Below are 57,437 nucleotides of genomic sequence, written 5' to 3' on the forward strand. Positions count from 1 at the left end.
ACCGCCGACGTCGTCGGAGCCGCCACCGCCGTCGTCCGAGCCGCCACCGACGAGCTCGGTGCCGCCGCCGAGCAGCTCGCAACCACCGCCCAGCGGCGAATCGACCGCGCCGCCGAGCGCATAACGAGGCATGCTGGGCGCATGGGAATCCCGCTGCGCCCCTGGGCCGCCTCGCCCGCCGGAACCGGCACGCGGTGGTCGCACTACCGCGAATTCGGCCCTGCGAAAGAGGTTTCGAGCACGGTCTCGCTCTGCTGGCAGGGATTCGCCGGCTGGGACCGGGAGTTGCGGATCCTCCCGGACGGCTGCGCCGACCTGGTGTGGGACGGGCGCAGCCTCGACGTGGTAATCACCGCCGGAGCCCCGGAACGCCGCTGGCTGCCTGGAACCGCCCGGACGCTGGGCCTGCGGCTGCGCCGCGGCGGCGCTGGCTCGCTGCTGGGCCACGGGCTTTCCGAGCTACCGGCCGGGACGACGAGGCTTGCCGACCTGTGGGGACGGCGAGCGGGGCGGGCCGAAGAGCTGCTGGCAGCGTCGAAGTCCTTCGAGGCGCGGCGAAACGTGCTGGAAGCGCTGGTCGCCGAGCGGCTGCGAGATGTCCAGCCGGACCCACGGGCCATCGCTGCGGCGCACGGTCTTGCTACGCCAGGGGCGAAACCCGCGGACGTCGCCGACGAGCTCGGCATCAGCGAACGAGGACTCCGACGGCTCCTGCGACGCGAAACCGGGTGCGGGCCCAAGCAACTGCAACGCATCCTCCGCTTCCAGCGGTTCCACCGCCGCCTGCCCGCGCTGGCGCGCGGACGCACGTCGCTGGCGGTCGTCGCCGCCGAGCTCGGCTACGCCGACCAGTCACACCTGGGACGCGAATGCCGCCTGCTGTCCGGCTCATCGCCCGCTGCGCTGGTGCGCAGCTGGACCCGGCAGGACGCGTTGGCCGAAAAGTTCCAGACGGCACGGCCCGGGACGGCCAGGATCGGGCCCCGTGACAACCCGTTCCGAAACCGCTGAAGCCTTCCGCATCACCATCGCGGTCCGCAGCGACGACCTCGACGTCAACGGCCACGTGCGCGGGCCCGCGTACCTCGCCTACGGCGACCACGCCCGGTGGGCGTGCCTCGCCGCCGCCGGTGTCGACCCCGAGCGACTGCGCGCCCAGCACGACGTGGGCCCGGTCAACCTGGAGACCACCGTCCGCTTCCACCGCGAACTGCGACCGCTGGACCAGGTCGAGGTGACGTGCGCCTTCCAGTGGGGCGACGGCAAGACGTCCCGCGTCGTGCAGGAACTCCGCGCCCCGGACGGCACCCTGGTCGCGGAGGTCGAAAGCGTCTCAGGCCTCCTGGACCTGACCCGGCGCCGCCTGGTCGCCGACCCGGCCCGCTACTGGCGCGAGCTGGCCACCCGCCCGCAACTGCTGGGCCTGTAAACCACTTCCACAGCGGGTTTCCGCTGATCACTGCAGAAACATCGCGCTGGAAGCCCGTCGCGCGCAAAACCGCCGGAACTCCCTTCAGCAGCACCCGAAACCGCGTGCCGGCCGAACTTCGCGGGAACGCCGGGCAAGCTCGGGGTTTACCGGCGGGGAACTGTGTGGGAAGCTGCTGCAAACGCTTGCAGTGGCTGGCTGCCGCCCGTCGTCGCTGGTTATCGCCCGTCCAGGGCCGCTCGGCGCTCCGGTCGTGCCGGCGCGGGAGGAATGCCCATGAGCACCGTCCACTCTGGTCACCGGCTGCCGCCGTGGGGTTATGTCGCCGCAGGCACCGCCGTCATCCTGGCGACCTACCTCTACCTCCTGATCGAGCGACCGTCGAGCCTGCACGAGAGCGGGCACGGCAGCTCCGCCGCGCTGATCGCGCTCGGCGGCTACCTGATCGGCTCGCTGCTGGTCATCGCCGGCGCCAGCGCCCGGTTGCCGACCTCCACGGTGGCGATGCTGCCGGTGGCGATCGCGATCAACGTGGTGATCGGGCAACTGGTCAACATGCTGGGCCTGCCGGTGTACCTGGACTCGATCGGCACCGTGATCGTCGGCGCGCTCGCCGGGCCCGCCGCGGGCGCAGCGACCGGGGCGCTGTCCAACATCATCTGGGGCCTGACGATCTCGCCGCCGCTGTTACCGTTCTCGGTCGCCGCCGCGGCGATCGGCGTCCTGGCGGGGCTGGTCGCCCGCATCGGCGCGTTCCGCAGCCTGTGGACCGCGCTGCCCGCGGGCCTGCTCGCCGGTGTCGTCGCCGGGATGCTCTCCGCGCCGATCGCGGCGTTCGTCTTCGGCGGCGGCGGCTCGCCGGGCCGCACCGCGTTGCAGGCCGCCTTCCAGGCCTTCGGCAACAGCCTGCTGGACGCCGCGACGCTGACCGGGCTCGCCACCGATCCGCTGGACAAGGTGGTCACCTTCGCGATCGCTTTCCTGATCCTCGCCGCGCTACCGGCGAGGTTCCGGGAACGCTCGCCGTTCGTCCGCAGGCACGCGGTGTTCGGACGGCGCACCGCGGTGCTGGAAGGGCTGACGCGATGACCTTCTACCAGTTCGGCGACTCCAGGGTGCACGCGCTCAACCCGATCACCAAGCTGGTTTTCGCGATCGTCGTGATCATCGCCGCCTTCGCCATCAACGCGGTCTGGTTCCCCGCGCTGCTGTGGCTGCTGCTGGCCGCGACGGCCGCGACGGCGGGAGTGCTGGGCCGGTTCGGCTCGGTGACGCTGAAGTTCTTCGCCCCGTTCCTGCTGCTGATCTTCCTCGCGCAGGGCCTGTTCTACCCCGGCGAAGGACCGGTGCTCGCCGAGTTCGGCCCGCTGCAGGTGCAGCAGGACGGGCTGCTGTTCGCCACCCAGACGGGGCTCAGACTGCTGGTGCTGGTCGACGCATTCCTGTTCCTGCTGCTGACCACGCACCCCAGCAGCCTGATGACCGCGCTGGTGCAACGCGGATTGCCGCCCAACATCAGCTACGTGGTGTCCGCGACGCTGCAGATCATCCCCACCTTCCGGGCCCGCGCGCAGCTGATCCGACAGGCCCAGCAGGCTCGCGGCCTCGCGCTCGACGGCGGCCCGGTGCGCCGCGCCCGGACGCTGCTGCCGCTGGTCGGGCCGCTGGTGCTGGGCGCCTTCACCGACGTCGAAGAGCGGGCGATCGCCATGGAAGCGCGTGCCTTCGGCGCCCCGACGAGGCGCACCAACTTCGAGGTAATCCCGGATTCGGTCGGGCAGCGGGTGGCGCGCTGGGCGTTGTGGATCTGCGCGGCCGCCGCCCTGGCCGCCAACGCGCTTGGAGTGTTCTCGTGATCGAGTTCAGCCGGTTCAGCTACGCCTATCCGACGAGCACCGCTCCGGTGCTGCGCGACATCGAGGTGGCGATCCCGGAGGGCCAAGTGTGCGGGCTGGTCGGCGCCGGCGGCGCGGGCAAGTCGACGCTGGGCTATGCCGCGGCGGGGCTGATCCCGCACGCGCTGGGCGGCGACTTCACCGGCCGCGTCACCACCGCGGGCCGGGTCGTGGCGGACACACCGCTGGCCGAGGTGGTCACCGAGGTCGGGCTGGTGCTGCAGAACCCGTTCAACCAGATCTCGGGCGCGAAGTACTCGGTGCGCGCGGAACTGGCCTTCGGGCTGGAGAACCTCGGCGTGGCGCGCACGGAGATGGTCGACCGCATCGACGGGATGCTGGAGCGGCTGCAGATCGCCCACCTCGCGGAGCGCTCGCCGTACGAGCTCTCCGGCGGCCAGCAGCAGCTCGTCGCGTTGGCGGCGGTGCTGGTGATGAAGCCGCGGGTGCTGGTGCTCGACGAGCCGACGTCGCAGCTCGATCCGGCGGGCAGCCGCCTGGTGTTCGCGGCCCTGGAGGAGTTGCGCGGCACGGGCATCACGGTGCTGCTGATCGAGCAAAAGCTCGAACAGCTGGCGGAGTACGCCGACCGCGTTCTGGTCCTCGCCGAAGGTTCGGTCCGGCTCGACGGCGAACCGGAGCGCGTCCTGGCCGATCCTCGCCTGCCCGAGTGGGGCGTCGGCACGACGCGGTTCACCGACGCGGCCCGCAGGGCGGCCGAACTCGGGCGCTGGCCCGCGGGCCGGGACCTGCCGGTCACCCTGCCGACCGCCGTCGCCGGCTTCACCGAGGCGCTGGGAGAAACCCGATGAGCATCGAGATCGAATCGCTGGTCTACCGCTTCCCGAGCGGCGTGACGGCGCTGGACGGCGTTTCGCTGAGTATCCGCGCGGGCGAGAAAGTGGCCGTGGTGGGCCAGAACGGCGCGGGCAAGACGACCTTGGTGCGTCACCTCAACGGCGTGATCAAGCCCACGGCGGGCCGGGTGGTGGTCGACGGCTGGGACACCGCGGACCACACCATCGCCCAGCTGGCGACCAAGGTCGGCTACCTGTTCCAGAACCCGGATCAGCAGCTGTTCGCCCGAACGGTCCGCCAGGACGTCGAGTTCGGGCCCCGGAACCTGGGCCACCCGCAGTCTCGCCGGGCGGAACTGGTGACCTGGGCCCTCGAAGCCACCGGCCTCATCGACCGCGCCGATACGCACCCGTACGAACTGTCCCTGTCGGACCGCAAACGCGCCGCCCTGGCCGCGGTCCTCGCGATGGACACCCCGATCGTCGTCCTCGACGAGCCGACCACGGGCCAGGACCACAATGCGGTCCAGAACATCGCGAAGCTCATCGAAACCTTTCACGGCCAAGGCAAAACGGTCGTGGCGATCACCCACGACATGGACTTCTGCGCGGAGAACTTCGACCGGGTGATCTCGATGTCGGCCGGCCGAGTCCTGTCGGACGCCCCACCGGACCAAGCCTTCGCCGACGAAGAAGCGGTGCGGAACGCGGCCCTGGAATCTCCCCAGATCCTCCGCCTGTCCCAAGCCCTGGCGCTGCCCCCGACCACCTCGGTCACCACCTTCACCGAATACTTGACCAGGTGAGGAGCAACGTTGCCGCAGGCACTCCGGCCGTGAGTCTTTTGGGTCGCCATAGCAGCCCAAAGACTCACGGCCCCGTGACCAGCCGCAACGCGAACCTCGCAGCTGCGGGGCCAGCATCGCGACCCAGGCACTCACGCACGTGCTGCCTCGGGGCGGCCCTGCGAGCTGGGGATCGGGCGGGTTCTCTCGCGGCGGAGGACGAATTCCACGATGGTCAGGTTGATGATCCAGCCCAGCCACTGGCCGATCGGGATCGTCATGTCCACCGCCGCCGGGACCGAGCCGCCGTACATCGCGCCGATGAACGGGAACTGGGCGAGCAGCAGCAGCGGCACCACGATGCGCGACGTCACGGCCAGGAACGTCAGCGCGTAGTTGCGCATCATCCACGCCCGGTGGGCCGCGAAGTCGCGCCGCCGCGCGGCCCGGACCGCCAGCGCGCCCGTCACCAGCCAGCCGACCGCCGGGATGAGCAGGCCGACCCTGGTGAGGGCGTGCTCGGCCAGCAGCGCCACCGGGATGCCGGTCAGGCCCGCCGGCAGCACCCCGGCCAGCAGATAGGCCCGGCCGACCACCCGGTGCAGCCGGCGGCGAGCCCGCAGCGCGGGGATGAACTGCAGCGGCCCGAGCACGAGCGCGACCGCCGCTGTGAAGATGTGCACGAGCAGCAGGATCCAGTGCGCCTCGCCGCGCACCTGGATCCGGCTCGCGTCCACGTCGAGGAGCACGTACGGCACGACCAGCGCGGTGCCGCCGACGACCGCGGTGGTCAGCAGCAGCCAGCCGCGCCGCACCGATCTCCGCACTCCCGATTTCGCCGTCATCGTTCCGCCTTCCGTCGGGGTGGCCGCCGGAACCCCGGTCCCGGCGGCCACCGGAGATCAGCCCAGCTCGGTCAGCCGCTCGCGGTACTCGTCGGTGCCGATCTCCCCCTTGGCGAACCGCTCGGCCAGGATCTCCTTCGCCCGCTCGACGGCGGAGCGCCGCCGCGGCCGGCGAACCGCCAGCCAGACCACCGTCGCGATCAGCGCGGCGACCAGCACCAGGAAGAACAGGCCGATCAGCCATCCCGGGCCGCCCTGCGGCCCGTGCCAGCCGGGATTCGGGCCCCACTGCACCAAGAACTCGGTCAACATCACTGCCACCTCCGAAACCGCTCCCGTTGGTCGGATCGAGTCTCGGCCCGGCGGGCGGCGCTGTCGTCGGCCACCGAGCGACACCCGGACTACCGCGCACGACGTAGCCGGCGTACGCAGCACCGCGGATCGGGTGTTGACGCCGCTTCTCCCCGGCGGTCACCATTGCGCCATGCGCAGCTCGATGCGCATTGAGGAACAATCCCGACGCCGCTTCCGGTCCAGGTGGGAGTTGCCGATGAGGATCCTGCTCGCCGACGCGTTCCCGGCCGCGCACCTCGCGGAGCTGGCCGACCACGGCCATGACTGCGCCTACCGGCCGGACACCACCGCCGATCAGCTCCCCGACCGGCTCGACGGGTTCGACGCACTGGTGGTCCGCAGCACCCGGGTTGCAGCCGCCGCGCTCGAACGCGCCGACGGCCTGCGGCTGGTCATCCGGGCGGGAGCCGGCACCAACACGATCGACTGCGAAGCGGCGTCCCGGCTCGGGATCCGCGTCTGCAACGTGCCCGGGCGCAACGCCGCCGCGGTGGCCGAGCTCGCGTTCGCGCTGCTGCTGGCGCTGGATCGCAACATCTGCGACAACGTCGCCGACCTGCGGGCCGGGCATTGGGACAAGAAGCGCTACTCGCGCGCACGCGGCATCTTCGGCCGCCGGGTCGGCGTCATCGGCCTCGGCCAGATCGGCCTGGCCTTCGCCGAACGCGCTGCGGCGTTCGGGATGGCGGTGCACGCCGTGGCCAAGCCCGGACGCGCGCCGGAGACGCTGGAGCACGCGAACGCGATCGGCGTTCGCTTTGTCGACGACCTGACCACCCTCGCCCGCACCTGCGACGTGCTCTCCCTGCACGCGCCCGCGACCGACGCCACGCGGCACCTGATCGACGCCGACCTGCTGGCGCACGTGCAGCCTGGCACGATCATCCTCAACACCTCGCGCGGGGAACTCGTCGACGAGGAGGCGCTCATCGAGGCCATGGCGGACAAGGACATCCGCGTCGGCGTCGACGTCTACGCGGACGAGCCGGCGACGAGCACCGGGCGCATCGAGTCCCGGCTGGCCCGGCATCCGAACGTCTACGGCACCCACCACATCGGGGCGTCCACCGAGCAGGCGCAGCAGGCGGTCGCCGCCGAGGTGGTGCGGATGGTGGATGCGTTCGAGTCGGGCACGGTGCTGCACTGCGTGAACCCGCAACCCGCAACGCATTCCGGCGAACGCTCGTGAACGCCACCCGGCAGGACGGCGCCGGGATCACCGCCCGGCCGCCGCGCGCGCTGTTGCGCGGGAGCGGAGACCTCGGACCGGCAGTGGTGGTCTACCGGTTGGAATCCGGCGGGCACCGGCAGACCGGTGTCGTGGTCGAAGTGTCGGTCGACGACTACCGCGGCGGCCGGATCCGCCGCCACGAAGCCACCCAACCGGCCCGGGTGCGCGAGCTCGAAGAGCAAGCCGAGGCAACCGGGGTCGAGCGGATGCCGGTCATGCTCGTCCACAGAGGACACCTGTCGATCGCCGACATCACTTCGGCCGCTCCAACGGCGCGGCTGCACGACGGGAGCGCCACGCACACGGTGTGGGTCCGGCGCGACGAAGCGGGCGCGCGGGCGTTGTGCGACGAGATCGGCCGCATCGGCAACCTCTACATCGCCGACGGCCACCACCGGATGCTGGCCGCCGATCGCTACGCCGCCCGGCGCGGCCTCGGCTCCGACCACCCGAGCGCCTTCACGCTCGCGGCGCTGTTCCCCAGCGACGAGATGCGCATCCTCGGCTACCACCGCTGCTTCGCCCTGGCGCCGGACAACACCGCGCGGGACGTGCTGGACCGCCTCGCCGAGCATCCGCTGACCGAGCGGATCGAGGAATCCCCTGCGGCGGACACGGAACCCGGCGTGGTGGCGGTCGGCCTCGGCGACCGGTGGTACCGCCTGCGGCTGCGCGCCTCGGGCGTTCTCGACGCCTTCGCCATCGAGCAGGAGATCCTGCCGAAGCTGCACGACCTCACCGCGGGCGAGGCCGCGGCCGACAGGCAGCACGCGGTGGAGGCCTGCTGGTGCGGCGGCCGGAACGCGTTCCGCCTGATCCCGCACCCGCCGACGATCGACCAGGTGCTGACCACCTCGGACGAGGGCCTGCCGATGCCGCCGAAGTCGACCTGGTTCGACCCGAAACCGACTGCGGAGCTGTTCCTCCGCCCGCTCATCTGAACGAGTTTCCGGCACAGCTAGGGCACCTTTCACTTCCCGACGGGACACCGGACCGCAAAACCCCTGCCCGCACGGCAGATTCCGCATTACGATCACGCGCCGACGCGTCGATCAGGAGGTTTCGCCGTGCTGGAGAACGCCGCGGGGGAAAGACCGCGAACGAAGCAAGCCGCACGCCCGAACGGCGCACCGGCCGGGCGCCGAAGCCGATCGCGGCCGGGCAGGCGGTCGTTGACCGCCATCGCCGGAGCCGCGCTGCTGGTCGTCGGGCTACCGGGGACCGCCTACGCAGAACCGCCCGCGGCGCTGCCCGCGAGCTTCGACGAGGTCGACGGCAAGTGGCAGCCGGCCTTCGACTACGACGGCGACGGCTGCTACCCCACCCCGGCGATCGGCCCCGACGGTTTGATCGCCGAGGGCCTGAAGCCCTCCGGCGCGCTCGACGGGAACTGCCACGACCAGTCCGACCTCGACAACACCAACTCGTACTCCCGCGCCAAGTGCGTCGACAACGGCTGGTGCGCGTACCTCTACGACCTGTACTTCGAGAAGGACCAGGCCCTCGGCGGCGTGGACGACATCTTCGGCCACCGGCACGACATAGAGCACGTCGTGGTGTGGGTGCGCGACGACGAGGCGAAGTACGTGTCGACGTCGGCGCACGGCAACTATTCCACGCGGCCCGCTTCCGAGGTCTCCTGGGAGGGGAACCACCCCAAGATCGTCTACCACAAGGACGGCGCCAGCACGCACTGCTTCCGCCTGGCGGGCCGCGACGAGCAGCCGGAGAACCACTACGGGACCTGGCAGTACCCGGACCTGGTCAGCTGGAACAACTTCCCGCCCGGCATCCGGGACAAGCTGACCGGAGCCGACTTCGGCTCGGCCAGCCTGGCGATCAAGGACGGCGCCTTCGAGCAGAACCTGGAGAAGGCCAAGCCGGGCGAAGTCGAGTTCAACGCCTACGAGTGATCACTGCGGCGGCTGGAGGACGGCCTCGGCGAGCGCGTCCGGGGCCTCCTCCGGAATCCAGTGGCTGATGCCTTCGAGCTGCACGAATCGGTACGGCGCCGCCACGTGGTCGCCGCACCGCAGCGCCCCCGCCCGGCCCAGGGCGCCGTCCTCGGTGCTCCACACGTAGGTCGTCGGGACGGTCACGGACGCGAGTTCGTCCATGCGACCCATCGCCCGGTACCAGTTCAAGGCGGCCGTCAGCGCGCCCGGCTCGCTGAGCACCCGGATGTGCTCCTCCACCAGCTCCGCGGGGACGTCGTCGCTGAACACGGCGCGCAGCCGCTTCGCCCCGTCGGCCAGCAGCACATGCTCGGCCTTGCCCTCCTGCCGGAAGAGCTTGATGTACTCGGAGCGGCGCTGCTGGTCGGCGTCGTTGCGCAACGCCCAGCCGAAGGCGGCCGGGTGCGGCACGGACACCGCGGTCAGCGTGCGGACCCGGTCCGGGTGCCAGCCCGCGAGGTGCCAGGCCACCACCGAGCCCCAGTCGTGGCCGACGACGTCCACTTCGGACAGACCCAGCGCGTCGATGATGCCCACCGCGTCGGCGACCAGGTGGGCGATCCCGTACTGGTCGGCGCCGTCGGGCCGGGCACCGGGCGAGTAGCCGCGCTGGTTCGGCGCGATCGTGCGCAACCCGGCCGCGACCAGCCGCGCCGAGACGAGGTCCCAGCTCCGCGCCGTCTCCGGGAAGCCGTGCAGCAACAGCACCGGGCGTCCCTGCGCGCCGCCCGCGATGGCGACGTCGAAGGTCAGCGGTCCGACGTCGATCCGTTCGTGGTGGCCCGAAACATCCTGCGTCATCAGCCGTCGCTCCGAGTCAGGTTCCGCATCCGAGGGCGCGCCCAACATACCATCCGGTCGGTACGTCCCGCCAGGGACGCCGTCGCGACTGTCCACTAGGGACTCGCCGCGCCCCGTTCGGCTCGTGAGCGTTTTGGATCGCTATAGCCATCCAAAACGCTCACGAGCAGCATCACCCCGGGAGCACTCCCCCGCGCAGTTCCCAGCGGCGGGTGATCGGGTTCCGGACCCACCGGAGTTCGGTCTCCTGCTCCCACGGCTGGAGCGCGTCGAGGTGGCGGGCCCACAGCCGGTTCTGGGTCGCGAGGTACTGCCTGATCCCGGCGAGCCGGTTCTGCTGCTTGTTACGAAGTGGCGTGCGCATCGTGTTCATCCCCGAGAAGAGGTCCGATCGATGGCACTCAGTTTCCGATGGACCAATTCCTGCCAACAGTGGCAGCGATGCCGTTGTGCCGCAAAATCCTGCCAGCTATCGTTCAGGCATGCTGCGTTCCGTGGCAGCGGTCGTCCTGGACGGCGCCGCTCCGTTCGAACTCGGCGTGCTGTGCGAGGTTTTCGGCCTCGACCGCACCGCCGACGGGGTTCCACCGATCGAGTTCCGGGTGTGCGGGCAGCGCCCGGGAGAGCCGCTGAGCACGTCGGTGGGGATGAACATCGTCCCCGAGCACGGGCTGGAGGGACTGGACGGGGCCGATGTCGTCGCGGTCCCGGCCGGCCAGATCCGGGACATCTACCCGGCGAAAGCGCTTGCGGGCCTGCGAGACGCCGTCGCCCGTGGCGCCACTGTGCTCTCGGTGTGCTCCGGCGCGTTCATGCTCGGCGCGGCCGGGCTCCTCGACGGCCGACCCTGCACGACGCACTGGTACTACGCGACCGAGTTCCGCCGCAGGTTCCCGACCGCCCGGCTAGACCCGGACGTGCTCTACGTCGACGACGGGAACGTCGTGACCAGCGCGGGCACCGCCGCCGGGATCGACGCGTGCCTGCACCTGGTGCGCCGCGAGCTCGGTTCGGCTGCGGCGATGAAGATCGCCCGCCGGATGGTCGTCCCGCCGCAGCGCGACGGCGGGCAGCGCCAGTTCATCGACCTGCCGGTGCCCGAATGCTCCGGCGACAGCCTGCAACCGCTGCTGAGCTGGCTGCAGGAAAGCCTGGACGACGAGCACACCATCGCCAGCCTCGCGGGACGGGCGCAGATGTCGCAGCGCACGTTCGCGCGTCGCTTCGTCGCCGAAACCGGGACGACCCCGAACCAGTGGCTGGCCACCCAGCGGGTGCTGCACGCCCGGCGGCTGCTGGAGGACACGCAGCTCGGCATCGACCAGATCGCGCGCGAGTGCGGGTTCAGCACGGCCGCGCTGCTGCGCCACCACTTCCGCCGCATCGTCGGCGTCACGCCGCGCGACTACCGCCGGACCTTCTCCCGGCCCGCCGAGGTGGGGTGAGCGCTCAACGGCGGGTGGCGCAGGCGATGCAGGTCGTCACGGCCGGCAGCGCCTCCAGGCGCTCCGGTGCGATGGGCTTCCCGCATCGCGCGCACACCCCGTAGGTGCCCTTGTCCAGGCGCGCTGCGGCCCGGTCCAGCTCATCGAGCTCGTGGCGGGCATCCGCGAGCAGCCCCTGCACCTGGGCGCGCTCGTACGCGAGCGTCGCGCCCTCCGGATCGTGCTCGTCGTCGGTGCCGGTCCACGTCGAGACCTCGCCGATGGACTCCAGGTGGCGTTCCAGGGACTCGACGCGCGCCAGCGCGCCGGCACGCTCCTCGGCCAGCCTTTCCGACGCCGTCCGCGGCCCAGGCGGGGACGGCGCGTCCTGCGACGCCCGCTTGTTCATAACGAGGTGAACGCCGCCGCCCGGCCGCCTATTCCGCCGGTTCAGGCGTTGCGGTCGCCGCTATGCGCCGGTTCCAGGGCATCGGCGCTCTCCGCCGGGGCTTTCGCCGCGGAGCGGGAGCGGAGCAGGCTCGCCGCGGTCGTCACCGCCAGGGTGAGCACGATGAAGCCCAGCGAGGCGGCGATGCCGATGTCCGGGACGGCGAAGCGGATCTCGTCGATGTGCGAGCCGTGCAACGCCTCGATGATCAGCTTCAGCCCGATGAAGCCGAGGACCACCGCGAGGCCGTAGCTGAGGTAGACCAGGCGGTCCAGCAGCCCGCCGATGACGAAGTAGAGCTGCCGCAGCCCCATCAGCGCGAAGGCGTTCGCGGTGAAGATGATGAACCCGTCCTTGGTGAGACCGAAGATCGCGGGCATCGAGTCGAGCGCGAAGATGACGTTGGCCAGCCCGAGCGCGGTGACGACCACGATCATCGGGGTGAACATCCGCCGCCCGTCGACACGGGTGGTCAGCTTGCCGCCGTCGTAGGAGTCGGACGTCGGCAGCACCCGTTGCAGCGCGCGGGTGATCGCGTTGTCCGGCTCCTCTGGCTCATCGCCGGCGCCGTCCCTGGCGACCTTGATCGCAGTGTAGATGAGGAACGCGCCGAAGATGTAGAAGACCCAGTTGAAGGCGCTGAGGGCGGCGACGCCGGCGGCGATGCACACGCCGCGCAGCACCAGCGAGAGCACGATGCCGATGAACAGCACGCGATGCTGGTGCTCCTTCGGCACGGCGAACCGCGACATGATGATGACGAACACGAAGAGGTTGTCGACCGAGAGGCTGTACTCGGTCACGTAACCGGCGAAGAACTCCGCGCCGCTGGTGGGCCCGGCGAAGACCAGCAGGATCGCGCCGAAGACGGCCGCGAGGGCGACGTAGCCGGCGACCCACAGGCTCGCCTCCCGGACCCCGACCGCGTGCGGGCGACGGCCGACGAACACCAGGTCGCCCACGATGAGAACGGCCAGCGCCGCCAGGGTCGCGATCCACACCCACATCGGGAAGTTCATCGGCACGTCACCTCCGTGCGCCAACGCGCGCCGGGACCGGACGTGATTCCAGTCCCGACAATTTGCATTCAGTATACTGTATGACCTCGATCGCTGAATCGGATCATCGGGAGAATTCGACGCAGGCATAGGAAAAACTGCCCGATCGGAGCAGAACTTTTCACCGAACAAGGAATATTCGCACCAATGGAATCATTCGGCCAACTTGGCGCGATTCCGACATTCAACTGCATAACCGTCTAATTCCCTTATACACAAAGGACAACTGTCCGATCCCGTACCGGGAGATCATCGACATCCGGCCGGGCGACGTCAACGTTGGTCCGGACACATCACCCCACCCGCACGCCCAGCGACGCCCCTCCGGATTGGTCCACATCAGACAGTGGAACCGAGGAGGCGTCCCGACGGAGCTCGGCAGCGGGCAGGGGCGATTTCGCGCGAACCCCCTCCCCTCATGCGAAGTGCCGGTTTCGCACGAAACCGTCGGCACCCCGGTCGCAGATCTCGGCAGCGTTCCGCAAGGCCGAACTGCCGGTGGCAAAAGCGGCTCGAGCGGCGTCGAATGGAGGCATGACCTCGTTACCGATCCCACGGCCGCGCGCCGCCGTGATCGGCCTGCTCGCCACCGCCGCCGCGCTTGGCGCGGGACATCTCGTCGCAGGCCTGGCCGCCGTCCCGTCGCCGTTCGTCGCGGTGGGCGGCGCGCTGGTCGACCTGACGCCGGAGCCGGTGAAGGAACTGGCCATCGCGCTGTTCGGCACCGCCGACAAGCTGGCGCTGCAGACCGGGATGGCGCTCGTGATCGCGGCGCTCGCGGTCGTGGCAGGGCTGCTGTCCCGGCTGCGCTGGTGGCCGGGCGCGGTCGTGATCGGCCTGTTCGGGATGGCCGGGGTGGCCGCGGCGATGTCCCGGCCGGAGGGCGGCGTGCTCGCTTCCCTGACGTCCGTGGTGGTCGGCGTCGCCGGGTTCTGGTGGCTGCACGGAGTCACCCGGCCCGGTGCCGAGGCCCCGGCCGAGGTGGACGCGAGCCGGCGGAAGTTCCTGATCACGTCGTCGCTGGTGGTCCTCGGCGCGAGCGCCGCAGGCATCGTCGGCGGCATCCTGCAGCGCGGTGCGGGCGTGGTCTCCTCGCGGCTCGCGGCCGCCGCGCGCATCCCGAAGGTCCCGGAGCCGCCCGTCCCGCCCGGCGCGGACTTCGTCGCCTCCGGCACCCCGGCGTTCCTGACGCCGAACCGGGACTTCTACCGGATCGACACGGCGCTGGCGGTGCCGCAGCTCCGCGCCGAGGACTGGCGGCTGCGGCTGCACGGCATGGTGCGGAGCGAGCTGGAGCTGACCTACGACGACCTGCTGCAGCGTCGGGTGGAGGCCCGCCAGATCACGCTCACCTGCGTGTCCAACGAGGTCGGCGGCCCGCTGATCTCCACGGCGACGTTCGTCGGCGTGCCGGTGCGCGACCTCCTGCTGGAGGCAGGGGTGCGGCCCGGCGCCCAGCAGTTGTTCACCACCAGCGTCGACGGCTACACCGCGGGCACGCCGCTGGACGTGCTGCTCGAACCGGACCGGGGCGCGCTGCTGGCCGTCGGCATGAACGGCGAGCCGCTGCCCACCGAGCACGGCTTCCCGGTCCGCATGGTCGTTCCCGGGCTGTACGGCTACGTGTCGGCGACCAAGTGGCTGGTGGACGCCGAGGTCACCACCTTCGACCGGCAGCACTACTGGGAGCGGCGGGGCTGGGCCCGGCAGGCGCCGATCAAGACCGAGTCCCGCATCGACCGCCCTCGGCCGGGGAGAACGGTGCCCGCCGGTCCGGTGGTGCTGGCCGGAATCGCCTGGGCGCAGCACACCGGCATAGACCGGGTGGAGGTCCGCGCCGACGGCGGCGAGTGGCAGCCCGCCGAGCTCGCCGCCGACGTCAGCCGCGACACCTGGCGGATGTGGCGCGCCACCCTGGACCTCCCGCCCGGCGATCACGTCGTGGAATGCCGGGCGACCGACCGGAGCGGCAAGCCGCAGACACCGGAACGCCGCTCCGTCATCCCGGACGGCGCAACCGGTTGGCACGCCGTGCGATTCACCTGCACCGCATGACGGCTACGACTGGCGCGCCGCGACCTCGGCGGCAGGCGCGGGTTCGCGCTCGGGCTCGGCGAGCATGGCGTAGATCGCCACGGACAGCGCCGCGCAGATGGCCGCGCTGGACCACAGCACGACCTGCCAGGCCCCGGTGAAGCTCTGCGTGACGAAATCGAAGAACTGGGGCCGGATCCCGGCCGGGAGCATCGACATCGGCCCGCCGAGGTCGCCGGAGTTCACGCTGTTGGCCAAGGCCTCCGGCGTGCCCGGGTAGAAGGGCGACCACCCGTCGCCGAGCCGGTTCCCCAGCAGGTCGACCAGGGCCGAACCGGCCGCCGCGATGACCACGGCCTCGCTGCCGAGCCGGAGGGTGTTGAGGAAACCCGCCGCGGCACCGGTGGATTCGGCCGGCACCACGGTCAGCACCGCCCCGTCGACCAGCCCGAAGTTCAACCCGAGGCCGACGCCGAGCAGGATCAGCGGCCCGGCCGGCACGGCGACGCCGACGCCGGGCTGGAGGACGGCGGCCAGCCAGCCGACACCGATCGTCAGGCACGCGAGGCTCAGGGCGAACACGGTCCTGGCGGAGAGCCCGATCCTGATCAGCCGGTTCGCCAGGACCGGCGTCACCAGGATGGGCAGCGTCATCAGCAGCATCGTCGCGCCCGCCGCCTGGCTGCTCGCCCGGTTGGCGACCAGCAGGTAGTTCGGCAGCAGGGGCAACAAGATCACGAACGCGAACGTGACCACCACGGGGATCAGGCACAGCGCCACGAACCTCGTGCTGCGCAGCAGCGCCAGGTCGAACATCGGATGCCGCTGCCGCCGCTCGACGAGCACGAACAGCACCATCAGCAGCACCGATCCGGCGAGCAGCCCCAGCACGCCGGGACTTCCCCAGCCCCACTGCGGGCCTTCGACCACGCCGAGCATCAGCAGGAACAGGCCGGCGACGAACGTCGAGGTGCCCGCCCAATCCACTTTGGACTCGGACGCGCCGCGGGACTCCCGCAGGAACGGGACGGCGAGCAGCACCAGCAGCATCAGCAGCGCGTGCGAACCGAAGAACGACCGCCAGCCGAGGTTGTCGGACAGCAGCCCGGCCGCCATCGCTCCCAGGGCGAGCCCGGCGCCGGTGGTGATGCCGACGGCGGCGAACACCCTGGTGCGGGCCGCTCCCCCGAAAGTCGTCGCCAGGATCGAGCTACCGCTGGTCAGCAACGCGGCAGCGCCGACACCGGCGATCCCGCGGGCGACGTCGAGCAGGTAGATGTCGGTCGCCACCGCGCTCACCATCGATGCGGCGGCGAACAGCGCCGCGCCCCAGCTGAAGACGCGACGGCGTCCGAGCAGGTCGACCAGCGAGCCACAGGCGAGCATGAAGCTGGCGAAGGTCAGGTTGTAGGCGTGCACCGCCCACTGCAACGCGTCCAGCGACGCACGCGTCTCGGCGCCGATGTGCGGCAGCGCCACGCCCGACCCGGTCACCGAGGTCGGCAGGATCAACAGGGTCAGCAGGATCGCGACCAGCGCGATCCCGGACCTCGCCCGGACACCCACGAGGGCACTCATCTTCCTTGCAGTTCCTTCAGATTCGCGAAGTCTTGGGCTGATCAGAAGCTCACGACGCCGGCGCGACGGGGAACGAGCCCACGAGGCCGCCGTCGACGAGGAGGTCCTGGCCGGTGATGTAGGCGGCGTCGTCGGAGGCCAGGAAAGCCACCGCCGCAGCCACGTCGTCCGGGTGACCGAGAGAACCCAGCGGTACCTCGGCGGCGTTGCGCGCCTCGGCTTCGGGATCCTGGTTCGCGGCCCGGTACATCTCCGTGTCGATGTAGCCGGGGCTGACCGAGTTGACCCGGATGCCGCGCGGTGCGAGGTCGGCGCCCAGCGTGCGAGCGAGGTTGTGCACCGCGGCCTTGGTCGCGGAGTAGATCGAGGCGATGGGCAGGCCGCGCTGCAACGTCCAGGAGGCGTTGATGACGATCGCACCGCCGTCGCGCATCAGCGGCAGCGCCTTGGTGATGGTGAAGAAGACACCCTTGAAGTTGACGTCGACGGTGCGGTCGAAGTCCGCCTCGGTGAGCTCGGTGGTCGGCTTGAAGATCCCGACGCCGGCGTTGGCGAACACCGCGTCCAGCCCGCCGCGCCGGGTCTCGATCCGCCGCATGAGGCGGTCCAGGTCGTCCTGCGAGGTCACGTCGGCGCGGACGGAGAGGAGCCGATCCGCGTCGAGCCCTGCGGCGGCGGCGTCCAGGCGCGCCTGGTCGCGGCCGCTGATGACGACGTACGCGCCTTCGTCGAGGAGCCGGCGCGCGGTGGCGAGCCCCATACCGCTGGCACCGCCGGTGATCAGGACGGTCTTGTTCGTGAATCGCTGCATGCCAACGATCCTCAGGCGGCGCGAGCGCCTCCGGGAGTGTCGGCCGAGCCTGGGTCTGGCACCACCAGTCTCAGCTCGCCGCCGGTTCGGCCAGCAGCTCCGCCAGCCGCGGCTCGGTGCCGGTGCCCGGCTTCGGCACGTGCAGCAGCAGCCGGTGTCCCGGCTGATCGGCCAGCGGCAGCGAGCTGTACTCGAAGACCAGCTCCCCGACCGCCGGGTGGTCGACGACCTTGATCCCTTGGGTCGCGCTGCCGATCCCGTGCTCCGCCCAGATGTCGGCGAACGCGGCGCTCACCGCGCACATGTCCTCGGCCAACCGGCCGAACTCCGGGTCATCCGGGTAGCGCGCGGCATCCGCCCGGAACTGGCCGACGATCTGCCGCGCCGCGTCCTCCCAGTGGCAGATCGCGGCCCGGTAGCGGGCGTTGGTGAAGAAGCTGACCAGGCAGTTGTGATCGATCTGGCCGTAACCGAACACCTCCTCGGCCGCGCGGTTGACGGCGACGAGGTTCCAGTGCCGGTCGATGACGTAGGCGGGCGCGGCAGCCAGCCGTCGATCACCCGCCGCAGCTCGGGCGCGACTTCCCGGTCCACCGGTGGCGCCTGCGGTGGGTTGAGTCCCGCCAGCAGGTAGAGGTGTCCGCGCTCGGCGGTGTCGAGCCGCAGCACACGCGCGATGGCGTCCAGCACCTCGGCGGACACGTTGATCTCCCGGCCCTGCTCCAGCCAGGTGTACCAGGACGCGCCGACCCCGGCGAGCACGGCGACCTCCTCGCGGCGCAACCCCGGCGTGCGCCGCCCGCGGCCGGCCGGCATTCCCACGTCCTCGGGCGTCAGCCGAGCCCGTCGCGAACGCAGGAACTCCCGCATCTCGGTGCTGCGCCGCCGGCGGGCCGCTGCGGGAAGCCGCGAAACATCCATCCGCCCATGCTAGGAGCACGCCGTCAGAGCATGCCGAGAAGGATCGGGGCGGCGTTGGTCGCGCCGTGGACGACCAGCAGCGGCCACATCAGGCGGTACTTGCTCCACAGCCAGGCGCCTGCACGTCTTCGTGGACGGCATGACGCTGCAGGCGGCGACGTATCCGCGCGCACTTCCGGTCGCCGAGGTGCGCCGCATGCTCCGCGCGGAGCTGGAGCTCGTTTCCCGCTCCGCACGGGCGAAATCCCGGAAGAGCTGAGCGTCCACAAGAGACCGTCAGCCCGCGAGGCCGTCGAGTTCGGCCGCATTGCCGCCGCCGCTCTGGGCCAGGTTGCGCAGTTCCTGGAGGGCGACCGACAGCATCGACACGTCCGGCTCCGCGGCTTCCTTCAGCAGCACGAAGGTTTCCCGGTACATCCGGACGCGGTCGGGGTTGCCGTCGAGCCAGGCGTCGACGAGCCGGTCCGGTGGCGTCGATTCGTCCGCGCCGTGCAGCGCGGCGGCGGTGAGCCTGCGGCGCTGGGTGAGCAGGTCGTCGCGCAACGATGCCTTGGCCAGCATGGTCCAGTGCGAGTCGCTCGCCTGCTCCACCGCCTGTTCCTTCAGCCAGTCGAGGTCGAGCCGCTCGCCCAGCTCGAAGTACAGCCCGGCCGTCCACTCCAGGTCGCGGCCGGATGCCCACGAGATCTCCGCGATGTCCATGCCCGAGCACAGCGGGTCGAGCACGAATACCCGCTCGCACAGCCGCTCCGGGACGCCGGCCCCGGCTAGCGCGGCGATCGCCCGCTCCACCCGCCGCCGCTCCCGTCCGGTGAGTCGGCCGCGCAGGGTGTGGGCCAACCGCAGCATCGCCGGCCGGAACCGCCGTACCTCGACCGCCGTGTCGATCTCCCGGCGGTTGCGCAGCAACCACAGTGCCACCTGCTCGACGACCTCACGGACCGCAGCCAGCAGCCGCAACTGGGCATGAGCGTGCCGGGGCAACTCCAGGGCGTCGATCTCCGCCCAAATCGCGGGCAGGTCCAGCAGGTCACGGGTCGCGACGTAGACTCGGAACGGCGCGCTGAGGTCCCCGGTGAGCTGCATCAGGCGGCGCAGCACTCCCGATCCCAGCCGGTTGATCATCTCGTTGGCCAGCACGGTCGTGGCGATCTCCCGGCGCAGCGGGTGGGCCTGGATCTCGTCGGCGAACTCAGTGCGCAGCGCCGCGGGCAGGTACTCGACGGTCCCGGCCATCACGTGCGGATCGTCCGGCACCGCCGAATCGAGCACCATCCGGTGGAACTGGTTCTTGCTGTGTGCGAGCAGCATGGCCAGCTCCGGCCGGGTCAGTCCCAGCCCCAGGGCCCGCCGTTGGGCGATGACGTCGTCGTCCGGCAGCGACTCCAGCGCCCGGTCGAGGAAGCCCTCGCCCTCCAGGAATCGCATCAGCTGCAGGTTCCGGTCCAGGGTGGTCTGGCCGAGCGCTTCGCTGACGCTGATGGACTGCGCCTGCCGGTAGTTGTCGGCCAACACCTGCTCGGCGACCTCGGCGTCGATTTCGGCGAGCAGCCGGTCGCGGCGCTGCGACGGGATCCCACCGGCCGAGTCCAGCAGGATCTTGAGGTTCACCTCGCGGTCGGAGATGTCGACGCCTGCCGAGTTGTCGATGAAGTCGGTGTTGATGCGGCCGCCGCGCAGGGCGAACACGATCCGGGCGGGTTGGGTGAACCCGAGGTTGCCACCCTCGGCGACCACCCGCGCCCGCACCTGCTCCGCATCGACCCGGGCACCCTCGTTCGCCCTGTCGCCGACCTGTGCGTTCGACTCCGCGGCGGCCTTGACGTAGGTGCCGATGCCGCCGTTGAACAGCAGGTCGACCGGCGCCCGCAGGATCGCCTGGATGAGCTCGTCGGCGGGCAGCGATGCCACGTCGACGTCGAGGACGCGGCGGACCTGCGCGGTCAGCGGGACCGACTTCGCGCTGCGAGCGAACACCCCGCCGCCGGGCGAGATCAGCGTCGGGTCGTAGTCCGCCCACGAGGAGCGCGGCAGGCCGGACAGCCGGCGGCGCTCGGTCCAGGACGCCAGCGGGTCCGGCGCGGGGTCGAGGAAGATGTGCCGGTGGTCGAAGGCGGCGACCAGTTTCACGGTGCGCGACAACAGCATCGCGTTGCCGAACACGTCGCCGGACATGTCGCCGATCCCGGCCGCGGTGAACTCGTCGCGCTCCGGGTCCACGCCCAGCTCGCCGAAGTGGCGGCGCACCGATTCCCAAGCGCCGCGCGCCGTGATGGCCATCGCCTTGTGGTCGTAGCCGCGCGAACCGCCCGACGCGAACGCGTCGCCCAGCCAGAACCCGTACTCCGCGGCGATGGAGTTCGCCAGGTCGGAGAACGCCGCGGTGCCCTTGTCCGCGGCCACCACCAGGTACGGGTCGTCGGAGTCGTGGCAGACCGTGTCCGCCGGCCGGAGCACCACATCGCCGCGGCGGTTGTCGGTGACGTCGAGCAGCCCGCGGACGAACATCGTGTAGCAGTCGCGCACTTCCGCGGCCACGGCCTCCGGGTCGGTGCTCGGCGGCGGTCGTTTGACGACGAACGCGCCCTTGGCGCCCTGCGGCACGATGACCGCGTTCTTGACCATCTGCGCCTTCAGCAGGCCCAGCACCTCCGCGCGGAAGTCCTCCGGGCGGTCCGACCAGCGGATGCCGCCGCGGGCCACCTTCGCCGCGCGCAGGTGCACGCCCACCACGCGCGGCGAGTAGACGAACGTTTCCACGGCGGGCCGGGGTTCGGGCAGGAAGGGCAGCTTGCCCGGGTCGAGCTTGAGCGTCAGGTGCGGCTTGGCACGGCCGTCGCGCCCGCGCTGGAAGAAGTTGGTCCGCACCGCCGCGAGCACCACGGTCCGCACGGCGCGCAGCACCCGGTCCTCGTTGAGGTGCACCACCGCGTTGAGTGCCGCCTCGACGCGGGAGTCCAGCGCGGCCTGCCGTCCGGGGTCGGCGACCGCCGGGTCGAAGCGGGTCCGGAACAGCGCCACCAGCAGCCTGGTCACCTCGCGGTGCGTGAGCAGCGAGCGCTCCACGTACGACTGGCTGAACGTGACGCCGCCCTGCCGCAGGTACGCGTGGATCGCGCGCAGCAGCACCACGTCCCGCCAGCCGATCCCGGCCTTCAGCACGAGCTGGTTGAAGCCGTCGTCCTCCGCGTCCCCGCACCACACCGCGATGAACGCGGCCGCCACCAGGTCCCGGGCCACCGGGTCGGCCAGCAGCGCGGAATCCCTCGGCAGCAGTTCGAACTCCTCGACCCGGACGGCACCGCGGCCCGCCGGGCGCACGTCGAACGGCCGGTGGTCGGCGATGCGCAGGCCCATGTTCTCCAGCACCGGGAACACGTCGGCGAGCAGCGCCGGACGCGGGCTCGACCACAGCAGCGCGAACCGGGCGTTCGCGCCGGAACCCAGCAGCGGCAGCATCGTCAGCCGGGGCCCGGCATCGGGCCGGAACTCCTCCAGCGCGCCGACGTCCAGGGCCGCTTGGCCCGCGGAGAACACGTCCTGGTAGCCGGCGGGAAACGCCTCCGCGTACCGGGCGAACAACCGGCGCCCTTCGGCGGAGCCGTACCGATCCGCCAGCTGGACGCGGAGCTCGTCCTGCCACGACTCGGTCGTGGGAACGACCACCGCCACCACCCCCTCGACGAAACGAGGGCCGCATCGACGGTCCTGGCCCGAGTCTAGGCCGCCGCCACCGGGCCCACACCGCGCCGGGCACCACCCGCCACGGCAGCCCCTGCCGACGCTCGCGCACCCGCGGGCCTGTCCATCCACATCGGACGGCTCCGGGCAGGCCCCGGCTTGCCGAACAGATCAACCCCACTGCGCCGACCGAGCGGCGTCACAGAAGCGCGCCCGGACACCGGCGCGACCCGCGATCAGGTCCGCTCCGGCCGACTCCTCCGATTGATTGACGACTAATGGCGGTTCACTTGGTCCGAATAGAGGGAGACCTGTAGATCAAAAGGACATGCCGTCGACATCGGGCCGATAGGGAATCCTTCAAGGATTTCCAAAACAAAGTAAAAGATTTCTGGTATATACCAGCGACAGGTCAATCGTTAGCATGAAATAGCTGCTCACATGGCTTTAAATGGAATACCAATTCGCCGACAAATTGGACAAAAGAAGTTCGGTAACCACAGTCGCGCAAATCGGTCACGGATGGTTTTCGCAATTAACCCGATGTGAAGTTTCCCATACTTAATGACGATGCGCGGCGGATAGCGCGACCCTAGGTTGTGATCGCGGACCAACGCGGCATTCGCCGCGACGTTTCTCCGCGAGACCGGGAGAAGTGACCATGTGCGCAGCACCGATCCGGGATGCCGAAGGAGCACCCGGACGATTCCCCGAAGACCGGACGGAAGGCACCGCCGGTGACGCACTGCTGAGACTGGGCCGCCTGGTGTCCAAAGCGGACACCTCCGCGGACCTGCGCGCGGTGTACCGCAGGGGCGGCCGCGAGGGCGACGCCTTCTACCGCGACCGGTGGAGCCACGACAAGGTGGTGCCCTCCACGCACGGCGTGAACTGCACCGGCTCCTGCCGGTGGAACGTGTACGTCAAGGACGGCATCATCACCTGGGAGGCGCAGGACACCGACTACCCGAGCGTCGGCCCGGACCGGCCCGAGTACGAACCGCGCGGCTGCCCGCGCGGCGCCTCGTTCTCGTGGTACTGGTGGGATGCCGCGTACCTCATGATGTAGAGCTCCAGCGTATGACCGAGGCGCGCTACCAGGGCCAGAAGGTCGTTGTCGTCTCGCCCGACTACGCCGGCAAAGCCAAGTTCGCCGACGAATGGCTCGCGCCGCACCCGGGCACTGACGTGGCGCTGGCGGTGGCCGATGGGGATGGATGGCTGGATGCCGTCCTACCGTTCAGGATACGTGTGAAAGTGTGTCCCGAGCCGTCGCCTTGCGGCGCGGCGTTGACCGCGTGGGTCTTCCCGTGGCGATACCCGCTGCCCGCATGGTGCAGGTCTTGTGCGGGTTTCCATCGGGCTCGTTTACCGTCACCCCGCAACTCGGGGAAGACGTCGTGGCCTCAACGAGTTTCGCGAGGTTGCGGGCTGCGTTGAGGTCGCGATCCATGCTCATCCCGCAGGAGGAGCAGGTGAAGACACGTTCGGACAGGCGCAGCTTGGCTTTCACCACGCCACAGTCCGAACACGTTTTAGAGCTGGGATACCACCGGTCCGCGATGTGTACGCACACGCCGGACCAGGAGGCTTTGTACTCGATCTGGCGGCGGAGCTCGGCCATGCCGACATCCGCGACATGCCGCGCCAACCTGCGATTTTTGATCATGCCAGAGACGTTGAGGTCTTCCAGCACGATCACACCACAGCTGCGCACCAGCCGGGTGGACAGCTTGTGCAGTCCGTCGCGGCGTGCGCTGGCCACGCGAGCGTGCAGCTTCGCGATGCGGGCTTGGGTTTTACGCCACCGGTTCGACGGCTCCCGCCCGGCGCGGCGGTCCGGGCTGGTACGGCGGGCGGCTTGCCGCTGCAACCGTCGCAGCTCACGCTGGGCGACTTCGGGATGTCTCGGATTAGCGATCACCTCACCAGTCGACAGCACGGCGAGAGACTTGATCCCGAGATCCACACCCACCACCGCCTCCGGCCGGACAGGGACGGGATCGGCACGCTCGATCTCCACAGAGAACGACACGAACCACCGCCCCGACCGGTAAGACACTGTCGCCGAGCTGATACGCCCAGTGCCGCGTTCCACGTGACGGGCGAGTTTACGAGTGGACTCATGGGTCCGGACCACACCGATGCGGGGCAGCTTCACATGCCGACGATCTGTCTCGATCAGCCCGAAACTGCCGGTGGTGAACCGACACGACAACCCCTCACGCCTGCCTTTAAACCTCGGAAACCCCAGCTTGCGGCCCTGGCGCATGCCTTTCTTCGAATCCGACCAGTTCTTCAACGCTGTGGCGAGGTTCGCCAGCCCGGACGAGTACGCCTCTTTGGAGTTCTCGTTCCACCACGGTGCGACCGTGTGCTTGGCTTGGTTCCAGTCCTTGCGCAGGCTGTAGGCCGACCAGCTCACAGACGGCGTCAACTCGTCGTCGTCCAGGTCGTACGATGCTTCGGCTTTCCGCTGATCAAGGTTGGCTTTGATGAGTCCTAGACCCCAGTTGTAGGCGAACCGTTGCGCACCACAGTGCGACCGCAACGCGGACTCCTGCCCAGGATTGGGGGCGAGTGCGAACCGGTACGCCTGCAACACCGTGCTCATCACCGCAAACAGTACCGACGGGCACCGACAACCCGGCGACCTGCCAGAATTCATCCCCACGCTTCGACACATCCCACCGAACAGTCCACTACCCCACCTTCGACCGCAATCCGCTGGACCTCGCCGACGAGGCCGAGGCCGCCGGGCTCGAACCCGTCGAGCACGTCGTGCGGGAGCTGCGGGAGGGCCGGCTCGGTTTCGCGGGCGAGGACCCGGACGCGCCGGCGAACTGGCCGCGGGTGCTGACGGTGTGGCGCTCCAACCTGCTGGGCTCGTCGGCCAAGGGCAACGAGTTCTTCCTCAAGCACCTGCTGGGCACCGACGCGGCGGCGCGCTCGACCGAGCCCGAACAGCCGCCCGCCGAGGTGCACCGCGCCGAGGCGGCCGAGGGCAAGCTGGACCCGCTGCTGTCGCTGGACTTCCGGATGACCAGCACCACGCTGTTCTCCGACGTCGTGCTGCCCGCCGCCACCTGGTACGAGAAGCACGACCTGTCCTCGACGGACATGCACCCGTACGTGCACTCGTTCAACGCCGCCGTCGACCCGCCGTGGCAGTGCCGCACCGACTTCGACGCGTTCCACGCCATCGCCGCGAAGTTCAGCGGGCTCGCCGAACGGCACCTCGGCGTCCGGCGGGACGTGGTGGCGACCGCGCTTGGCCACGACACCCCGGGCGAGGCGGCGCAACCCGGCGGCGTGCTGCGCGACTGGCGCAGCGGCGACGTCGACCCGATTCCCGGCCGCACCATGCCGACGCTCACCGTCGTCGAGCGCGATTATCCTGCGGTGGCCGCGAAACTCGGCGCGGTCGGCCCGCTGCTGGACAAGCTCGGCACCACGACCAAGGGCTACACCGTCGAGGTCGGCCCGGAGCTGGCGTGGCTGGCCGAGGCAAACGGGGTCGCGGCAGGCGGACCCGCCGCCGGCCGCCCGCGGCTGGACACCGACCGCCGGGCCGCCGACGCCATCCTCGCGCTGTCCGGCACCACCAACGGCCGGCTGGCCAACGAGGGCTTCCGGGTGCTGGAAGAGCGGGTCGGCCGCGACCTGACGCACATCTCGACCCACCACACCGGACACCGGGTGACCTTCGCCGACACCAGGTCCCGACCGGTTCCGGTGGTCACCAGCCCGGAGTGGTCCGGCGACGAGTCCGGCGGGCGGCGCTACTCGCCGTTCACCATCAACGTCGAACAGCTCAAGCCCTGGCACACCCTCACCGGCCGCCAGCACTTCTTCCTGGACCACGACTGGATGGCCGAGCTCGGCGAGCAGCTGCCGCTGTACCGGCCGCCGCTGGACCTGCACCGCCTGGCCGGCGAACCCCGGCTCGGCCCGGGCGGGACCGCCGAGGTGGTGGTGCGGTACCTGACGCCGCACTCGAAGTGGTCGATCCACAGCGAGTACCAGGACAACCCGATCATGCTGACGTTGTCCCGGGGTGGGCCGACGTTCTGGATGAGCCCGGCGGACGCCGCCGCCATCGGAGTCGCCGACAACGACTGGGTGGAGGCCGTCAACCGCAACGGCGTCGTGGTCGCCCGCGCGGTCGTGTCGCACCGGATGCCCACCGGCACCGTGTTCATGTACCACGCGCAGGACCGGACGGTGAACGTGCCGAAGAGCGAGACCACCGGCCGGCGCGGCGGCATCCACAACTCGCTGACCCGCGTGCAGATCAAGCCGACGCACCTCATCGGCGGCTACGCGCAGCAGTCCTTCGCGCTGAACTACCAACGGTCCCACCGGGAACCAGCGCGACGAGATCACCGTCATCCGCCGCCGCAACCAGGCGGTGGAGTACTGACGCGGAGCGTCGAAAAGGAGTACTGATGCGCGTCATGGCACAACTGGCCATGGTGATGAACCTGGACAAGTGCATCGGGTGCCACACCTGCTCGGTCACCTGCAAGCAGACCTGGACCAACCGGGGCGGCGTCGAGTACGTGTGGTTCAACAACGTGGAAACCCGCCCCGGGCAAGGATATCCGCGCCGCTACGAAGACCAGCGGCAGTGGCGCGGCGGCTGGGAGCTCGACCGCCGCGGCCGGCTGAAGCTGCGCGGCGGCGGGCGGCTGCGCAAGCTCGCGACGCTGTTCGCCAACCCGGACCTGCCGGAGCTCGACGACTACTACCAGCCCTGGACCTACGACTACCGGATGCTGCTCGAGGCGCCGCTGGGCGACGACACCCCGGTGGCGCGCCCCAACTCGGCGATCACCGGGCGTCCGACGAACGTCCAATGGGGACCGAACTGGGAGGACTCGCTGGGCGGCACGCCCGAGCACGGCGAGGCGGATCCGGTGGTGGCGAAGCTGCGCACCGAGCTGGGCACCCGCATCCGGTTCGAGTTCGAGCAGTCGTTCCTGTTCTACCTGCCGCGGATCTGCGAGCACTGCCTCAACCCGTCCTGCGTCGCATCCTGCCCGTCCGGCGCGATGTACAAGCGCGCCGAGGACGGCATCGTGCTCGTCGACCAGGACCGCTGCCGCGGCTGGCGGATGTGCGTTTCCGGCTGCCCGTACAAGAAGGTCTACTTCAACCACAAGACCGGCAAGGCCGAGAAGTGCACCTTCTGCTACCCGAGGATCGAGGTCGGCCAGCCGACGATCTGCTCGGAGACCTGCGTCGGGCGGCTGCGCTACATCGGCGTGCTGCTCTACGACGCCGACCGGGTCGGCGAGGCGGCGGCGGTGACCCACGAGCACCGGCTCTACCCGGCGCAGCGCGATCTCTTCCTCGACCCGGACGACCCGGAGGTGGCGGCGGCGGCCGAGCGGGCGGGCATCCCGCACGACTGGGTCGAGGCGGCCCGGCGCTCCCCGGTCTACGACCTGATCTGCCGCTACCGCGTCGCGCTGCCGCTGCACCCGGAATACCGCACCATGCCGATGGTCTGGTACATCCCGCCGCTGTCGCCGGTGGTGGACGCCGTCGCCGAGACCGGGTTCGACGGCGAGGACGCCGGGAACCTCTTCGGCGCCATCGACGCGCTGCGCATCCCGATCGAGTACCTGGCCGAGCTGTTCACCGCGGGCGACATCGGCCCGGTGCGCGACTCCCTGCGGAAGCTCGCGGCGATGCGCTCCTACATGCGGTCGGTGAACCTGGACGAGCCGCCGGACGAGGGTCCGGTCCGGGCGGCCGGGCTGGACACCGCGGAGCTGCGGTCGATGTACCGGCTGCTGGCCATCGCGAAGTACGACGACCGCTACGTCATCCCGACCGCGGGCATCGGCGACGCGCACGAGCTGGAGGCGCTGGCGACGACGTGCAGCCTGGACACCGACGGCGGCCCCGGCATGGGCGGCCTGCGCTCGGGCAGCACCGACCTGGTCGTGTGGGACGAGGGCGGGCGTCCGGAGGGCATGTTCCCGACGCTGCGCGGGGAGAAGTCGTGAGGCGCCGCCGACTGGACGCCCGGTCGCGCGCGCTGGTGCGCCAGATCGCCGCGTGGTGCCTGCACTACCCCGACGCCGAGCTGGCTGGGCGGATGGGCCTGCTGCGGGAATCCCTCGGCGAGATCGCCGGGACCGACCCGGCGCAGCACCTGCGCCGCATCCTGGATCACCTCGCGGGAACACCGGCGCAGGAGGCCGAGCAGCACTACGTCGAGGTGTTCGACGTCAGTCCCCGCCGCGGCCTGTACCTGACCTGGTACGTGCACGGCGACACCCGGTTGCGCGGTGGCGCGCTGGCCGAGCTGGCGGGCCTCTACCGCTCGCACGGCTACCGCGTCGGCGGCGGTGAGCTGCCGGACTACCTGCCCGCGCTGCTGGAGTTCTCGGCCGCCGAGCGGCGCGAAGGCGAGCGCCTGCTCGGCCGGTTCCGGCCGGCGATCGAGGTGCTGCACCGCAAGCTGGCCGAGCTCGGCACACCCTACGCCGCGGGCGTGCAGGCCGTGCTCGACGTCGTGCCCCAGCAGCGCGAACGCGATGTCGTTCCCGCGCAACCCCCGACCGAGCAGGTCGGCCTGCAGCCCTTTTCGCTCACCCTCCAGGAAGGCCGCCGATGACCAGCTCGATCGATGTGGTGCTGTGGGCCGTGCTGCCGTGCGTCGTGCTCGCCGTGTTCGTCGGCGGCGCGGTGTGGCGGTACCGGTACGACAAGTTCGGCTGGACCACCCGGTCCAGCCAGCTGCACGAATCCCGCCTGCTGCGGATCGGCAGCCCGTTGTTCCACTACGGACTGCTGTTCGTCGTCGGCGGGCACGTGCTCGGCCTGGTGGTGCCGAAGTGGCTCACCGAGCTGTTCGGCGTGACGGAGTCGAACTACCACCTGGTGTCGCTGGGCATGGGCACGTTCGCGGGCTGCGCGGCGCTGGCCGGGCTGCTGGTCCTGCTGTGGCGGCGGCTGCGCAACCACGCGGTGCGCGCCGCGACCAGCCGCAGCGACCTGTTCACCTACACCGCTTTGACGGCCACGATCTGCCTCGGCCTGTGGACGACGGTCATCGACAACGGCGTCCGCGGCCCGTACGACTACCGCGAGACGATCGGGCCGTGGTTCCGCGGGATCTTCCTGCTGCAGCCGCACCCTGAGCTGATGGCGCACGCACCGCTGGACTACCGGCTGCACGCGCTGCTCGGCCTCGCCCTGTTCGCGCTGTGGCCGTTCGGCCGGCTCGTGCACGCCTTCAGCGCGCCGGTGCACTACCTGTTCCGCCCCTACGTGGTCTACCGCAGCCGCAGCGGTGACCGCGTGGGCACCAGGCAGGCGCCGCGCGGCTGGCAGCGGCTGTAGCGCGGATGATCTGGCAGCGCTTGCCGCCCGAATCCGGCGCGGCGGTGATGGGCCTCGGGGTGATGTCGGTCGCCGGGCACCTGGCGGGTTTCCCCGTGCTGTCGGCGGTGCTGCTCGCGGTGGCCGCGGTGCTGTGGGCACTGCTGGGCTCGGCGTTCCTGGCTCGGCTGGTCTTCGACAACGAGCGATGGAGGTCGGAGGCCAGCCGGCCCGGCGCCCTGACGTGCGTCGCCGGGACCGGTGTCCTCGGCCTCGCCCTGGTCCTGCAAGGCTGGCCCACCGGCTGGATCTTCCTCGTGCTGACGGCCGTGCTGTGGTCGGGGCTGATGCCCCGGGTGCTGCGCGGCCTGGCCACCCCGACGGTCGGGGTGAGCTTCCTGGTCTGCGTCGGCACGCAGTCGCTGGCGGTGCTGGCCGGTCAGCTGGCCGCCGACGCGCGATCTCCGTTCCTGCTCGCGGTTTGCGCGATCTCGGCGGCGATCGGCCTGGCGCTCTACGTCCTGGTGCTCGTCCGGTTCGACTTCCGGCAGGTGGCCCGCGGAGCGGGTGACCACTGGGTCGCCGGCGGGGCGCTCGCGATCAGCACGGTGGCCGTCGCCAAGCTGCACGCCGCGGTGCGGGAGCTGGCCGCGCCGACCGAGCTCGCCACCGCGGTGCGCGCGATCGGCATCGCGCTCTGGGCGATCACCATGTGCTGGTACGTGGTGCTGGCGGTGGCCGAACTGCTGGCGCCGCGCCTGCGCTACGACTTCCGCCGCTGGGCAACGGTCTTCCCTCTCGGCATGACGTGCGCGGCGAGCTTCGGCACGGCCACGGCGACGGGCATGGTGTGGATGGCCGACGCGGCCCGGATCCTCCTGTGGCCGGCCCTGGCGGTCCTCTGCCTGACGTCCTGGGGCACCATCCACGACCTCACAAGCCGGAAGCCCCGCCCGTGACCGGCTCGGGCGCCGCGCTGTTCAGCCTTCTTGTTCGCCAGGATCCGCCTCCTCCGGAACAGATGGAGGCGCCGCGAAGACGAGATCGAGTTGACGATCGACCAGGGCCACGGCCTGCTCCGGAGTCCGCTCACCGATGAGCACGCTGCCGATGAGCCCCCGGACCACCAGCGTCAGAACGGCCGCATCGTGCGCCGCGTCGGTCTCGGGCCGGACTAGGCGAATCTGTTCTGCGACGGCGTTTTCGAAGATCGGCGGGTACCAGTTGGAGGCGGCGGCGAGCTGCTCATCGACCAGGGCCGCGTTGAAGAAGGCATGGGAGACCATGGCCATGGCACGACTTTCGGCGTCGAGCGGCAGCATCCCGAGCAAGTGGCCGCGCACCACGGCGCGCGGTTGGTCCCGCCCGCCCGCCGCCCGGATGCGCTGCACTATCTGCTCGGCGAAGCGCTCACCCGCGAGTTCCTGCGCGAACAGCAGCATCCGTTCCTTGGTTTCGAAGTAGTACTGCACCAGACGCATGGAGATGCCGGCTTCGGCCGCGATTTCGCGCAGGCTCGCCGCCGCGAGCCCCCGCCCTGCCGCTATGCGCCACACCGCCTCTGCGATCTGCCGCCGCCGTTCGTCGTGGTCGACCCGCTTCGGCATCTCCGTCCCGCCGTCCTCACGCCGTGTTATGGTGCGATCGCATCATAAACCACTGGGGAGGTTCCGATGCCATCGACCGAACTCGTCAGTGCCTTCCGCAACGACGAGGCAAGACAGCGGTTCCTGCGGCACTACGAATCGGCATTCCGCAAATGGCCGGTGCCTCGCGAGGAACTCACTGTTCGCACCAGCTTCGGCCGCGTGCACGTCCACCGATCAGGCGACGGGCCGGGCACACCGGCGGTTCTGCTGCACGGCCTGGCCGTCACGTCTGCCATGTGGCACCCGAACGTCGGCGCTTTGGCGGAACACCGCCAGGTCTACGCCGTGGACCTCCTCGGCGAGCAGGGCTGCAGCGTGCACGAGAAGCCGATCCGCGACTGGGCGGACTCGGCGGAATGGATCGAAGAGGTCTTCGCCGAGCTGGGCCTCGACCGGGCACATCTGATCGGCCACTCCCACGGCGGGTGGAACGCCGCCAACTACGCCGTCCGGTACCCGAGCAGGTTGGCCGGCCTGACGCTGCTCGACCCGCTCGGCCTCGGAACGATCAGCATCCGCTTTCCCATATCCGTGTTGCGAGACCTGCTCGCGCTCGCTGCTCCCCGCGTGCTGGCGTCGCGCCTTTCCACCGGCACCCTTCCGACCGGCACCGACATCCTGCGCCTGACCAGGGCGGTCATCCGGGACTTCAAGATCAGACTGCCGAAGGCCGGCGTCCTCGATGACGATCAGCTGCGGAGCCTCACGATGCCCACCCTGGTGCTGCTCCCCGAGCACAGCCCAGTGCACGACTCGAGAGCGGTCGTGGCCAGGCTGCGCGCGCTACTGCCTGCAGCGGACACGGAAATCTTCCCCGGCGTGGGCCACAACTTCGTGATGACACACCCCGAACTGGTCAACGACCGGATGGTCGACTTCCTGGCGGCTGCGGACTGAGCCCGCCTCGCGGTCGTGAGTGGCAATGGTCGTTATAGCGACCACAACCACTCACGAGCTTCTCGCTCTCGCAAGGCGGAATCCACACCGGCGTCACCGGGGGCTCGTATGCTGCCGGCTCGTGACCGCCTCTCGCCGGAGCAACGTCGTCATCGCCCTCGCCGCGGCGCTGATCTCGCTGCTGCCGCACACCGCGCAGGCCGCGCCCCACCGCGGCATCGACGTCCTGGACTTCAACATCCACACCGGGATCGGCGCCGACGGGCGGCTCGACCTGGCCCGCACCGCCGAGGTCATCGCCGGCGCGGACGTCGTCGGCCTGCAGGAGGTCGACGTGCACTGGGCGGCGCGCAGCGGGTACGCCGACCAGGTCGCGCAGCTGGCCCGGATGACCGGCATGCACTCCTACTTCGCGCCCATCTACGACCTCGATCCGGAGCCCGGGCGCACCGAGCGCCGCCGGTACGGCGTCGCGCTGCTGAGCCGGTTCCCCATCATCCGGGCCGAGAACCACGAGATCACCCGGCTCTCCACGGTCGATCCCGAGCCGGCGCCGAAGCCGATGCCCGGCTTCGCCGAAGCCGTTCTCGCGACTCCCGGCGGGCCGACCCACGTCTACGTGACGCACCTCGACTACCGGCCCGATCCGGCCGTCCGGCGGACGCAGGTCGCCGAGACGATCCACATCATGGACCAGGATCCGCCGCACGCCCGGCAACTCCTGCTCGGCGACTTCAACGCCGGGCCCGATGCGCCGGAGCTGGCGCCGCTGCTGGCGCGCATGCGGGACGGCTGGGCCGCCGCGAACGGGCCGGGCGGCGGGCTGACGTTCCCCGCCCCGACTCCCGAGAAGCGCATCGACTACGTGACCTTCGCCGGGCGGCTGCGCGCGACCCGCGCCGAGGTGCCGGACACGCAGGCCTCCGATCACCGGCCGGTGCTCATGACCATCGCGGGATAGGCCTTCCTGCTCTTCCCGCCCGGCCGCGGCGGTTGGGAGACTCTGCTCCCGAACGCCGACGACGTCGGGAGGGAGCTGGGGGCGATGTCCGACGTGCGTTTCGAACTCAACCACCGGGAGCGCGCCGCGCTCCAGGCGGTGGCCGCGGGGCGGGTGGAGATCACCTGCAGCTGCGAGCCCGATCTGTTCATCGACGGCGTGGCCTTCTGCGATCAGCAGACGGCGCACCGCCTCGTGCACCAGGGGCTGATGCGTCCGGCCGCGCCCGGCGTGCCCGGCGAGCTGGTGGCCGCCGAACTCACCGGGCCCGGGATGGAGAGGCTCGGTACGGCTGTTCCAGGGTGAGCGCGTGGAGCAGTTCGACGGTGCGCTCGGCCGCCGGGTGCTCCGCGATCGACTTCTTGACTGCCACGCTGATCCGCCGCCTCGGGGTCGGTGACACCACGGGCACCGAGCGCAGCCCGGCAGGCAGGTACCCGATGCCCAGCCCGGGGATCACCGTGATGCCGATTCCCGTTGCCACGAAGGGGATCGCGGTCTGGTAGTCGTGCGTCTCCACGACGAACCGCGGGGCGAACCCGGCCTCCGCGCAGGCCGCGAGGAGCACCTGGCGGCAGGCGCCCTCGACGATGTCGTTGTCGACCCAGCTCCGCTCCGCCAGCTCCGCCAGCGGCACCTCGGCGCGCTGCGCGAGCGGGTCGTCGTCGCGGACGACCGCGAGGTACGGGTCGTCGATGAGCCAGTGCACGTCGACCAGCGGGGAGTGCTCGGTGTCCGGGTACTCGACGAAGATGTCGATGTCGGGTTCGGCGTCGACGATGTCGGTCATCCGCAGGTCGAGCCGCAGTTCGGGGAACTCGGTGCGCAGCGCGGCCACGAGCGCGGGCAGCCAGGTCGCGCCGGCGGAACCGAAGTAGCCGATCGAGAGGCTGCCGACCCGGCCGGCGCGCAGATCGCCGACGACGCCTTCGACCCGGCTCAGGGCCTGGAACAGCGGTTCCGACTCGGTCGCGAGCGTGCGACCGGCCTGCGTCGGTTCGATGCCCCGGCCGACCCTCTCGAACAGCCGGAGCCCGGTCTCGCGCTGCAGCGAGGCGAGCTGCTGGCTGACCGCCGATGGCGTGTAGCCGAGCGCCTCCGCGCTCGCGCGGATCGATCCCGTTGCGACAACCGCCCGCAGCACGCGGAGCCGAGGTACGTCGAGCATCCCCCGACTGTACAGGTGAGCTTAATCATTGTGCAGAACTAATCGCTTGTCCTTGCCAATCGGGCTGGCGACGATAGCTGGCGTGACCGGACAGCTCCAGATCTCCGAAACCGCCCCGGCCGGGGCACAACGCGGCAAGGCCGCCGCGGCCGTCATCGTGACCGTGCTGCTGTGGGCGTCGGCGTTCGTCGCCATCCGCGGCATCGGCGAAACCCTCTCCCCCGCGCCGATGGCGCTGATCCGGATCGCGGTCGCCGCCGCCGCGCTGACGATCCTGGTGCTGGTCCGGCACCGCGGCTCCGCACCGGTCCCCCGCAGCCGCCGCACGCTGACGCTGATCGCGGTGTACGCGGTGCTGTGGCTCGCCGGGTACACGGTGGTCCTCAACGCCGCCGAGCGGCACATCGACGCGGGAACCGCCGCGCTGCTGGTGAACATCGCGCCCCTGCTGATCGCGTTCGGCGCGGGGCTGTTCCTCGGTGAGGGCTACCCCAAGGCGCTGGTCGCCGGCTCCGTGGTGGCGCTGGGCGGCCTGTCGATCATCGCGCTGGGCTCCTCCGGCGACCGGGACTGGCTCGGCGCGGCGCTCTGCGTGCTGGCCGCCGTCCTGTACGCGGCAGGGGTGCTCGTCCAGAAGGCCGCGCTTCGCGGGGTGGACGGCACGATCGCGATCTGGCTCGGTTGCCTAGTCGCCACCGCGGTGCTCCTGCCGTGGACCCCGCAACTGATCGCCGAACTCCAGGCGGCGCCCGCCGGCGCGATCCTCGCCTCCGTCTACTTGGGACTGTTCCCGACCGCGATCGGCTTCACGACGTGGGCCTACGCCCTCCACCGGATGCCGGCGGGCAGGCTCAGCGCCGCGAGCTACGCCGTACCGGTGGTGTCGATCCTGCTGTCCTGGCTGCTGCTGGCGGAGATCCCGACGGCATACGGCCTGATCGGCGGAGCGATCTGCCTCGTCGGAGTCGCCATCGCCCGCCGTTCCCGCGGCTAGCGCCGAGAACCGCCGGTTTCGCGCGAAAACGGCAACCCCCGTGAGGCGTGACGCCGTTTTCGCGCGAAAACGGCGGCCCCTCTGCACCGCGTTGGGTGACGCACAGTCTCGTTGACAAAGTGACGCCATCTGAGCAACTGTTCAGTTCGGTGGGGCCCGGGCACGCCGGGCCGGGTGGACGGGAGTTTGCGGCATGACCGATGGCGGCGCACCAGCGGCCGGGACCGGGTTCTTCTCGTCCGTGGACGACGTGTCCGCGAAGCTGGCCGAGGCCGGCTACCTCGCTTCGACCGCCGTAGCCACCACCGTGTTCCTGGCCGACCGGCTCGGCAAGCCGCTGCTGGTGGAGGGCCCGGCCGGGGTCGGCAAGACCGAGCTGGCCAAGGCCGTCGCGCAGGTCGGCGGCGCTCGCCTGGTCCGGCTGCAGTGCTACGAGGGCGTCGACGAGGCCCGCGCGCTCTACGAGTGGAACCACGCCAAGCAGCTGCTGCGGATCACCGCCGGGCGCGACGAGACCTGGGACGAGGCGCGCACCGACATCTTCAGCGAGGAGTTCCTGCTCGCCCGGCCGCTGCTGACCGCCATCCGCGGCGAGGAGCCGACGGTGCTGCTGATCGACGAGACCGACAAGGCCGACGTCGAGGTGGAGGGGCTGCTGCTGGAGGTGCTCAGCGACTTCCAGGTGACGGTGCCCGAACTGGGCACGATCACCGCGGCGCGCCGCCCGTTCGTGGTGCTCACCTCCAACGCGACCCGCGAGCTCTCCGAGGCGCTGCGCCGCCGCTGCCTGTTCCTGCACATCGACTTCCCCGACGCCGAGCTGGAGCAGCGGATCGTCCGGCTGAAGGTGCCCGGGCTCGACGACGCGCTGGCCGATTCGCTGGTCGAGGTGGTCGGCGCGCTGCGCGGGATGGAGCTGCGGAAGGCGCCGTCGGTGGCCGAAACCATCGACTGGGCCCGCACGCTGCTCGCCCTCGGCGCGGACAGCCTGGACGAGGCGATCGTCCGCGACAGCCTCGGCGTGATCCTCAAGCACCAGGACGACGTCCACAAGGCCGCCGAGAAGCTGACCGTGGGATGACCGAGCCGATCAACGGCCTCCCCGAGCGGCTGACCGGGTTCGCCCAGGCGCTGCGGTCCCACGGCATCCGCATCGGGCCGGGCGAAACCGTCGATGCCGCCGCCGCGCTGGACGTGCTCGGACTGGCCGACCGGGAGCGCATCCGCGAGGGCCTCGCCGCCGCGCTGCTGCGCACCGACCGGCAGCGCGCGGTGTTCGACGCGACCTTCGACCTCTACTTCCCGCTCGGCGTCGGCCGCCCCGAAGGAACCGGGGACGAGCAGGATCTGGAGCAGCGGCTGATCGAGGCGCTCGCCGCCAACGACCGGTCGGCGATGACCCAGCTCGCCGGTGAAGCGGTGGACGCGCTCGGCCGTTTCGGGTCGGGCGACGGGCCGCAGGGCTGGTCCGCGCACCAGACGCTCGACCGGCTGCAGCCGCAGACACTGCTGGCGCGCGTGCTCGCCGCGATGCGGGCCGGCGAGGCCGCCGACTTCACCGACCGGCTCGACCGGGACGAGATCCGCCGGCGCATCGAGGACTTCCGCAACCGGGTGCGCACCGATGCCCGGCGCCGCTCGGCCGAACTGCGCGGCACGGAGCAGATCGCGAAGCACGCCATCGCGCCGAGCGCCGACCAGATCGACTTCCTCAACGCCGGGCGAGAGCAGCTCGCCGACCTGCGCCGCGCAGTGCAGCCGTTGGCCCGCAAGCTCGCCACCCGGCTCGCGGCGCGCCGCCGGCAGGCCGCTCGCGGCCGGATCGACCTGCGCCGGACACTGCGCCGTTCGCTGTCCACCGGAGGCGTGCCGCTGCGTCCGGCCTACCAGCGGCGCCGGCCCGGGCGGCCGGAAATCGTGCTGCTGTGCGACGTTTCCGGGTCCGTGGCGGGCTTCGCGAACTTCACGATGCTGCTGGTCCAAGCGCTGCACGACCAGTTCAGCAAGGTCCGGGTGTTCGCCTTCGTCAACCGCACCGACGAGGTGACCGGCCTGATCACCGGCGGCTCGGCCGACCCGGTGGAGCTCGGCCGCCGCATCCTCACCGAGGCGGCGGTGACCGGATGGCACGACAGCAGCGACTACGGGGCCGCCCTGGGCGAGTTCGCCGAACGCCACCTGGACGCGGTCGGCCCGCGCACCTCCGTGCTGGTCCTCGGCGATGCCCGCACCAACGGCTGGGACCCGAACCTGGCCGCGCTGGGGCAGGTCGTCGACCGGGCGCGCCGCGTGTTCTGGCTCAACCCCGAGCCGACGGCCCGCTGGTCGACCGGCGATTCGGCGGCCCACGCCTACGCCGGGGTCGTCGAGATGCACCAGTGCCGCAACGCCCGCCGCCTCAGCGAACTGGTCGCCCGCCTGCTCCCGGTCTGAACGGCAGTTCCGCACCCGTGAGCGTTTTGGGGTGCTAAAGAGGCTGTTTTGGATGTCGTGGTGTGAGGTGTGGTAGCGCGGGGTCGTTGTCTTTGAAGCGGCGCAGCCGCTTAGTAGGGCTTTGTTAGTTGTTGATCTCGTGCGGGATGATCTTGGTGTGGATGCTGCTGAGTTGGATGTCGTTCGGGGTCGTTTGGAGGATTTCGCTGGTGAGATGTTCGTGTCGTTCGCGCGTCGTGAGCAGCGGCTTAATGGTGGCTTGTACCTGCGGGGACTGATGCTGGACGGGCGGCGGAAGTCGATGCAGCCGATGGCCGAGCGGCTCGGTGTGGATCATCAGCGGTTGCAGCAGTTCATCACTTCCTCGACGTGGGATTACGCGGCGGTGCGCCGGCGGTTGGCGGCCCGGGCGGTGGAGGTGGTCACGCCGGAGGCGTGGGCGCTGGATGACACCGGGCACGAAAAGGACGGGAATGCCTCGCCGGGAGTGGCCCGCCAGTACACCGGCACCGCGGGCAAGGTCACGAACTGTCAGATCGCGGTGAGCGTGCACGCCGTCACCAGCCGGTGCTCGGCGGCGCTGAACTGGCGGTTGTTCCTTCCGGAAAGCTGGGACGACGACCTCGCCACCGGTGTGGAGGCCGAACGCATCGCCATCCGGCGCCATCGGTGCGCGATACCGGGCAAGGAAGGGCACCGCCCGAAATGGCGCCTGGCGCTGGAGATGATCGACGAACTCCTCGCCTGGGGCCTGCGCCCGCCGGTCCTGCTGGCCGACGCCGCCTACGGAGACAACACGGTGTTGCGGTGCGAGCTGGCCGAACGGGGCCTGTCCTATGTGATGTCGGCCCGGGACACGATCAGTGCCCATCCGGCCACGGCCGTGCCCGTGGCTGTGCCCTATGCCGGGCGGGGCATACGGGCGGCCCCTCGCTACCCCGGCGCGCCGGCCTCGCTGCGCGAGCTGGCTCTGGCCGCCGGACGCGGCAGTCTGCGGCAGGTCACCTGGCGTCAGGGCACCAAAAAGACCCGGGGTAACCCCACCGCATCGATGCGCTCCCGGTTCCTGGCACTGCGCATCCGGCCCGCCAACCGCGACATCCCCCGAGCAGACGACGGCAGCCTTCCCGAAACCTGGCTGCTGGCCCAATGGCCACCCCGCGAACCCGAACCCACCGAGTACTGGATCTCCAACCTGCCCGCCACCACACCGATCAAAACCCTGGTGCGACTGGCCAAACTCCGCTGGCGCATCGAACACGACTACCGCGAACTCAAAACCGGGCTCGGGCTCACCCACTTCGAAGGCCGCTCCTTCACCGGCTGGCACCGCCACGTCACCCTCACCTCCGCCGCGCACCTGTTCCTCACCGAACTCCGCCTGACAAGCCCAAAAGCACCTGGGGCGGCCTGACCCTCTACACAATCCTCCAAACACTCCAGGTACTCCTGGCCACCTGGACAGGCCGATGCCCCACCTGCTACCAACAACCACCGTGACGAACTAACAAAGCCCTAATAACCCACCCTCGCAGCTTGCACCGCCGCGGGTTCTCAGGTGTCTTCTCGCGAGGACAGCCCCGACGTGGTGAATTGGTCATTCATGAGTCGGGGATCCCGCAGCGAGAAGGCGACCGTAATTCCCGCAGGGGGCCGCCACCCGCACCGCCACGCAAAACGAGCCTGGAAACAGCTTCTGCGCTCAGCCCCAGGTGAGCGGGTCCAGGTGCAGGTAGAACCGCTGCCGGTCGGCGTCGAGCTCGATGCCGTACCGGCGGGCGAAGGTCTCGTCCGCGACGGACGCGCTGCTCTCGTCGGGCCACGTTTCGCGGGAATTGGCCAGCAGCAGCGCGATGTCGGCGTAGGGGTCGGCCGTGCCGAGCCTGCCGAGGTCGATGAAACCCGCCACCTCCAGCGCGTCCGGGTCGAGGATGATGTTGGGCAGGCACAGGTCTCCGTGGCAGACCACGGTCTCCGCGGCTTCCTGTTCGAGCCGCTGCGGCAGCTGCGGGGCCAGGTCCGCGAGCAGCACGACGGGCTCCTCCTGCTGCTGTTCCACCGGGAGGAACTCGGGATTGACCGCGCCGCGGGCGACGACGTCCTGCGCGATCGCGAACATCTTCGACAGGTCGCGGCTGAACGGGCAGGAGCCGGCGGGCAGCTCGTGCAGGCGTCGCACGGCATCGGAGATGGATTCCCAGGCGCGGGCGAGGGTTTCGGCCGGAACCGCATCCGCGGGCACGCCCGCCACCGCGCTCGTCACCAGGCACGCGCCCTCGTCGCCGGCGCTCCAGTCGAGGACGCGGGGGCCGGGAATCCCGTTGGTGCAAAGCCATTCGGCCTTGTCCCGTTCCTGTTCGAGTTCTCCGGCCTGGTCAGCCGCGACGCACTTGGCGTAGCGCGAGCCGTCCGCGGAGCGGAAGGTGCCGGCACCCGACTCCCCGCCCAGGACGGGATGCCACTCGTGGCCGGCGGGAAGCACGACGCGCAACGATTCGGACATATGCCCGATCCTATCGGAGACCGGGAATGCGGTGTCGCGTGGTCGAATCCGGGTCGGAGATTGATCGAGAGGCGCTAGCTTGGTCCGAGGGTGCTGTAGCAGGGAGCAAGGATGAGCGAGGTTCCGGCGGAACTCACCGAAGCGATTGCCGCGCTGCGCGAAGAGCTGCAGGGCGACCTCAGCGACGAGCAGCGCTACTACGCCAGCATCCAGCTGGTGGAACTGCTGCTGCAGCGCGACGAACTGGACGGCGCGGAGCCGACCGAGGCGATCGCCATCGCCGACTGGCTGGCCGGGGCGTTCGACGAGCACTCCCCCGCGCGCATCCCGCCGCTCTACGACCTCTGCCTGGCGCACCTGCTGCGCGCGGCCCACCACGGCGAGGACGATCTGCGCGCCGCCGCGGGATATTGGCGGCAGCTGCGGGCGCTGCTCACCGCAGAACACCCGGGGCGCGCCGAGATCTGCGCCCGCAGCGCGCTGATCATCGCCGATGCGGTGGTCCGGCTGGCGGACCCGGCCGATTTCGCCGCGGCGATCGCGGATCTGGACATCGCCATCGACGAGCTCCCGGACGGCGACCTGCGGCGCGGTGCCGTGCTGACCCGCGCCCAGCTGTGGGCTGCGAGGTTCCGCACGCTGGGCGGCGATGACGACGATCACCGGCGTGCGGTCGCGGCGTTCACCGAATCCCTGGTGTGGCCCGAAGTCCAGTTCCGCGACGTCTGCCACCGCGAGCTCGCCCTGCTCATCCTGCTCAAGGACCTGCCGCCCGCCTCGCGCCGGGCGGAGCTCACCGACGAACAGTTCGGGCAGCTGGTCAACGGCCTGCCGAAGTCCGAACTCCGCGCCGTGCGAGGGCATCTCGACGCGCTCTCCGCCGAATTGATCGCGACGCCGGACGTCGCCGCCGCGCGGGTCGGCGTCGTGCTCGCGCAGGGACCCGAAACCACACCGCAGGACTGGGACGTCCTGGCCGCGGACCTGGGGACGCTGATCGAGCACGCCCCGGACGGCGATCCCGGCAGGTACCGGTCGGTCGTGCTCCGGGCCGCGTTTTCGTCGGACCCGCCTCCGGCCGTGCCGGTCCCCCGGCTCGCCGAGCTCGACGAAGCCATCGGCGCGCTGCGCCGGAAGGTGATCTCGGCTCTTGACGCGGAATCTGTCACCGGCGACCTGCTCGCGATCTCCGCCCTTCTGCTGGAACGCGCCGCCCTGACCGACGGCGACCCCACCAGGACGATCGAGATCGCCACGAGCATGGCGGCGCTCCACGATCACGAGACGATTCTCCCGCTCTACCAACTCGCCCTGGCCCACTCGTTGCGCGGCGACCTGCGCCTCGCTGTGGATCTCCTGCGCGAGCTGCGCCCGCTGCTGACCGCCGGTGCCCCGGGCAGCGCGGAGATCTTCGCGCGCAGCGGCATGATCATCGCCAAGCTGGTGGCCGATTCAGACGAGCCGGACCACGTCGACGAGGCGATCGCCGACCTGGACACCGCGCTTCCCGGGCTCGCCGAAGGCGAACTCCGCCGCCGCGCGGCGATGGCCCGCGCGACGATGCAGCTCGCCCGGTTCACCATGCTGGGAGGGGGCGAGGACGACCGCCAGAACGCCATCGCGACGTTCGAAGAAGCGTTGCAGCGCACCGATATCAGCACCCGCCTGCGCGACACCTGCCACACGGGGATCGCGTTCCTCGCGCTGTCGAAGAACCTGCCCACCGAACACCGCCAGCAGCGGCTCGGCGTGGACCAGCTCGACGAGATCGTCGGCTACCTGGACGAAGCCGAACTCCCCACGGCCCGGCGGCACCTGGCCGCGGTGTCGGCGGACGCGTCGAGCCCCGAACTCGCAGCGCTGCGACTGCTCGTCTGGGCGAGGAACACCGACGAGAAGCAGGATCTCGCCGCCGCGCTCGACGACCTGGCCACTGTCTCCGAGGACGACGGGGACGGTGCGCTGACCGCGGCGGAACTGGAAGCCATCCGCGCCGTCAAGTCGGCACTGGCGGGCGACGACGCCGACCGGTTGATCAGTGCCGCCACGGCGGGCCTCCCGTTCGAATCCCCGGTCCGCCTGCTGGTCACCATGCAGCGGCTGTCCGCCGAGGGGGTGCCCGGGTTGAGCACCGAGGAGATGGCGGAGCTGGTCGGCTGGCAGGAGCAGCAGGTCAACGCGATGCCGAACGACGATCCGGAGCGCGCCGAGGCGCTCGCCGGGCTGGCCGGGGCGCTGCTGACGCAGGCCCGCCGCGACGGCGAGGTTCCCGCCGACGCGCTGGCCCGGATCAGGGCGCTCGCCGAGGAGGTGGTGCGCGAGTACCCGTCGGACAACATCGCCGCCGGGTTCAGCCACACCCTGCTCGCCTTCGACGAGAAGGCGGAGGTGGACCTGGAGTCCGTGGAGGAGACGCTCGGCCACATCCAGCGCGCGACCGAACTCCTGCCCGCCGAGCACGAGATGCGGATGGACTTCGGGCCCACCCTGGGCAGCATGCTCCTGGTGCGCTTCGCGCTGACGGGCAACCGCGAGGACGTCGAAGCCGCCGGATACTACGCGCCGGACGGCAGCTCGCTCGCCAACCTGATCAACGACGTGTCCGCCCGGGTCGCGGAGAGCTCCATCGGCGAACCGGACGTCGTGCTCCGCGACCTGCGCCCGGCCCTGGAGGGGTTCGTCCCGGAGGACCGCATCCGGTGGATAGCCAGGATCACCGCCTCGGTGCGGCTGCTCGGCATGGTCCCCCTCTACCGCGAGCTCCTGCCGACGGCGGAGCAGCTGGACTCCCTCGCCGACGGCGTCGATGAGGTGACGGCCGGCCTCGAACCCGAGGTGCAAGCTCGGGTGTCCGACGGCATCGCCCTCGTCCGCGAGCTGAGGCGGCGAACCGCCGGTCGCTTCACCGGGAAGATCGACCTCGACGGCGCCCGCGAGGCCCTGGACGCGGCCCGGCGGCTGCCGCGGGCCCGGGCCGATTACGCCACCGAGAACATCGGCGCCGCCAGCCTCTGCATGAGCTTCGGCCTGGTCTCGGGAGATCTGGAGCTGGCGGACTACGGGTTGGAGGTGCTCGCGGAGGTCGTCGAGGCTCCGGTGCGCCCGGCGCACGACCGGCACCTGGCAATGCGGTTGCTGACGTTCGGGCGGCAGGCCCGCTTCGCGCGCGGCATGTCGCCGGACGCCCTCGGACCCGCCATCGAAGGGCTGGAGCGGCTGGTCGCCGATTTCCGCTCGGGATCCAGCGACTTCCTGGCCAGCGACCTGGATCTGCTCGCGATGAACTACCGGCACCGCGACGATCTGGAGCGCGGCGACCGGCAGCGGGCGATCGAGACGAGCCTGGAAGCGCTTCGGGTGCGCGCCCGCGGCGTTCTGCTGCAGTCCAGCCCCGGCCGCGCGATGCACGCCGCGGCGGATGCGGCCGGCAGGGCCGTGCGCACCGCGCGCAGGTGCCTCGACGCGGAACGACCGGAGTCCGCGATCCGGGCGCTGGAGCTGGGGCGCGGAATGGTGCTGCACGCCGCCACCACCGCGGCGAGCATGCCGGAGTTGTTGCGCGGCAACGGAAGTCCCGAGCTGGCGGATCGCTGGGAGGCCGAGGTCGACCACCAGCAGCCGTGGGACACCCATGCCGAGCGGACGGACCTGACCAAGAGCCCGCTGCCCAGCGACCTACGCCGCAAGGTGCTCCAAGCGCTCGAAGGCACTGACGCGGAAGAGAAACTGGTCTCGGCCACGGCGCTGGCCGACATCGGCGCGGCGCTGCGGGCACGGCAGACCCGGGCGTTGGTGTACCTGATCGAAAGGGAGGCGGTGCTGGTCACCGATCACGGGAGCATCCACCGGCTCCCCTGCCCGCAGCTGTCCGAGCACCACGAGGCGGCCCGGCACTTCGACCTGCTGCAGCAAGAACTCGCCAGCGTCGGCGCAGCGGCGCAGCAGCCGTGGCAGGCCGCGCTGGAGGCTGTGTGCGACTGGGCGTGGGAGGCCGCTCTCGAACCCCTCCTGGAGTGGCTCGACGACCCCGGCACGCCCCGGATCGTGCTGGTGCCGACCGGGAAGTTCACCGTCGTGCCGTGGCACGCGGCCCGCCGCCGGGCACCGGCCGGCGACATCCGCTACGCCTGCCAGGACGTCGTCATCGCATACGCCGCCTCGGCGCGCCAGTTCGTGGAGGCGGCCCGCCGGCACCCGCGGCCCTGGCCGCACAAACCGGTCCTGGTGCGCACGCCCGAACTGCACTGGACCCGGCACGAACTCGGGCACATCCACGACTCCCACTACCCGGACGGCAGCTACCTCGGCCGCCCGGGCCCGCGCCGCCGCTCGGTGCCGACGCCGGAGGACGTCCTGGCCGCGCTGCCGGGCGCGTCGCTGCTGCACCTGAGCTGCCACGCCGATCAGGCCGAGATCCCGGTCGAATCCGCGCTGCGGCTCGGCGCGGGCCGGGCCCTGCCGGTGCGCGACATCCTGCGCCAGCACCACGAGAGCGGACCGCACGCCGCGCTGGTCGTGCTCGCCGCCTGCGCCAGCGACCTGACCATCCGCGCGCACGACGAGGTCCTGACCCTGGCCACGGCGTTCCTCGCCGCGGGAGCCAGCGGCGTGGTCGGCACCAAGTGGGAGATCGACGACCTGGCCACGGCGATGTTCATGATCGTGTTCCACCACCACCTGAACACGAGCCACCCCGACCCGGCGGGGGCCCTGCGCGCCGCCCAGCTGTGGATGCTCGACCCCGACCGCCGACCGATCCCGGGGGCACCGGCGGAACTGACCGAGCACTTCGCGGAAATCGACCCGACGCCACCGATGCGCTGGGCGGCATTCACCTACCACGGCCGCTGAACGTCCACTATGGACCACCGTCGGCGATGGCAGACTGACGGTTGCTCGGGCGAAGCGGCGGATAGGATGGCGTGGTGTCTGCGCTGAAGTGGGATGACCTGCTGATCGGGGAGCCGGGCAGGCAGTGGCGAACCGTCTCGACGGCCCGGCGAGTGCTGGTGGTCGTGCACAACGTCACCGCGCCACGCGACTGCTCGACGTGGTCCCGCTCTGGGCCGGCGACCCACGCATCCAGACGGTGTTCACCTGCATCGGATCCAGCGCTTTCACCACCGGCACCGCGGAATTCCTCGCCGGTCGCGAGATCACGCCGGTCGACTGGGAGACGGCCACCTCGGACTCCTTCGACCTCGCCGTGTCGGCCAGCTACGGCGGACCGCAGCACGAAATCCGCGCACCATTGATCGTTCTGCCCCACGGAATGGGCTACAATAAATTCTTGGAATCCAAGAATCCAAGAATCCAAGAATCCAAGAATCCAAGAATCCAAGAATCCAAGAATCCAAGAATCCGGTTTTCGGTCTTTCCGATGCGTGGTTGCTGCACGACGGTGAGCTCGTCCCGTCGGTAGCGGTGCTGTCGCACCACGAGCAGCGCGACCGGCTGGCGCGGTACTGCCCGGCCGCCCTCGAAGCGGCGCTGGTGGCGGGCGATCCCTGCTTCGACCGGATGCTGGCGGGCCGCCCGCTGCGCGACGCCTACCGGCACCGCTTCGGGATCAGGCCGGAACAGCGCTGCGTTGTCGTCTCGTCGACCTGGGGCGGCGCTTCCTTGTTCGGGCAGCACCCGTCGCTGGTGCTCCGCCTCGCCCGGGAGCTGCCGCTGGACGAGTACCGCATCGTCGTCGCGCTGCACCCGAACATCTGGCACGGGCATTCGCCGTGGCAGGTCCGCATGTGGCTCGCCGAATGCGCCCGCGCCGGAGTGGTGGTGCTGCCGCCGGAGGAAGGCTGGCGCGCGGCGCTGGTCGCCGCGGATGTCACCATCGGCGACCACGGTTCGGTGACGTTCTACTCCGCCGCGCTCGGCACACCGGTCCTGCTGGCGGCCTGGCCGGAAGAAACGGTCGATGCGGCTTCCCCGATCGCCGCCCTGCTGCGCACGGCACCGCGGTTCGACGAACACGCCGCGCTGCTGGAGCAGCTGGAGGACGCGATCGGCGACCATTCGGCCGCGCGATACGCGGACATCACCGAGCTGGCCACGTCAGCTCCGGGAGAGTCGGCCGCTTTACTGCGCGCCGAGGTCTACACCCGCCTGGAACTGGAAGAACCCGCCGCTCCAGCGGATTCCGCGGCCGTCCCACTGCCCGCAGTGGACGTCCCGACGGTCGGCAGCCAACTGGTGCGGCTGCGGCTGGACGAGCACGGCGCGTCGGCCGTCCGCTTCCCCGCCGCCGCGTTGGACTCGATTCGCGACGGCATCCTGGTGACGGACTCGGCCGAGCCGGACCGCCGCTGGCTGGAGCTCGCCGAGGTGCTCGTCGACGACGACCGGCACGACGATCCCCTGGCGTGGATCCGTCCGTCACTGGCCAGGCTCCCCGGCTGTCTGCTGGGCGCGACCCGGGACCGCGCCGGTGCGTGGATCGTCACCGGCACCGACCTGCCGGTGGTGCGCTGGCGCGGTGCCGACGACCTCGGGCCGGTCTGCGCCGCCCTCGTGCACGCCTGGCTGTGCGCCGACAGGTCGTTGCGGGATCTACCTGAGCTGACCCGAATCCGGCTCGGCCGCCGGATCGAGCCGATCCGGCTCGAAGTGCGCGCTCAGGACTGATCCTCGTCGAGCCGGCCCTGCACCCGCTGCGCGAGTTCGGCAAAACCCCGCATCCGGCACAGCGCCAGGGCATCCATGAAGTGCTGCCGCGCAGCCGCCGCATCACCGGCCGCGTGCGCGTTCTCGCCGAAGAAGAGCAGGATCTGCGCCCGGTCGAAGTGCTTGTGGTGAGCGGTCATGTACGCCAGGGCCGAGATCAGGTCGGCTTCCGAGTCGGCGTACCGGCGGAGCTCGGTGTGCCGCTTCCCGCGCCACATCCTGGTTTTCGCCGCGTTGTAACCCTCGCCGAGTTCCTCGAACGCGCCGAGCGCCTGGTCGAGCAACCGCACACCGGCCTCGGGCTCATCGACAGAGCCCAGGTGCATCCGCGCCAGCGCCGTGCGCCGCGGATCGTCCAGCACCTCAGCCATCTCCAGGTTCCGCCGCAAGGCGGTCCGCGCTTCGCCGCGGTCACCCTGGTCCCGCAGGCTGATGCCGAGCGATTCCACAGCGGTGGCGGCCAGGTCGACACGCTCACTCTGGCGAGCCAGCTCCTCGCCTTCGGCGAACAGCGTCGCCGCCTTGTCGTATTCGCCCCGGGTCCGGAAGGCGAATCCGCGCTGGACAACGGCGAGTCCCTTAGCGAAGGTCAAGTCGCGCTCGACGGCCACCTCGGCGGCGTTCTTGTTGAGGACGTCCATGTCCTCGACGTACTTGGCCTGCTCCTGAAACGGCCACAACGCCACGGCCAGCTGGCAAAGCTGCTCGCTGCCGCTGCTGTGAAGCCCGCGGGCGACGGCGAGTACATTTGCCCGCTCGGCGTCCAGCCAACCCCATCCATCGCCGCTGCTGTCGGCCAGCTCGGCGAGCAGTTCCGGCCACAACTTCTCCAGCCAACCGCGCTTGGGCTGCACCGCGTGGCCGGCGGCGATGGCTTTACGCAGGTAGAACTCTTCGAACCGGACTCGCATCGCGGCGGCATCGGGGAAACGGGCGCGGGCGTGCTCGCGGATCAGGCTGTAGGCGAAGTAGCGGTCCTCTCCGACTTCCCGGACGAGGTGCGCGGCGCACAACCGGTCCAGCGCATCCTGAACGTCCTCCTCGTCGAAGGCGACGGCGACCGACAACGCCGCCAGGCTCACATCACCCGTTCCAGGATGCTGCCCGAACGCCGCGTACACCTGCTGGGCACGCTCGTCGAGACGCCCCACAGCGGTGTTGAAAACTGCCAGCACCGACAGGTTCTCGTCGCGGGACAGCGCAGCCAGGCGCCTGCCTTCCCGCGAGAGTTCCCGCACCCACCGGGCCACCGGCCGGTCCGGGAACTCCACCAGCAGCGAAGCGGCAACGCACAGCGCGGTGGTCTGGCCTTCGCACAGGCCGATCAACTCGTCGACCTGCTCAGATTCCCGTGCCAGATCCCGGGTCTCGCCGACGATCCGGAACACGAGCAGCCGCGCGGACTCCGCCGACAACGGGTCGAGCGGAACGAACTCGGCTCCATCGCGCGCCCGCAACGCGCCCAGCGAACGCGCCTCGGTCACCAGCACAGCCGAATTGCCCATCCCCGGCAGCAAAGCACGGACCTGAGCCGCGCTGATCGCATCGTCGATCACGACCGCCACGCGCTTGTCGGTGCTCCACGACCGATAGAGGGCGGCACGACCGTCCAATGTCGCCGGGATCTGGTCCCGCGCGTAACCCACGCCGAGGAGCCAGTTGTGCAACGCCTCGCTCTCCAGGCCTGTTTCGCGTGTTCCGGCAGTCAAGGAGGCGTAGAACAAGCCGTCCTGGTAGTGCTTGCCATACTCGTGAATCCACTGGTAGGCCGTCGCGCTCTTACCGCCGCCGGGATCGCCGCGGAGCACGACGAGGCCCGGCCGCTGGTGATCCCGGGCCTCGCAGGGCCGGAGGAACTTGGTGATCTCCGCCAGCTGCCGTTCGTTGTTCGTGTAGAACCGGCTCGGCGGCGGAACCTGGCGTGGCGGCGCCTTGGGGCTGCTCGGCGCGTACTGGTAGACGTCACCGTAGATATCGCGCGCCTGCACGACGGCATCCGCCGTGCCGTCGAACCGATTGCCGCCGTCGGCCATCGTCCGCTCCCCTCCCGCCGAGATCACCCGGGCCAGGGTAACGCTTCGTGATGGCCGACATCCGGCATGTCACGGACTTCCCGCGGCGGCCGTCAGAAGTCGACGGCGGTGCGGTCGTCGACGCGCGCCACCGATTCCTGCGCGAACCGCTTCTTGTACTCCTCCCGGATGCCCTCGATCTTCGGGTCGTTCGCGTCGTACTCGGCGACCGGGTACAGCAGGACCAGCTCGAACGACTTCTCCCGCTCGATCACGCCATGCGCGTCGCGGTACTGCCCGTACCCGTCCTGCACCGTCAGCCCCGTCGGGAACTGCGGCGTGACGACCTCGTCGACGAACGCGTGGAACTGCTCGTCCGACACCGGCTCGCCGCCGCCGGGCATGGCGGTGCCGAAGAACAGGCTGGTCTCCAGGTACGCCGCGCCGGCCCGCTCGGACGGCGCCCCGTCGCCGAGGGCGCCGTAGGCCACCGGGCCACCCACTCCGATGAGCCCGGCGGCCAGCACTGCGGCGGTCAGGCGAACAGGCGACTTGATCATCCGGGCTCTCCATCCACAGTGGATAAACGGGTCGACCGGAGGATATCGGCCCGGATGCACGGGCGCACCGCGACTATTCGGCCTTCGCGAGGAAGGTCTCGATGCTGGTGGCGAGGGCGACCGGGGTCTCGTCGATCGCGTAGTGGCCGGCGTTGCGCAGGACGTCCAGCTCGCAGCCGGGGTACGACCGCTGGAACGTCTCGCGCATCGTCGACTCGCCGAGCGCCGGGTCGTGCTCGCCGACGATGACCTTGACCGGCAGCTCGCGGCCGTCGATCTCGGCCTGGAAGTCGGCCTTGGCCCACGCCGACAGGTAGTCGCCGAAGGCCCGCGGATCAGAGGAGTCCAGCGAGTGGCGCACCATCGCGTCCAGCCACACCCCGGTCAGCCGGTTGCCGGTGGTGAAGTCGATGATGGCCCGCCGGTTCCCGGCGTCGGCGGCGGCGCCCGAGAACAGCGCCCAGCCCTGTTCGTCGAACGGCACACCGCCGGCGGGCACCGGCGAAACGCCCACCATGGCGCGAACCCGATCGGGTGCGTCGGCCAGGACGCGCTGCATGACGGCGCCGCCCATCGAATGGCCGACCAACGAGAACCGGTCGAAGCCGAGCTCGTCGGCGAGCGCGAGCACGTCCCCGGCGGCCTCTTCGAGCGTGTGCGCACCGGGTTCGCCGACCCGGCCGCCGTACCCGCGGTAGTCCGGGAAGACGTACCGGAAACGGGTGCCGTCCAAGTGCGGCTGCAACGGCCGCCAAGCACGGCCCGAACCGAACCAACCGTGCAGCGCGATGACCGGGTGCTCCCCGACGCCGACTTCCTCACGCCCAGCAGGCATTCCCACCTCCAACGGAGAAGTTCCGGACACCAGCATGGCGCACCGGTCAACCTCGGGCGGCCCGGCGCGCCGTCGGCGGATTCAGCTGGCGGGGTGGGATTTCCGGCGTTGCCGCAGCACTCCGACGGTCACCGCGACTGCCGCCACCGCCATGGTGAGCAGCAACGATCGCCGGGTCGATGGGTCGAAGGCCAGCAGGGCGAACAGCGCCACCAGCGCCGCGATCACGCCCCACGACAGGTACGGGTAGCCCCACATGCGCACCTGGAGGCCGCGGCCCTCGCGCGCCGCCCTGGCGCGGCTGCGCAGCTGCGTCGCCGCGATGCACAGGTAGAGCAGGATGATCACCGAGCCGCTGGAGTCCACCAGGAAGTCGAAAACCGCCGCCGTGCTGACGAAGTAGTTCGCCCCGGCGGTGATCAGCCCGGCCAGCGCCACCAGCAGCACCGCCGGAACCGGCACGCCCGCGGAGTTCGAGCGCGCGAGCAGGCGCGGTGCGTCGCCGTTGCCGGCGAGCGCGAACATCATGCGCGACGCCGTGTAGATCCCGGAGTTCAGGCAGGACAGCACCGCCACGAGCACGACGATGTCCATGATCAGCCCGGCGTGCGGGATGCCCATCCGGTCGAGGACCGCGGAGTACGGGCTGTCGGTGATGCCGGCTTCGGCGTGCGGCAGCAGGGTGACGATCACGGCGACCGAGCCGATGTAGAAGACGAGGATGCGGACCACCGTGGAGCGGATGGCCTTGCGCACGGCCTCCGCCGGGCGCTTCGCCTCGCCGGCGGCGATCGTGACGACCTCGGCCCCGTTGAAGGCGAAGGTCACCACGAGCAGCGCGGGCAGCACCGCGTACCAGCCGTTCGGCGCGAATCCGCCCCGCTCGAACAGGTTCTGGCCGCCGGGCGCCTCGACGCCGGGCAGCAGTCCGGCGATCGCCAGCACGCCGAGCACCAGGAACCCGACGATCGCGATGACCTTGACCAGGGCGAACCAGAACTCGACCTCGCCGTAGGCGCGCACCGCGACCAGGTTCGAGGCGGTCAGCACGACCATGAATGCCACGGCCGCGGCCCAGGCCGGGATCGCGGGCACCAGGCCGTGGAGCAGCCCGCCGCCGATCACCGCCTCGACGCCGACGGTGACGCACCACGCGTACGCGTAGAGCCAGCCGATGGCCAGGCCGCTCCAACTGCCGAACTCACGCGTGGCGTAGCTGGCGAACGAGCCGGTTCGTGGTGCCGCCACGGACAGTTCGGCGAGCATCCGCATGACCAGGATGACCAGCAGGCCCGAGAGCACGTAGGCCACCAGCGAGGCGGGCCCGGCCTTGTTCACGACGCTGCCGGTGCCGACGAACAGCCCGGCGCCGATCACGCCGCCGATCGCGATCATGCTCATCTGCCGGTCGCCGAGAGCGGCCCGCAGGCCCGGCGAGGATCCGGGGTCCCCGTCGGCTAGCGGCCGGGCCCGCCGGAGGGAAGTCGCGTCATCGGTCATCCCGCCTCCAAAGCTCGTTCGATCGATCGATCGAGAGGTGCGTCGCACCGTAGTTCTCCCCCGATGCGGGGTCAAGAGGAGCGCGACGCGGGCGCACCGCTCCGCCGGCGGTACCGTGCAGGTCGGGCTGATCGATCAATCGACCGAGGAATCCGGAGCACGACGAGATGAGCGCACAGGTCCGCGCGGGCGACGACACCCAGCGCCAGGTCTGGGAGGCCGCCGTCCGGCTGTTCGCCGCGCAGGGCTTCCACGGCACCGGCATCCGGGAACTCGCCGAGGCCGCCAGGCTGTCCTCGGCGACCCTCTACCACTACATGGGCACCAAGGAAGACCTGCTCTTCTCGATCATGAAGGCGTCCCTGGACCGGCTGATCACCGCGGCCGAGCGGGTATCGGCCGAAGCCGCGCAACCGCAGGCGGTCATCGCCCGGCTCGTGCACGTCCACGTGCTCACGCACGCCCTGCACCGCGACGAGACCACCGTGGTGGACAACGAGATCGGCGTCCTCGGCCCCGAGCGCCGCGACACCATGGTGCAGATCCGCGACCGCTACGAGGACTTCTGGCGCGACGCGATCGCCGACGGCTGCCGGCGCGGCGTCTTCTCGGTCCCCGACGAGCGGTTCGCGCGGATGGCGGTGCTGGAGATGTGCTCGGGCGTGGCGAAGTGGTACTCGCCGTCCGGCGAGATGGATCTGGACTCGATCGGCGCGGCGCACGCGCAGCTGGCCCTGCAGCTGCTGGGCGTCTCGGCGAAGCGCGCCGCCGCGACACCGCTGCCGGATGCCGCCGAGATCCACGGCCTCATCGAGGAGATCTGGCAGATCCGCCTGCCGTCGATGCGAGCCCGCGCGCCTCGCGACTGACCAGAGCGGCACCACGCGTGGCCCGGGTGGCGGCATCGCCACCCGGGCCACGCCCGTTCCGGGCGGTCTTGCGGTCTCGCCGCGACGATCCTACGCTGTCGACCGATCGATCGATCGACAGAGCGCGAGGAGGCGGCGTGGCAGGCAGCACCGGGACCCCACCGGCGATCCGCTACCGCTCGCGGGTGCACTTCGACGAGCTGGATCCCAACGGGCACCTGCACAACACCCGGTTCGCGCTGCACGTCGAGCGGGCGACCACGGCGGCGTTCGCGGCCGCGGGCTACGACACCGGGACGATCGCCGGTCGGCACCCCGACCTGCACTACGTGGTCCGCGCCTTCCAGATCGAGTTCCACGCGCCGGTGACCGGCGCGGGCGACCTGCTCGTCCGGCTGCAGCTCACCGAGCTGGGCCGGACCAGCGCGACCTGGACGTTCCACTGCGGACGGGAACCGAACGCCACCGGCACCCGGACCATCGTGAAGGTGGGCGCCGACGGACGGCCGCAGCCGTGGTCGCAGCGGCTGCGCTCCTGGCACGCGACCCAGCTGCACGGCCCGCGTTCATCCGAGAGTTGAGGAGGAAGCCGTTGTCCGAAGTCCAGTCCGGCGGTGCGGTGGTGGAGACCGAGATCTCCGGCGACGTCGGCGTCATCCGGCTCAACCGGCCGGAGTGCCTCAACGCCGTCAACACCGCCCTGGTGGAACAACTCGTCACCGCGCTCGGCGCGGTCACCGCGGCGGGCGTCGGCGCGGTGCTGCTGACCGGGCGCGGCCGCGCGTTCTGCGCCGGCCACGACCTCAAGGCGCCGCCGGAGGATCCGGCGACCGTGCAGGCGCGGCTGGACCGGATCCAGGACGTCACGCGGCTGATCCGCGACTGCCCGGCGCCGGTCATCGCGGCGGTGCAGGGGCACGCCGTCGGCGCGGGCGCGGAATTCGCCCTCTGCTGCGACCTGGTGATCGCCGCGGAGGACGCCCGGTTCCGATTCCCCGAGGTCGGGCTCGGGCTCAGCGTCACCGGCGGCATCTCCAAGCTGCTGCCGCTGCTCGTCGGCCCGCTCAAGGCCAAGGAGATCCTGCTGTTCGGCGATACCATCGACGCCGCCGAGGCGAGCCGGCTCGGGCTGGTCAACACGGTGGTCCCGGGCGACGCGCTGCTGGAGACCGCGCACCGGTGGGCGGCACGGCTGGCCGAGCGGCCGCGCGCCACCCTGGCCATGGCCAAGGAAGCCCTGGACGCGGGCATCGACCACGCCCTCGAATCGGCGCTGCGACTGGAGATCCGGCACGCGATCCGCACCGAGGAGCTCGCGGCCGACCGGACGGGAGACGCCCGATGAACGCCGAAACCCTCGTCGACCTCGTCCGCGACGCGGCCCGGCGCTGGCCGGATCGCACCGCGTGGACCTTCGACCAAACCGGCCGCGAACTCTCCTTCGCCGACATCGACCGCCGCAGCGACGCGCTGGCCGCGCTGCTGGCCGAATCGGGCGTGGCGGCGGGCGACCGCGTCGCGGTGATGATGGACAACCGCCCGGAATTCCCGCTCGGCTGGCTCGCCGCGGCCAAGCTGGGCGCGGCGATGGTCCCGGTCAACAACCGCTACCAGGAGTACGACGCCACCCACGTGCTCGCGCACTCGCAGGCCCGGGTCGTGCTGACCACGGCCGAGCACGCGGACCTGCTCGCCCGCGTCCAGAAGGCCACCTCGGTGCGGCAGGTCCTCGACGTCGACGCGATCGACCTCCCGGCGGCCGAAGTGCCCCGGTGCGCGCCGCCGACACCGGAGGCGCTGGCGAACATCCAGTACACCTCCGGCACCACCGGCGCCCCCAAGGGCTGCGCGCTCCCCCACCGCTACTGGACCACGCTCGCGTCCGGCCTGGTCGACGGCTTCCCCGGCATCGACGACCGCGACACGATCCTCACCGCCCAGCCGTTCCACTACATCGATCCGCAGTGGAACGTCGCGCTCGGCCTCGCCGCCGGGGCGCGGCTGGTGGTGCTGGACCGGTTCCACCCCACCACGTTCTGGGCGAAGGTCCGCGAGCACGGGGTCACGTGGTTCTACTGCCTGGGCCTGATGCCGAAGCTGCTGCTCGACCAGGCCCCGTCACCTGCCGACCGGGCACACCGGGTGCGCGCGATCAGCGCCTCGGCGATCCCGCCGAACCTGCACGCCGCGCTCGAACGGCGGTGGGGCGTCCCGTGGTTCGAGGCCTTCGGCATGACCGAAACCGGCAGCGACATCCGGATGACCCCGCAGGACCACGACGCCGCGGTGGGCACGGGCTGCCTCGGCCGGGCGGCGCCGGGCCGCGAGGTCATGATCGTCGACGGCGACGGCGCCCCGGTGCCGCGCGGCGAGGTCGGCGAGCTGGCCATCCGCGGCACTGGCCTGATGCACGGCTACTTCCGCGATCCGGACGCCACCGAACGAGCCTTCCGGGCGGGCTGGTTCCACACCGGCGATCTGGCCCGGATGGACGACGAGGGCCGCGTCTACTACGCGGGCCGCACCAAGGACATGATCCGCCGCAGCGGCGAGAACATCGCCGCCGCCGAGGTCGAGCGCGTGCTGCAGCTGCACCCGGCGGTCGAGGTGGCCGCGGTCCTGCCGGAGCCGGACGAGTTGCGCGGCGAGGAAGTGCACGCGGTGGTCGTCCTCCGCGGCGAGCCATGCGATCCGCGCGAGCTGGCGGACTTCTGCGCCACCCAGCTCGCCTACTTCAAGGTCCCGCGCTACTGGACCTTCCGCGACCGGCTGCCGATGACGGCCTCGGAACGCGTCGCCAAGGCCGTCCTGCGCGCCGAGCTCCGCGACGAGGAGGCGGCCACCCACGACAGCCGCACCTGGTGATCTCCGCGGGTCAGCGCTGCCCGCGGCCCCGTTGAGCGTTCTGTCCCCGTTGCCCACTGCGGCTCCGGGTCCACCATCCGGCGTACATTTGTTTGGTGCGCGTCGGCCTGCCCGCGCACGAACCGACAGAACGTTTCCGTCCTGGCCTGGCCGGGACCGCGGCACCGAGAAGGTTGATCGGGTGGTTGTCCCAACGGCTCGTCCGCAGCGCGCTGAGCGGCCGGGCCGCAGCAAGGTCGCAGGTCGATCGGTCGGCGCGGTCTGGCTGCGCATGCTCGCGGTCGTCGCCGCCGGCTTCGCGCTCTACGCGGGCTCTCCCCCGCGCGCGCTGTGGTGGCTGGCGCCGATCGCGTTCGCGGTGTTCGCGGCGGTGCTCCGCGGCCGCAAGGCCCGCGCCGGATTCGGCTACGGCCTGCTGTTCGGCTTCGCGTTCCTGCTGCCGCTGCTGGGCTGGCTGCAGGACTTCCTGGGCGCCGACTTCGGCCCGTGGCCGTGGCTGGGCGTGGCGGGCGTGCAGGCGCTGTTCGTCGCGCTCGGCGGCGCCGGGATGGCGCGCGTCAGCCGCCTGCCGGGAGCGCCGGTGTGGATGGCCGCGGTGTTCGTCACCGCCGAGGCGCTGCGCTCGGCCGTGCCCTTCGGTGGCTTCCCGTGGGGCAAGCTGGCATTCACCCAGGACACCGGCCTGTTCTTGCCGCTGGCCGCGCTCGGCGGCACCGCCGTGGTGTCCTTCGCCGTCGCGGTGGTCGGCGGCGGCCTGGCCGAGCTCGCCCGCCGCGCGCGCACCCCGCGCCACTGGGCCGCGCCGCTGGCCGCCGTGCTCGTGCCGGTCATGGCCGGCCTGGCCATGCTGCCCTTCATCGGCACCGACCCCAACGCCGGAACCGCCCGGGTCGCGATCGTGCAGGGCAACGCGCCCAACCTGGGGCTGGGCCTGCTGTACGAGGACGACGTCCTGCACGCCAACCACATCGCGGCCGCGCAGCAGCTCGCCGCCGACCAGGCGAAGGGCCCGCTCGACTTCGTCGTGCTGCCCGAGCAGGTCGGCAGCTGGGGGCCGAGCCAGACCGACCCGGACCTCTCCGGCGTCGCCGCGCAGTTCGGTGTCCCGCTCGTGGTCGGCGGCCTCGGCAAGGACCCCGACGGCTCCCTGCGCAACCAGGTCGTCCGGTGGGATCCGGCGACGGGCGCGGGCGACCGCTACGTCAAGCAGCACCTGGTGCCCTTCGCCGAGACGATCCCGATGCGGCCGGTGGCGCGACTGGTGAGCCCGTTCGTGGACCGCTTCCGCTCGGACATGGTGCCCGACGACAAGCCGGGCGTGCTCGACGTCGGAGGCGTCCGGCTGGGCGTGGGGATCTGCTACGACGTCGCCTACGACGACGTGTTCACCGGCGCGGCCCAGGAAGGCGCGACGCTGCTCGCGGTGCCGACCAACAACGCCTGGTACGGCCACTCCGAGATGAGCTACCAGCAGCTGGCGATGGCCCGGCTGCGCGCGGTGGAGCACGGGCGGGCGGTCCTGGTGGCGGCGACCAGCGGCGTCAGCGCCGTGGTTCAGCCGGACGGCGCCGTGACCCAGCAGACCGAGCTGTTCACCGCGCAGAATCTCATCGCCGAGGTGCCGCTGCGCTCGACGCAGACGCTCGCCACCCGGCTGGGCAGCGTTCCGATGTGGACACTGGTCGTGCTGGGCGTCGGCGCGGTGGCGCTGTCCTGGTGGCGGCCCCGGCGGACCGCGGACGCCTGAACCCGACCAACACGAGTGCACGGCCGGCCGAGCGGGCCGGCTAGGAGGACATGGATGGCGAACCGGCAAGCCCCCGGAGCCGGTGACGACTCGGCCCTGGTGGTGATCCCCACCTACAACGAGCGGGACAACCTGGAGCCGATCGTGCGGCGGCTGTTCGCCGCGCTGCCCTCGGCACACGTGCTGGTCGTCGACGACGGCAGCCCGGACGGGACCGGCGAGGTGGCCGACGGGCTCGCCGCCGACGACGAGCGGGTGCACGTGCTGCACCGCAGCGAGAAGGCCGGGCTCGGCGCGGCGTACGTGGCGGGCTTCGAGTGGGCGCTGGCGCGGGACTACGGCGCGATCATCGAG

General features: G+C 70.9%; 49 protein-coding genes and 3 pseudogenes (1 of these 52 running past the window's edge). 33 read left to right on the forward strand and 19 right to left on the reverse strand.

Annotated features, from left to right (window positions below):
* Positions 1-141: 141 nt before the first annotated feature.
* From E1288_RS27465 to E1288_RS27490, 6 genes are all read left to right on the forward strand, one after another.
* Positions 142-1,011, forward strand: a complete 870-nt coding sequence (locus tag E1288_RS27465; RefSeq protein ID WP_132489982.1) for a helix-turn-helix domain-containing protein — start codon at positions 142-144, stop codon at positions 1,009-1,011.
* On the forward strand, positions 986-1,429 hold the full coding sequence (locus E1288_RS27470) for an acyl-CoA thioesterase (RefSeq protein ID WP_132489984.1): 444 nt from the start codon (positions 986-988) through the stop codon (positions 1,427-1,429). Before E1288_RS27465 ends, E1288_RS27470 begins: the two co-directional genes overlap by 26 nt.
* Before the next feature lie 276 nt (positions 1,430-1,705).
* Positions 1,706-2,518: a hypothetical protein gene (locus E1288_RS27475; protein ID WP_207954571.1), complete on the forward strand. Its 813-nt coding sequence runs from the start codon at positions 1,706-1,708 to the stop codon at positions 2,516-2,518.
* Positions 2,515-3,285, forward strand: coding sequence for an energy-coupling factor transporter transmembrane component T family protein (locus E1288_RS27480; protein ID WP_132489986.1), 771 nt, complete (start codon positions 2,515-2,517; stop codon positions 3,283-3,285). The genes E1288_RS27475 and E1288_RS27480 overlap by 4 nt, the downstream gene beginning before the upstream one ends.
* Positions 3,282-4,136, forward strand: coding sequence for an energy-coupling factor ABC transporter ATP-binding protein (locus E1288_RS27485; RefSeq protein ID WP_132489988.1), 855 nt, complete (start codon positions 3,282-3,284; stop codon positions 4,134-4,136). Before E1288_RS27480 ends, E1288_RS27485 begins: the two co-directional genes overlap by 4 nt.
* Entirely contained in the window at positions 4,133-4,927 is a 795-nt protein-coding gene (locus tag E1288_RS27490; protein WP_132489990.1) for an energy-coupling factor ABC transporter ATP-binding protein, read from the forward strand. The genes E1288_RS27485 and E1288_RS27490 overlap by 4 nt, the downstream gene beginning before the upstream one ends.
* Before the next feature lie 131 nt (positions 4,928-5,058).
* On the opposite strand, the gene E1288_RS27495 is transcribed toward E1288_RS27490, so the two are convergent.
* Positions 5,059-5,751, reverse strand: a complete 693-nt coding sequence (locus tag E1288_RS27495; RefSeq protein WP_132489992.1) for a DUF2306 domain-containing protein — start codon at positions 5,749-5,751, stop codon at positions 5,059-5,061.
* A 57-nt stretch (positions 5,752-5,808) separates the two neighbouring features.
* Complete coding sequence (locus E1288_RS27500) at positions 5,809-6,063, reverse strand: SHOCT domain-containing protein (RefSeq protein WP_132489994.1); 255 nt, start codon at positions 6,061-6,063, stop codon at positions 5,809-5,811.
* Between the two features lie 238 nt (positions 6,064-6,301).
* Between E1288_RS27500 and E1288_RS27505 the strand changes: the two genes are divergently transcribed.
* The 3 genes from E1288_RS27505 (at position 6,302) to E1288_RS27515 (ending at position 9,249) form a co-directional block, all read left to right on the forward strand.
* Positions 6,302-7,294, forward strand: a complete 993-nt coding sequence (locus E1288_RS27505; RefSeq protein ID WP_132489996.1) for an NAD(P)-dependent oxidoreductase — start codon at positions 6,302-6,304, stop codon at positions 7,292-7,294.
* Positions 7,291-8,277: a DUF1015 family protein gene (locus E1288_RS27510; RefSeq protein ID WP_132489998.1), complete on the forward strand. Its 987-nt coding sequence runs from the start codon at positions 7,291-7,293 to the stop codon at positions 8,275-8,277. The genes E1288_RS27505 and E1288_RS27510 overlap by 4 nt, the downstream gene beginning before the upstream one ends.
* Positions 8,278-8,508: 231 nt before the next feature.
* Positions 8,509-9,249 (forward strand): NPP1 family protein, encoded by a 741-nt coding sequence (locus E1288_RS27515; protein ID WP_132490000.1) that lies wholly within the window; start codon positions 8,509-8,511, stop codon positions 9,247-9,249.
* On the opposite strand, the gene E1288_RS27520 is transcribed toward E1288_RS27515, so the two are convergent.
* Both E1288_RS27520 and E1288_RS27525 read right to left on the reverse strand, forming a co-directional pair.
* Entirely contained in the window at positions 9,250-10,092 is an 843-nt protein-coding gene (locus E1288_RS27520) for an alpha/beta fold hydrolase (protein ID WP_132490002.1), read from the reverse strand. It abuts the gene before it with no gap.
* Positions 10,093-10,264: 172 nt separating this feature from the next.
* Complete coding sequence (locus E1288_RS27525) at positions 10,265-10,456, reverse strand: hypothetical protein (protein ID WP_207954572.1); 192 nt, start codon at positions 10,454-10,456, stop codon at positions 10,265-10,267.
* A 118-nt stretch (positions 10,457-10,574) separates the two neighbouring features.
* Here E1288_RS27525 and E1288_RS27530 point away from each other — a divergent pair, with 118 nt between their 5' ends.
* The gene (locus E1288_RS27530) at positions 10,575-11,537 is read left to right on the forward strand and encodes a GlxA family transcriptional regulator (protein WP_132490006.1); all 963 of its coding nucleotides are present in this window, start codon (positions 10,575-10,577) and stop codon (positions 11,535-11,537) included.
* Positions 11,538-11,541: 4 nt separating this feature from the next.
* Here the strand turns inward: E1288_RS27530 and E1288_RS27535 are convergent, their stop codons facing one another.
* Both E1288_RS27535 and E1288_RS27540 read right to left on the reverse strand, forming a co-directional pair.
* Complete coding sequence (locus E1288_RS27535) at positions 11,542-11,925, reverse strand: TraR/DksA family transcriptional regulator (RefSeq protein ID WP_132490008.1); 384 nt, start codon at positions 11,923-11,925, stop codon at positions 11,542-11,544.
* Positions 11,926-11,966: 41 nt separating this feature from the next.
* Positions 11,967-12,983 (reverse strand): TerC family protein, encoded by a 1,017-nt coding sequence (locus E1288_RS27540; protein ID WP_132490010.1) that lies wholly within the window; start codon positions 12,981-12,983, stop codon positions 11,967-11,969.
* 573 nt (positions 12,984-13,556) lie between these two features.
* Between E1288_RS27540 and E1288_RS27545 the strand changes: the two genes are divergently transcribed.
* A complete protein-coding gene (locus E1288_RS27545; RefSeq protein ID WP_132490012.1) occupies positions 13,557-15,077 on the forward strand; it encodes a molybdopterin-dependent oxidoreductase in 1,521 nt (506 codons plus the stop codon).
* A 3-nt stretch (positions 15,078-15,080) separates the two neighbouring features.
* Here the strand turns inward: E1288_RS27545 and E1288_RS27550 are convergent, their stop codons facing one another.
* From E1288_RS27550 to E1288_RS27575, 5 genes and pseudogenes are all read right to left on the reverse strand, one after another.
* On the reverse strand, positions 15,081-16,634 hold the full coding sequence (locus tag E1288_RS27550) for an MFS transporter (protein ID WP_132490014.1): 1,554 nt from the start codon (positions 16,632-16,634) through the stop codon (positions 15,081-15,083).
* Between the two features lie 49 nt (positions 16,635-16,683).
* On the reverse strand, positions 16,684-17,445 hold the full coding sequence (locus tag E1288_RS27555; RefSeq protein ID WP_132490016.1) for an SDR family NAD(P)-dependent oxidoreductase: 762 nt from the start codon (positions 17,443-17,445) through the stop codon (positions 16,684-16,686).
* A 70-nt stretch (positions 17,446-17,515) separates the two neighbouring features.
* Positions 17,516-18,184, reverse strand: coding sequence for an MmyB family transcriptional regulator (locus E1288_RS27560; protein WP_408013965.1), 669 nt, complete (start codon positions 18,182-18,184; stop codon positions 17,516-17,518).
* A pseudogene (locus tag E1288_RS50465) lies at positions 18,139-18,366 on the reverse strand (helix-turn-helix domain-containing protein); the annotation flags it as partial. The pseudogene E1288_RS50465 and the gene E1288_RS27560, both read right to left, overlap by 46 nt.
* 276 nt (positions 18,367-18,642) lie before the next feature.
* The gene (locus E1288_RS27575) at positions 18,643-22,032 is read right to left on the reverse strand and encodes an NAD-glutamate dehydrogenase domain-containing protein (RefSeq protein WP_165968284.1); all 3,390 of its coding nucleotides are present in this window, start codon (positions 22,030-22,032) and stop codon (positions 18,643-18,645) included.
* A 676-nt stretch (positions 22,033-22,708) separates the two neighbouring features.
* On the opposite strand from E1288_RS27575, the pseudogene E1288_RS50145 reads away from it, so the two are divergent.
* Positions 22,709-23,259, forward strand: a pseudogene (locus E1288_RS50145) (hypothetical protein); the annotation flags it as partial.
* 28 nt (positions 23,260-23,287) lie between these two features.
* Here the strand turns inward: E1288_RS50145 and tnpB are convergent.
* The gene (gene tnpB / locus E1288_RS27585; protein WP_132490022.1) at positions 23,288-24,661 is read right to left on the reverse strand and encodes an IS607 family element RNA-guided endonuclease TnpB; all 1,374 of its coding nucleotides are present in this window, start codon (positions 24,659-24,661) and stop codon (positions 23,288-23,290) included.
* Positions 24,662-24,750: 89 nt separating this feature from the next.
* Here tnpB and E1288_RS27590 point away from each other — a divergent pair.
* The 5 genes and pseudogenes from E1288_RS27590 to E1288_RS27610 form a co-directional block, all read left to right on the forward strand.
* Positions 24,751-26,470 (forward strand): annotated as a pseudogene (locus E1288_RS27590) (molybdopterin dinucleotide binding domain-containing protein); the annotation flags it as partial.
* A gap of 25 nt (positions 26,471-26,495) precedes the next feature.
* Positions 26,496-28,064, forward strand: a complete 1,569-nt coding sequence (gene narH, locus E1288_RS27595; RefSeq protein WP_132490024.1) for a nitrate reductase subunit beta — start codon at positions 26,496-26,498, stop codon at positions 28,062-28,064.
* On the forward strand, positions 28,061-28,678 hold the full coding sequence (gene narJ, locus E1288_RS27600; RefSeq protein WP_132490026.1) for a nitrate reductase molybdenum cofactor assembly chaperone: 618 nt from the start codon (positions 28,061-28,063) through the stop codon (positions 28,676-28,678). Before narH ends, narJ begins: the two co-directional genes overlap by 4 nt.
* Positions 28,675-29,406, forward strand: a complete 732-nt coding sequence (gene narI, locus E1288_RS27605) for a respiratory nitrate reductase subunit gamma (protein ID WP_132490028.1) — start codon at positions 28,675-28,677, stop codon at positions 29,404-29,406. Before narJ ends, narI begins: the two co-directional genes overlap by 4 nt.
* Positions 29,407-29,411: 5 nt before the next feature.
* Complete coding sequence (locus tag E1288_RS27610) at positions 29,412-30,344, forward strand: tellurite resistance/C4-dicarboxylate transporter family protein (RefSeq protein ID WP_132490030.1); 933 nt, start codon at positions 29,412-29,414, stop codon at positions 30,342-30,344.
* A 21-nt stretch (positions 30,345-30,365) separates the two neighbouring features.
* Here the strand turns inward: E1288_RS27610 and E1288_RS27615 are convergent, their stop codons facing one another.
* Positions 30,366-30,992: a TetR/AcrR family transcriptional regulator gene (locus E1288_RS27615; RefSeq protein ID WP_132490032.1), complete on the reverse strand. Its 627-nt coding sequence runs from the start codon at positions 30,990-30,992 to the stop codon at positions 30,366-30,368.
* A gap of 66 nt (positions 30,993-31,058) precedes the next feature.
* On the opposite strand from E1288_RS27615, the gene E1288_RS27620 reads away from it, so the two are divergent.
* The 3 genes from E1288_RS27620 (at position 31,059) to E1288_RS27630 (ending at position 33,237) form a co-directional block, all read left to right on the forward strand.
* Positions 31,059-31,931, forward strand: a complete 873-nt coding sequence (locus E1288_RS27620; RefSeq protein ID WP_132490034.1) for an alpha/beta fold hydrolase — start codon at positions 31,059-31,061, stop codon at positions 31,929-31,931.
* 121 nt (positions 31,932-32,052) lie between these two features.
* Complete coding sequence (locus E1288_RS27625) at positions 32,053-32,892, forward strand: endonuclease/exonuclease/phosphatase family protein (RefSeq protein ID WP_235883843.1); 840 nt, start codon at positions 32,053-32,055, stop codon at positions 32,890-32,892.
* A gap of 84 nt (positions 32,893-32,976) precedes the next feature.
* Positions 32,977-33,237 (forward strand): hypothetical protein, encoded by a 261-nt coding sequence (locus tag E1288_RS27630; RefSeq protein ID WP_132490038.1) that lies wholly within the window; start codon positions 32,977-32,979, stop codon positions 33,235-33,237.
* Here E1288_RS27630 and E1288_RS27635 read toward each other — a convergent pair.
* Positions 33,191-34,099 (reverse strand): LysR family transcriptional regulator, encoded by a 909-nt coding sequence (locus E1288_RS27635; RefSeq protein WP_132490040.1) that lies wholly within the window; start codon positions 34,097-34,099, stop codon positions 33,191-33,193. The two genes, E1288_RS27630 and E1288_RS27635, sit on opposite strands and share 47 nt — an antisense overlap.
* Positions 34,100-34,181: 82 nt before the next feature.
* Between E1288_RS27635 and E1288_RS27640 the strand changes: the two genes are divergently transcribed.
* From E1288_RS27640 to E1288_RS27655, 4 genes are all read left to right on the forward strand, one after another.
* A complete protein-coding gene (locus E1288_RS27640) occupies positions 34,182-35,093 on the forward strand; it encodes a DMT family transporter (RefSeq protein ID WP_235883844.1) in 912 nt (303 codons plus the stop codon).
* A 193-nt stretch (positions 35,094-35,286) separates the two neighbouring features.
* The gene (locus tag E1288_RS27645) at positions 35,287-36,174 is read left to right on the forward strand and encodes an AAA family ATPase (RefSeq protein ID WP_132490042.1); all 888 of its coding nucleotides are present in this window, start codon (positions 35,287-35,289) and stop codon (positions 36,172-36,174) included.
* Positions 36,171-37,526 carry a vWA domain-containing protein gene (locus E1288_RS27650; protein WP_132490044.1) on the forward strand — a complete coding sequence of 452 codons (1,356 nt, stop codon included), beginning with the start codon at positions 36,171-36,173 and terminating at the stop codon, positions 37,524-37,526. The genes E1288_RS27645 and E1288_RS27650 overlap by 4 nt, the downstream gene beginning before the upstream one ends.
* A 157-nt stretch (positions 37,527-37,683) precedes the next feature.
* Positions 37,684-38,940 carry an IS701 family transposase gene (locus E1288_RS27655; protein WP_132490046.1) on the forward strand — a complete coding sequence of 419 codons (1,257 nt, stop codon included), beginning with the start codon at positions 37,684-37,686 and terminating at the stop codon, positions 38,938-38,940.
* A gap of 288 nt (positions 38,941-39,228) precedes the next feature.
* Here E1288_RS27655 and E1288_RS27660 read toward each other — a convergent pair whose 3' ends face one another.
* Positions 39,229-40,029, reverse strand: coding sequence for an APH(3'') family aminoglycoside O-phosphotransferase (locus tag E1288_RS27660; protein WP_132490048.1), 801 nt, complete (start codon positions 40,027-40,029; stop codon positions 39,229-39,231).
* A gap of 111 nt (positions 40,030-40,140) precedes the next feature.
* Here E1288_RS27660 and E1288_RS27665 point away from each other — a divergent pair, with 111 nt between their 5' ends.
* From E1288_RS27665 to E1288_RS27675, 3 genes are all read left to right on the forward strand, one after another.
* Positions 40,141-44,880 (forward strand): CHAT domain-containing protein, encoded by a 4,740-nt coding sequence (locus tag E1288_RS27665; protein ID WP_132490049.1) that lies wholly within the window; start codon positions 40,141-40,143, stop codon positions 44,878-44,880.
* Positions 44,881-45,004: 124 nt separating this feature from the next.
* Complete coding sequence (locus E1288_RS27670; protein ID WP_132490050.1) at positions 45,005-45,451, forward strand: hypothetical protein; 447 nt, start codon at positions 45,005-45,007, stop codon at positions 45,449-45,451.
* Positions 45,418-46,656, forward strand: coding sequence for a hypothetical protein (locus E1288_RS27675; protein ID WP_132490051.1), 1,239 nt, complete (start codon positions 45,418-45,420; stop codon positions 46,654-46,656). The genes E1288_RS27670 and E1288_RS27675 overlap by 34 nt, the downstream gene beginning before the upstream one ends.
* On the opposite strand, the gene E1288_RS27680 is transcribed toward E1288_RS27675, so the two are convergent.
* The 4 genes from E1288_RS27680 to E1288_RS27695 all read right to left on the reverse strand — a co-directional run bounded on the left by E1288_RS27680 (position 46,647) and on the right by E1288_RS27695 (position 51,602).
* Complete coding sequence (locus tag E1288_RS27680) at positions 46,647-48,755, reverse strand: hypothetical protein (protein ID WP_132490053.1); 2,109 nt, start codon at positions 48,753-48,755, stop codon at positions 46,647-46,649. The genes E1288_RS27675 and E1288_RS27680 overlap by 10 nt on opposite strands.
* A 65-nt stretch (positions 48,756-48,820) precedes the next feature.
* A complete protein-coding gene (locus tag E1288_RS27685; protein ID WP_132490055.1) occupies positions 48,821-49,267 on the reverse strand; it encodes a DUF3574 domain-containing protein in 447 nt (148 codons plus the stop codon).
* Between the two features lie 73 nt (positions 49,268-49,340).
* A complete protein-coding gene (locus E1288_RS27690) occupies positions 49,341-50,102 on the reverse strand; it encodes an alpha/beta fold hydrolase (protein WP_132490057.1) in 762 nt (253 codons plus the stop codon).
* Positions 50,103-50,183: 81 nt separating this feature from the next.
* Positions 50,184-51,602 (reverse strand): amino acid permease, encoded by a 1,419-nt coding sequence (locus E1288_RS27695; RefSeq protein ID WP_132490058.1) that lies wholly within the window; start codon positions 51,600-51,602, stop codon positions 50,184-50,186.
* Positions 51,603-51,769: 167 nt separating this feature from the next.
* Here E1288_RS27695 and E1288_RS27700 point away from each other — a divergent pair, with 167 nt between their 5' ends.
* The 6 genes from E1288_RS27700 to E1288_RS27725 form a co-directional block, all read left to right on the forward strand.
* The gene (locus E1288_RS27700) at positions 51,770-52,471 is read left to right on the forward strand and encodes a TetR/AcrR family transcriptional regulator (RefSeq protein ID WP_132490060.1); all 702 of its coding nucleotides are present in this window, start codon (positions 51,770-51,772) and stop codon (positions 52,469-52,471) included.
* 137 nt (positions 52,472-52,608) lie between these two features.
* The gene (locus E1288_RS47215) at positions 52,609-53,052 is read left to right on the forward strand and encodes an acyl-CoA thioesterase (RefSeq protein WP_165968285.1); all 444 of its coding nucleotides are present in this window, start codon (positions 52,609-52,611) and stop codon (positions 53,050-53,052) included.
* Between the two features lie 11 nt (positions 53,053-53,063).
* Positions 53,064-53,816 carry an enoyl-CoA hydratase/isomerase family protein gene (locus tag E1288_RS27710; protein ID WP_132490064.1) on the forward strand — a complete coding sequence of 251 codons (753 nt, stop codon included), beginning with the start codon at positions 53,064-53,066 and terminating at the stop codon, positions 53,814-53,816.
* Positions 53,813-55,336: an AMP-binding protein gene (locus E1288_RS27715; protein WP_132490065.1), complete on the forward strand. Its 1,524-nt coding sequence runs from the start codon at positions 53,813-53,815 to the stop codon at positions 55,334-55,336. The genes E1288_RS27710 and E1288_RS27715 overlap by 4 nt, the downstream gene beginning before the upstream one ends.
* Positions 55,337-55,517: 181 nt before the next feature.
* Complete coding sequence (lnt, locus tag E1288_RS27720) at positions 55,518-57,083, forward strand: apolipoprotein N-acyltransferase (protein ID WP_235883845.1); 1,566 nt, start codon at positions 55,518-55,520, stop codon at positions 57,081-57,083.
* A 54-nt stretch (positions 57,084-57,137) separates the two neighbouring features.
* Positions 57,138-57,437, forward strand: the 5' portion of a protein-coding gene (locus E1288_RS27725; protein WP_132490067.1) for a polyprenol monophosphomannose synthase. Its footprint extends 486 nt past the window's final position; the window shows 300 of its 786 coding nt (coding positions 1-300); its start codon is at positions 57,138-57,140; its stop codon lies beyond the right edge, outside the window.

The organism is Saccharopolyspora elongata (genome assembly GCF_004348985.1).
Taxonomy (GTDB): domain Bacteria; phylum Actinomycetota; class Actinomycetes; order Mycobacteriales; family Pseudonocardiaceae; genus Saccharopolyspora; species Saccharopolyspora elongata.

Excerpts from the sequence above, each read along its gene's own strand:
- E1288_RS27465 (WP_132489982.1), top strand. The coding sequence starts at position 142 with ATGGGAATCCCGCTGCGCCCCTGGGCCGCCTCGCCCGCCGGAACCGGC.
- E1288_RS27475 (WP_207954571.1), top strand. The coding sequence starts at position 1,706 with ATGAGCACCGTCCACTCTGGTCACCGGCTGCCGCCGTGGGGTTATGTC.
- E1288_RS27480 (WP_132489986.1), top strand. The coding sequence starts at position 2,515 with ATGACCTTCTACCAGTTCGGCGACTCCAGGGTGCACGCGCTCAACCCG.
- E1288_RS27490 (WP_132489990.1), top strand. The coding sequence starts at position 4,133 with ATGAGCATCGAGATCGAATCGCTGGTCTACCGCTTCCCGAGCGGCGTG.
- E1288_RS27495 (WP_132489992.1), bottom strand. The coding sequence starts at position 5,751 with ATGACGGCGAAATCGGGAGTGCGGAGATCGGTGCGGCGCGGCTGGCTG.
- E1288_RS27500 (WP_132489994.1), bottom strand. The coding sequence starts at position 6,063 with ATGTTGACCGAGTTCTTGGTGCAGTGGGGCCCGAATCCCGGCTGGCAC.
- E1288_RS27505 (WP_132489996.1), top strand. The coding sequence starts at position 6,302 with ATGAGGATCCTGCTCGCCGACGCGTTCCCGGCCGCGCACCTCGCGGAG.
- E1288_RS27520 (WP_132490002.1), bottom strand. The coding sequence starts at position 10,092 with ATGACGCAGGATGTTTCGGGCCACCACGAACGGATCGACGTCGGACCG.
- E1288_RS27525 (WP_207954572.1), bottom strand. The coding sequence starts at position 10,456 with ATGCGCACGCCACTTCGTAACAAGCAGCAGAACCGGCTCGCCGGGATC.
- E1288_RS27530 (WP_132490006.1), top strand. The coding sequence starts at position 10,575 with ATGCTGCGTTCCGTGGCAGCGGTCGTCCTGGACGGCGCCGCTCCGTTC.
- E1288_RS27535 (WP_132490008.1), bottom strand. The coding sequence starts at position 11,925 with ATGAACAAGCGGGCGTCGCAGGACGCGCCGTCCCCGCCTGGGCCGCGG.
- E1288_RS27540 (WP_132490010.1), bottom strand. The coding sequence starts at position 12,983 with ATGAACTTCCCGATGTGGGTGTGGATCGCGACCCTGGCGGCGCTGGCC.
- E1288_RS27545 (WP_132490012.1), top strand. The coding sequence starts at position 13,557 with ATGACCTCGTTACCGATCCCACGGCCGCGCGCCGCCGTGATCGGCCTG.
- E1288_RS27550 (WP_132490014.1), bottom strand. The coding sequence starts at position 16,634 with ATGAGTGCCCTCGTGGGTGTCCGGGCGAGGTCCGGGATCGCGCTGGTC.
- E1288_RS27555 (WP_132490016.1), bottom strand. The coding sequence starts at position 17,445 with ATGCAGCGATTCACGAACAAGACCGTCCTGATCACCGGCGGTGCCAGC.
- tnpB (WP_132490022.1), bottom strand. The coding sequence starts at position 24,661 with ATGAGCACGGTGTTGCAGGCGTACCGGTTCGCACTCGCCCCCAATCCT.
- narH (WP_132490024.1), top strand. The coding sequence starts at position 26,496 with ATGCGCGTCATGGCACAACTGGCCATGGTGATGAACCTGGACAAGTGC.
- narI (WP_132490028.1), top strand. The coding sequence starts at position 28,675 with ATGACCAGCTCGATCGATGTGGTGCTGTGGGCCGTGCTGCCGTGCGTC.
- E1288_RS27610 (WP_132490030.1), top strand. The coding sequence starts at position 29,412 with ATGATCTGGCAGCGCTTGCCGCCCGAATCCGGCGCGGCGGTGATGGGC.
- E1288_RS27615 (WP_132490032.1), bottom strand. The coding sequence starts at position 30,992 with ATGCCGAAGCGGGTCGACCACGACGAACGGCGGCGGCAGATCGCAGAG.
- E1288_RS27620 (WP_132490034.1), top strand. The coding sequence starts at position 31,059 with ATGCCATCGACCGAACTCGTCAGTGCCTTCCGCAACGACGAGGCAAGA.
- E1288_RS27630 (WP_132490038.1), top strand. The coding sequence starts at position 32,977 with ATGTCCGACGTGCGTTTCGAACTCAACCACCGGGAGCGCGCCGCGCTC.
- E1288_RS27635 (WP_132490040.1), bottom strand. The coding sequence starts at position 34,099 with ATGCTCGACGTACCTCGGCTCCGCGTGCTGCGGGCGGTTGTCGCAACG.
- E1288_RS27645 (WP_132490042.1), top strand. The coding sequence starts at position 35,287 with ATGACCGATGGCGGCGCACCAGCGGCCGGGACCGGGTTCTTCTCGTCC.
- E1288_RS27650 (WP_132490044.1), top strand. The coding sequence starts at position 36,171 with ATGACCGAGCCGATCAACGGCCTCCCCGAGCGGCTGACCGGGTTCGCC.
- E1288_RS27660 (WP_132490048.1), bottom strand. The coding sequence starts at position 40,029 with ATGTCCGAATCGTTGCGCGTCGTGCTTCCCGCCGGCCACGAGTGGCAT.
- E1288_RS27665 (WP_132490049.1), top strand. The coding sequence starts at position 40,141 with ATGAGCGAGGTTCCGGCGGAACTCACCGAAGCGATTGCCGCGCTGCGC.
- E1288_RS27685 (WP_132490055.1), bottom strand. The coding sequence starts at position 49,267 with ATGATCAAGTCGCCTGTTCGCCTGACCGCCGCAGTGCTGGCCGCCGGG.
- E1288_RS27690 (WP_132490057.1), bottom strand. The coding sequence starts at position 50,102 with ATGCCTGCTGGGCGTGAGGAAGTCGGCGTCGGGGAGCACCCGGTCATC.
- E1288_RS27695 (WP_132490058.1), bottom strand. The coding sequence starts at position 51,602 with ATGACCGATGACGCGACTTCCCTCCGGCGGGCCCGGCCGCTAGCCGAC.
- E1288_RS27700 (WP_132490060.1), top strand. The coding sequence starts at position 51,770 with ATGAGCGCACAGGTCCGCGCGGGCGACGACACCCAGCGCCAGGTCTGG.
- E1288_RS27715 (WP_132490065.1), top strand. The coding sequence starts at position 53,813 with ATGAACGCCGAAACCCTCGTCGACCTCGTCCGCGACGCGGCCCGGCGC.